The organism is Providencia sp. (assembly GCF_052096715.1).
Classification (GTDB): Bacteria; Pseudomonadota; Gammaproteobacteria; order Enterobacterales; family Enterobacteriaceae; genus Providencia.
This window is the reverse complement of record NZ_JBQDNB010000005.1, coordinates 142,205-199,875: the sequence shown is the minus strand read 5'-3', so window position 1 is coordinate 199,875 and position 57,671 is coordinate 142,205. Positions and strand designations below refer to the sequence as shown.

At 38.6% G+C, this 57,671-nt stretch carries 53 protein-coding genes and 1 pseudogene (1 of these 54 cut by a window edge); 13 read left to right on the top strand and 41 right to left on the bottom strand.

Going from position 1 to position 57,671, the window contains the following annotated elements:
* The 20 genes from ACTH6U_RS06565 to codB form a co-directional block, all read right to left on the bottom strand.
* A protein-coding gene (locus ACTH6U_RS06565) for a protein dehydratase (RefSeq protein ID WP_441831850.1) crosses the window boundary here: on the bottom strand, positions 1-103 show its 5' portion. Its footprint begins 692 nt before the window's first position; only the first 103 of its 795 coding nucleotides appear in the window; its start codon is at positions 101-103; the stop codon falls past the left edge of the window.
* The gene (locus ACTH6U_RS06560) at positions 100-1,353 is read right to left on the bottom strand and encodes a beta-ketoacyl-[acyl-carrier-protein] synthase family protein (RefSeq protein ID WP_441831849.1); all 1,254 of its coding nucleotides are present in this window, start codon (positions 1,351-1,353) and stop codon (positions 100-102) included. Before ACTH6U_RS06560 ends, ACTH6U_RS06565 begins: the two co-directional genes overlap by 4 nt.
* Complete coding sequence (locus ACTH6U_RS06555) at positions 1,350-2,783, bottom strand: TolC family protein (RefSeq protein ID WP_441831848.1); 1,434 nt, start codon at positions 2,781-2,783, stop codon at positions 1,350-1,352. The genes ACTH6U_RS06560 and ACTH6U_RS06555 overlap by 4 nt, the downstream gene beginning before the upstream one ends.
* Positions 2,780-4,744, bottom strand: coding sequence for an ABC transporter permease (locus tag ACTH6U_RS06550; protein WP_336430602.1), 1,965 nt, complete (start codon positions 4,742-4,744; stop codon positions 2,780-2,782). Before ACTH6U_RS06550 ends, ACTH6U_RS06555 begins: the two co-directional genes overlap by 4 nt.
* Positions 4,745-4,746: 2 nt before the next feature.
* Entirely contained in the window at positions 4,747-5,922 is a 1,176-nt protein-coding gene (locus ACTH6U_RS06545) for an efflux RND transporter periplasmic adaptor subunit (protein WP_441831847.1), read from the bottom strand.
* Complete coding sequence (locus ACTH6U_RS06540) at positions 5,919-8,132, bottom strand: peptidase domain-containing ABC transporter (protein WP_441831846.1); 2,214 nt, start codon at positions 8,130-8,132, stop codon at positions 5,919-5,921. The genes ACTH6U_RS06545 and ACTH6U_RS06540 overlap by 4 nt, the downstream gene beginning before the upstream one ends.
* 5 nt (positions 8,133-8,137) lie before the next feature.
* Positions 8,138-9,094: an ABC transporter gene (locus ACTH6U_RS06535; protein WP_434720375.1), complete on the bottom strand. Its 957-nt coding sequence runs from the start codon at positions 9,092-9,094 to the stop codon at positions 8,138-8,140.
* Positions 9,091-9,771: a DsbA family protein gene (locus ACTH6U_RS06530; protein WP_336430774.1), complete on the bottom strand. Its 681-nt coding sequence runs from the start codon at positions 9,769-9,771 to the stop codon at positions 9,091-9,093. The genes ACTH6U_RS06535 and ACTH6U_RS06530 overlap by 4 nt, the downstream gene beginning before the upstream one ends.
* An 87-nt stretch (positions 9,772-9,858) precedes the next feature.
* On the bottom strand, positions 9,859-10,059 hold the full coding sequence (locus ACTH6U_RS06525; protein ID WP_294107014.1) for a DUF4762 family protein: 201 nt from the start codon (positions 10,057-10,059) through the stop codon (positions 9,859-9,861).
* 124 nt (positions 10,060-10,183) lie between these two features.
* Positions 10,184-11,878 (bottom strand): O-antigen ligase family protein, encoded by a 1,695-nt coding sequence (locus tag ACTH6U_RS06520; RefSeq protein WP_441831845.1) that lies wholly within the window; start codon positions 11,876-11,878, stop codon positions 10,184-10,186.
* A gap of 17 nt (positions 11,879-11,895) precedes the next feature.
* Complete coding sequence (locus ACTH6U_RS06515) at positions 11,896-12,459, bottom strand: fimbrial protein (RefSeq protein WP_294107016.1); 564 nt, start codon at positions 12,457-12,459, stop codon at positions 11,896-11,898.
* Positions 12,460-12,471: 12 nt separating this feature from the next.
* The gene (locus ACTH6U_RS06510) at positions 12,472-13,590 is read right to left on the bottom strand and encodes a fimbrial protein (RefSeq protein ID WP_294107017.1); all 1,119 of its coding nucleotides are present in this window, start codon (positions 13,588-13,590) and stop codon (positions 12,472-12,474) included.
* Positions 13,591-13,592: 2 nt separating this feature from the next.
* Complete coding sequence (locus tag ACTH6U_RS06505; RefSeq protein WP_441831844.1) at positions 13,593-14,207, bottom strand: fimbrial protein; 615 nt, start codon at positions 14,205-14,207, stop codon at positions 13,593-13,595.
* 10 nt (positions 14,208-14,217) lie between these two features.
* Positions 14,218-14,970, bottom strand: a complete 753-nt coding sequence (locus ACTH6U_RS06500; RefSeq protein ID WP_294107019.1) for a fimbrial biogenesis chaperone — start codon at positions 14,968-14,970, stop codon at positions 14,218-14,220.
* Positions 14,971-15,011: 41 nt separating this feature from the next.
* On the bottom strand, positions 15,012-17,459 hold the full coding sequence (locus ACTH6U_RS06495) for a fimbria/pilus outer membrane usher protein (protein WP_294107020.1): 2,448 nt from the start codon (positions 17,457-17,459) through the stop codon (positions 15,012-15,014).
* 112 nt (positions 17,460-17,571) lie between these two features.
* A complete protein-coding gene (locus tag ACTH6U_RS06490) occupies positions 17,572-18,111 on the bottom strand; it encodes a fimbrial protein (RefSeq protein ID WP_441831843.1) in 540 nt (179 codons plus the stop codon).
* An 84-nt stretch (positions 18,112-18,195) separates the two neighbouring features.
* Positions 18,196-18,738 carry a fimbrial protein gene (locus ACTH6U_RS06485; RefSeq protein ID WP_294107022.1) on the bottom strand — a complete coding sequence of 181 codons (543 nt, stop codon included), beginning with the start codon at positions 18,736-18,738 and terminating at the stop codon, positions 18,196-18,198.
* Positions 18,739-18,935: 197 nt separating this feature from the next.
* Entirely contained in the window at positions 18,936-19,277 is a 342-nt protein-coding gene (locus tag ACTH6U_RS06480) for a helix-turn-helix domain-containing protein (protein ID WP_336430619.1), read from the bottom strand.
* 795 nt (positions 19,278-20,072) lie between these two features.
* Positions 20,073-21,371, bottom strand: coding sequence for a cytosine deaminase (locus ACTH6U_RS06475; RefSeq protein ID WP_434720371.1), 1,299 nt, complete (start codon positions 21,369-21,371; stop codon positions 20,073-20,075).
* Entirely contained in the window at positions 21,364-22,611 is a 1,248-nt protein-coding gene (gene codB / locus ACTH6U_RS06470) for a cytosine permease (protein ID WP_294107025.1), read from the bottom strand. Before codB ends, ACTH6U_RS06475 begins: the two co-directional genes overlap by 8 nt.
* A 471-nt stretch (positions 22,612-23,082) precedes the next feature.
* On the opposite strand from codB, the gene dcuC reads away from it, so the two are divergent.
* The 3 genes from dcuC to ACTH6U_RS06455 all read left to right on the top strand — a co-directional run bounded on the left by dcuC (position 23,083) and on the right by ACTH6U_RS06455 (position 27,086).
* Positions 23,083-24,360, top strand: a complete 1,278-nt coding sequence (dcuC, locus tag ACTH6U_RS06465) for a C4-dicarboxylate transporter DcuC (RefSeq protein WP_294107026.1) — start codon at positions 23,083-23,085, stop codon at positions 24,358-24,360.
* Between the two features lie 15 nt (positions 24,361-24,375).
* A complete protein-coding gene (locus tag ACTH6U_RS06460) occupies positions 24,376-25,641 on the top strand; it encodes an amidohydrolase (RefSeq protein WP_294107027.1) in 1,266 nt (421 codons plus the stop codon).
* A 569-nt stretch (positions 25,642-26,210) separates the two neighbouring features.
* Entirely contained in the window at positions 26,211-27,086 is an 876-nt protein-coding gene (locus ACTH6U_RS06455) for a helix-turn-helix domain-containing protein (protein ID WP_441831842.1), read from the top strand.
* A gap of 7 nt (positions 27,087-27,093) precedes the next feature.
* Here the strand turns inward: ACTH6U_RS06455 and ACTH6U_RS06450 are convergent, their stop codons facing one another.
* The 4 genes from ACTH6U_RS06450 to ACTH6U_RS06435 form a co-directional block, all read right to left on the bottom strand.
* Positions 27,094-28,335: a Zn-dependent hydrolase gene (locus tag ACTH6U_RS06450; RefSeq protein WP_434720366.1), complete on the bottom strand. Its 1,242-nt coding sequence runs from the start codon at positions 28,333-28,335 to the stop codon at positions 27,094-27,096.
* A gap of 388 nt (positions 28,336-28,723) precedes the next feature.
* Positions 28,724-29,167: a universal stress protein gene (locus ACTH6U_RS06445; protein WP_441831841.1), complete on the bottom strand. Its 444-nt coding sequence runs from the start codon at positions 29,165-29,167 to the stop codon at positions 28,724-28,726.
* Between the two features lie 115 nt (positions 29,168-29,282).
* Entirely contained in the window at positions 29,283-30,353 is a 1,071-nt protein-coding gene (locus ACTH6U_RS06440; protein ID WP_294350000.1) for an HlyD family secretion protein, read from the bottom strand.
* A 23-nt stretch (positions 30,354-30,376) separates the two neighbouring features.
* Positions 30,377-31,918 carry an MFS transporter gene (locus ACTH6U_RS06435; RefSeq protein WP_441831840.1) on the bottom strand — a complete coding sequence of 514 codons (1,542 nt, stop codon included), beginning with the start codon at positions 31,916-31,918 and terminating at the stop codon, positions 30,377-30,379.
* 154 nt (positions 31,919-32,072) lie between these two features.
* Here ACTH6U_RS06435 and ACTH6U_RS06430 point away from each other — a divergent pair, with 154 nt between their 5' ends.
* Positions 32,073-32,975 carry a LysR family transcriptional regulator gene (locus tag ACTH6U_RS06430; RefSeq protein ID WP_294107033.1) on the top strand — a complete coding sequence of 301 codons (903 nt, stop codon included), beginning with the start codon at positions 32,073-32,075 and terminating at the stop codon, positions 32,973-32,975.
* A gap of 101 nt (positions 32,976-33,076) precedes the next feature.
* Here the strand turns inward: ACTH6U_RS06430 and ACTH6U_RS06425 are convergent, their stop codons facing one another.
* The 9 genes from ACTH6U_RS06425 to ACTH6U_RS06385 form a co-directional block, all read right to left on the bottom strand.
* A complete protein-coding gene (locus tag ACTH6U_RS06425) occupies positions 33,077-33,511 on the bottom strand; it encodes a YbaY family lipoprotein (RefSeq protein WP_294107034.1) in 435 nt (144 codons plus the stop codon).
* 26 nt (positions 33,512-33,537) lie between these two features.
* Entirely contained in the window at positions 33,538-33,966 is a 429-nt protein-coding gene (locus ACTH6U_RS06420; protein ID WP_294107035.1) for a winged helix-turn-helix domain-containing protein, read from the bottom strand.
* Between the two features lie 313 nt (positions 33,967-34,279).
* On the bottom strand, positions 34,280-34,762 hold the full coding sequence (locus ACTH6U_RS06415; RefSeq protein ID WP_294107036.1) for a hypothetical protein: 483 nt from the start codon (positions 34,760-34,762) through the stop codon (positions 34,280-34,282).
* Positions 34,740-35,402: a hypothetical protein gene (locus ACTH6U_RS06410; protein ID WP_294107037.1), complete on the bottom strand. Its 663-nt coding sequence runs from the start codon at positions 35,400-35,402 to the stop codon at positions 34,740-34,742. Before ACTH6U_RS06410 ends, ACTH6U_RS06415 begins: the two co-directional genes overlap by 23 nt.
* Complete coding sequence (locus ACTH6U_RS06405) at positions 35,359-35,931, bottom strand: hypothetical protein (RefSeq protein ID WP_336430638.1); 573 nt, start codon at positions 35,929-35,931, stop codon at positions 35,359-35,361. Before ACTH6U_RS06405 ends, ACTH6U_RS06410 begins: the two co-directional genes overlap by 44 nt.
* On the bottom strand, positions 35,915-36,664 hold the full coding sequence (sctJ, locus tag ACTH6U_RS06400) for a type III secretion system inner membrane ring lipoprotein SctJ (RefSeq protein ID WP_294107039.1): 750 nt from the start codon (positions 36,662-36,664) through the stop codon (positions 35,915-35,917). The genes ACTH6U_RS06405 and sctJ overlap by 17 nt, the downstream gene beginning before the upstream one ends.
* A gap of 3 nt (positions 36,665-36,667) precedes the next feature.
* Positions 36,668-36,964, bottom strand: coding sequence for a type III secretion system inner rod subunit SctI (sctI, locus tag ACTH6U_RS06395; protein ID WP_294107040.1), 297 nt, complete (start codon positions 36,962-36,964; stop codon positions 36,668-36,670).
* 54 nt (positions 36,965-37,018) lie between these two features.
* Positions 37,019-37,327: an EscF/YscF/HrpA family type III secretion system needle major subunit gene (locus ACTH6U_RS06390; protein ID WP_294107041.1), complete on the bottom strand. Its 309-nt coding sequence runs from the start codon at positions 37,325-37,327 to the stop codon at positions 37,019-37,021.
* Positions 37,328-37,362: 35 nt separating this feature from the next.
* Positions 37,363-38,565 (bottom strand): PrgH/EprH family type III secretion apparatus protein, encoded by a 1,203-nt coding sequence (locus ACTH6U_RS06385; protein ID WP_441831839.1) that lies wholly within the window; start codon positions 38,563-38,565, stop codon positions 37,363-37,365.
* A 229-nt stretch (positions 38,566-38,794) separates the two neighbouring features.
* On the opposite strand from ACTH6U_RS06385, the gene ACTH6U_RS06380 reads away from it, so the two are divergent.
* The 8 genes and pseudogenes from ACTH6U_RS06380 (at position 38,795) to ACTH6U_RS06345 (ending at position 45,985) form a co-directional block, all read left to right on the top strand.
* A complete protein-coding gene (locus ACTH6U_RS06380; protein ID WP_441831838.1) occupies positions 38,795-39,574 on the top strand; it encodes a helix-turn-helix domain-containing protein in 780 nt (259 codons plus the stop codon).
* Positions 39,564-41,267 (top strand): type III secretion system outer membrane ring subunit SctC, encoded by a 1,704-nt coding sequence (gene sctC / locus ACTH6U_RS06375; protein WP_441831837.1) that lies wholly within the window; start codon positions 39,564-39,566, stop codon positions 41,265-41,267. Before ACTH6U_RS06380 ends, sctC begins: the two co-directional genes overlap by 11 nt.
* The gene (sctW, locus tag ACTH6U_RS06370; protein WP_294107045.1) at positions 41,258-42,358 is read left to right on the top strand and encodes a type III secretion system gatekeeper subunit SctW; all 1,101 of its coding nucleotides are present in this window, start codon (positions 41,258-41,260) and stop codon (positions 42,356-42,358) included. The genes sctC and sctW overlap by 10 nt, the downstream gene beginning before the upstream one ends.
* A 21-nt stretch (positions 42,359-42,379) precedes the next feature.
* Positions 42,380-44,446, top strand: coding sequence for an EscV/YscV/HrcV family type III secretion system export apparatus protein (locus tag ACTH6U_RS06365; RefSeq protein WP_441829261.1), 2,067 nt, complete (start codon positions 42,380-42,382; stop codon positions 44,444-44,446).
* A 123-nt stretch (positions 44,447-44,569) separates the two neighbouring features.
* Entirely contained in the window at positions 44,570-44,974 is a 405-nt protein-coding gene (locus ACTH6U_RS06360; RefSeq protein ID WP_294107047.1) for a type III secretion system protein, read from the top strand.
* 6 nt (positions 44,975-44,980) lie between these two features.
* Positions 44,981-45,214, top strand: a pseudogene (locus tag ACTH6U_RS06355) (EscN/YscN/HrcN family type III secretion system ATPase); the annotation flags it as partial.
* An 80-nt stretch (positions 45,215-45,294) separates the two neighbouring features.
* A complete protein-coding gene (locus tag ACTH6U_RS06350; protein ID WP_441831836.1) occupies positions 45,295-45,717 on the top strand; it encodes a hypothetical protein in 423 nt (140 codons plus the stop codon).
* A gap of 4 nt (positions 45,718-45,721) precedes the next feature.
* A complete protein-coding gene (locus ACTH6U_RS06345) occupies positions 45,722-45,985 on the top strand; it encodes an acyl carrier protein (RefSeq protein WP_434720346.1) in 264 nt (87 codons plus the stop codon).
* A gap of 58 nt (positions 45,986-46,043) precedes the next feature.
* Here ACTH6U_RS06345 and ACTH6U_RS06340 read toward each other — a convergent pair whose 3' ends face one another.
* The 7 genes from ACTH6U_RS06340 to ACTH6U_RS06310 form a co-directional block, all read right to left on the bottom strand.
* Positions 46,044-47,435: an amidohydrolase family protein gene (locus ACTH6U_RS06340; protein WP_441831835.1), complete on the bottom strand. Its 1,392-nt coding sequence runs from the start codon at positions 47,433-47,435 to the stop codon at positions 46,044-46,046.
* Between the two features lie 71 nt (positions 47,436-47,506).
* Entirely contained in the window at positions 47,507-48,457 is a 951-nt protein-coding gene (locus ACTH6U_RS06335) for a carbamate kinase family protein (protein ID WP_441831834.1), read from the bottom strand.
* A gap of 72 nt (positions 48,458-48,529) precedes the next feature.
* Positions 48,530-50,083 carry a xanthine permease gene (locus tag ACTH6U_RS06330; protein WP_294107060.1) on the bottom strand — a complete coding sequence of 518 codons (1,554 nt, stop codon included), beginning with the start codon at positions 50,081-50,083 and terminating at the stop codon, positions 48,530-48,532.
* 269 nt (positions 50,084-50,352) lie between these two features.
* On the bottom strand, positions 50,353-51,768 hold the full coding sequence (locus ACTH6U_RS06325; protein WP_294107061.1) for a DUF1116 domain-containing protein: 1,416 nt from the start codon (positions 51,766-51,768) through the stop codon (positions 50,353-50,355).
* The gene (gene fdrA / locus ACTH6U_RS06320) at positions 51,768-53,318 is read right to left on the bottom strand and encodes an acyl-CoA synthetase FdrA (RefSeq protein ID WP_434720341.1); all 1,551 of its coding nucleotides are present in this window, start codon (positions 53,316-53,318) and stop codon (positions 51,768-51,770) included. Before fdrA ends, ACTH6U_RS06325 begins: the two co-directional genes overlap by 1 nt.
* Entirely contained in the window at positions 53,308-54,231 is a 924-nt protein-coding gene (locus ACTH6U_RS06315) for a DUF2877 domain-containing protein (protein ID WP_441831833.1), read from the bottom strand. Before ACTH6U_RS06315 ends, fdrA begins: the two co-directional genes overlap by 11 nt.
* A gap of 41 nt (positions 54,232-54,272) precedes the next feature.
* Entirely contained in the window at positions 54,273-54,878 is a 606-nt protein-coding gene (locus ACTH6U_RS06310; protein WP_294107064.1) for an ankyrin repeat domain-containing protein, read from the bottom strand.
* 784 nt (positions 54,879-55,662) lie between these two features.
* Between ACTH6U_RS06310 and ACTH6U_RS06305 the strand changes: the two genes are divergently transcribed.
* A complete protein-coding gene (locus ACTH6U_RS06305; RefSeq protein ID WP_294107065.1) occupies positions 55,663-56,595 on the top strand; it encodes a LysR substrate-binding domain-containing protein in 933 nt (310 codons plus the stop codon).
* A gap of 5 nt (positions 56,596-56,600) precedes the next feature.
* Here the strand turns inward: ACTH6U_RS06305 and ACTH6U_RS06300 are convergent, their stop codons facing one another.
* The gene (locus ACTH6U_RS06300; protein WP_441831832.1) at positions 56,601-57,458 is read right to left on the bottom strand and encodes an alpha/beta hydrolase; all 858 of its coding nucleotides are present in this window, start codon (positions 57,456-57,458) and stop codon (positions 56,601-56,603) included.
* Between the last annotated feature and the right edge of the window lie 213 nt (positions 57,459-57,671).

Sequence of the window (57,671 nt, the reverse complement as noted above, 5' to 3'; positions counted from 1 at the left end):
CCTGTGCTTGTACCCAATTAAGGTCAAAATGGATTGGGTTATAGTCACCTGAAAACGCCGCCCAGTGGTGAGCATCCTTTAGGGTGTAATGTAAGGGCTTCATTTTGATTTTTCCAAAATTAGCGCGGCGTTAGCACCACCAAAGCCGAAGCTAAGGTTCAGTGTTCGTTCAATATTGCCTGTACGATGCTCATTTGGAATATAATCAAGGTCACATTCAGGATCTGGGTTTGATAGATTAGCGGTTGCTGGCATAACGCCATTTTGAATAGCTTGTAAGCAAATAATCGACTCAAAGCTACCTGCGGCGGCAATTAAATGCCCTGAATATGATTTAGTACTAGAAATGGGGATCTTATAAGCGGCGGAACCTAAGGCCTTTTTAAGTGATTCAGTTTCATTGAGATCGTTCAAGGCTGTCGAGGTGCCATGGGCGTTGATGTAATCTAATGCTTCAGGCTCAATATCGGCTTGCTGTAATGCCATTTGAATTGTTTTAACCCGCGCCAAACAGTCTTCCGCTGGTGAAGTAAAATCAAAAGCATCTGAAAAATTAGCATAGCCTGTGATTTCACCTAAAATAGTTGCGCCACGTGCAATTGCACTTTCACGCTCTTCTAAACACAGGACTGCCGCGCCTTCAGAAAGGACAAAACCACTTCTGTCTGCACTGAATGGGCAGCTCGCTCGTGTGGGATCGGCGGCTTCATGGGTTAACGCACCGAGTATATCGATATTCCATACAGCGCAATCTGTTCGTAATGATTCCCCTGCACCTGCTAACATCATTGCGGCACGGCCGCTTCGAATGACTTCAAATGCATCGCCAATCGCGATAGTTCCGGTGGCGCAGGCCGCTATCGTAGTATTTTGGTATCCGCGTAAGTTCCAAAATTGACTACAGGCTGCGGTAGTCGCATTGGGCATGGCATAAAAACAGTTGAATGGCGATGTCACACCCGTTTTTTCGAACTCACTCACTGACATATAGCTTTCATCGAGTCCCGCCCATCCTGTTCCCATAATCACACCACACATCAGGGGGTCATAATATTCAGTGGGGGAACTGCCAGAAAAAGCCATCTCCATTGCTTCACGAGCAGCGCCTAACGCTAATCGTGAGTGGCGTGGTAAGCGACGGCGGATAGCCGCAGGTACGCCTTTTAAACTCGGTTCGTTATCAATTAGTCCTAAAAAATGGCACTGGATATTTTTTTCTGTTTTATCGACGAGCCGGTAGCCGAGTTGTTTATCCATAATGGCTTGCCAGCAGGCTTGTGCAGTATCACCAAGGGGAGTGACAGCACCATACCCCGTTACAACAACGCGATTAAAGTGAGTTTTTTGATTCATGATTGGTTGTCCTCTGGTTGAGTGCTACCGCCACCTTGTGCTAACCAAAGTTGTAGCGTTGCATAAAGATAGTCGTATTGATTTTGTGCTAATGAATTTTCTAGAGATAAAAGGTCATCTTCAGCATTCAGCAATGTTTGATAATCCAGAACACCAGCGCGATAACGGCTTTCTGTTAGTTTTAATCGTTGTCGACTGAGTGCTAATGAGTCTTGTAGGCGACTTTTTAGTTCTTCTGCGGTGAAGCGTGCTTCCATCGCATTATCAACCTCTGCCAGTGCACTATATGCAGTACTTCGAAATGACACCGCTGCTTGTTGCACCTGTAAATCGGATTGCTCGATGGTGAGCTGCACGGTATTCCATTGAATAAAGGGTAATGAAACCGCGCCTCCTACCACTCGCGTCGGGTCACTAAACCACTGAGTGAAGAGTTGGCTACCTGCATTTAAGGCACCTTGAAGGGATAATGTGGGATAGAAACTCAGTCTGGCTGCATCCGAGTCGGCTAATGCTGAACGTAAACGCGATTCGGCAGCCTGAATATCCGGGCGTTGTGCTAACACGGCCAAAGGGGTTGAGTGCTGGATTTCAATTCGTTGATTACTATCAATAAAGGCTAATTCACTGACATGTTTCTCTGCTGGTCGATTTAACAACAAGGCTAACGCATTGCGTAAACTGTCGCGCTCTTTCATTAGCTTGCGTAATTCATTTTTGCGGCTGATTACTGTTTGTTTTGATTGTAATAAATCGAGTTTCCCAACTTTACCAGCCAAATACCATGATTGAGCCTGTTGCAGGCTTTTTTCTGCAATTTTTTGGCTAGCCGTAAAATTATTAATTTGTTGATTTAACAACGCAATATTCCAATATAATTGTGTTGTAGTATTGATTACGGTTAATGTTGTTGCGTGATAATCCTGTTCTGTTGCGATAGCTTCCCACTCATTTTTCTCACGAATTCTTGCTAACTTCCCCCATAAATCGACCTCGTAATTTAACGATAAACCCGAGCTATAACTTTCTTGGGAAGGGGAGCCATGACGGATTGATTTTGTGTTACTCACCGAACCATCCAAGGTAAAACTCGGCGTGATATTGGTATTGGTCAATCCTGCCATGTTCCGTGCTAATTTTAATTTGATCGCAGCGGCAGCCAAGTCATTGTTGTTTTCTAAAACTTGGGCGATCAGTTGGGATAACTTAGGGTCGTTAAATTTTTTCCACCACTCTGCGGATAAATTCTGGTGCTGTGGTGAATTGATGACGTCATTCCTATTTGAAGAGTGCTTGATTTTTTCATCCCACGACAGGGGTAACTCAAGCGGTGGGCGCTGATATTCTGTTCGTGTAAAGCTCCCGCAAGCACTGAGTAATAGCAGTATTGAAAGTAAAATAGTGTGTAAAGAGAGCTGCTTGATATTCATTCGCGAGCCAATGCCTCTGTCGGATTAAGTTTGGCTGCTCTACGTGCAGGAAAATAACCGAAAATAAGTCCAATTAGCGCAGAGAAGCCACAAGCGAGTAAAACCGGTAATAAGGTAAAAACCATCGTAAATTGAGTGGTGACTTGAGCAAAAATAGTCCCCGCAACCCAGGAACCTGCGATGCCGATTAGTCCGCCAAGGGAACAAATTAGGATGGCCTCAATTAAAAATTGATTCATGATATCGGCAGGGCGAGCGCCGACCGATAGGCGAATACCAATCTCGTGCGTACGTTCAGTGACGGATACCAACATAATATTCATCACCCCAACGCCACCGACTAATAAAGAGATAGCAGCGATAGATGTAATGAGTAATGACATTGAATCAGACGTTTTTTGTAACGCATTTGCCAACTGGTCATCAGATTGAATAAAAAAGTCTTTTTTGCCATGTTCACGTAATAAAAGCTGCTCAACTTGTATTTCAGCTTGTTTAGGTGTCAAGGTTTCAGGAAAACGTAACGAAATATACTCTATTGGTTTGTCACCTAAAACGCGTTGTTGTAATGCGGTGTGGGGGGTCCAACCCATAATAAATCCACTCGACATTTTTGGCCCAGATTTGCGAGCGATACCGATAATTCGCCATGGCGAGCCTTCTATTTGCACTATTTGGTCTAAAGGATCTTCCTCTGGCGTAAATAACACTTCTCGGCTGGTTTCATCCAAAACAATAACGGGTGCATTATCTGCTACGTCTAATGGGCTAAAATTACTGCCTTGTAAAATCTGAAACCCTTGCGCCGCAAAATACTCATCAGAAACACCATTGAGCAGAATTGAAAAGTCGAGTCCTTTATTAACAACAATCGTCATACTGCTGGTAACAGGGGAAATTTGCTCAATCCATGAAAATTTTTTCAGGCTTTTGATATCGTTAAGTGATAACGCACGCTCCATATCTGGGCGTTTCGACCCCCATCCTGTTCCGGGGCGAATTTCAAGGGTTGTACTGCCGAGTTTTCCGATTTCATCCATGATGGTACGTCTTGCCCCTTCACCCACGGCCATTGATGATACGACGGAGGAAATGCCAATAATAATGCCAAGCATTGATAAGAATGCTCGCATACGATGTCCGATTAATGAGCGCCAAGCCATGCGGATTGATTCATGAATACTTCTCCCAAGAGAGGCTCGCCCGTTATCTTTGACTGGCGGGAAATTATGTGGAATTCCTGTTTTTTGTAATGCATCATTTTGATTATCAGCCACAATCTTGCCATCACTGATTTCAATAATTCGCTGAGTTTGCTCAGCAATATTTCTATCGTGCGTGACAATAATGATTGTGTGCCCATCAAGATGTAATTGGTGCAAGACATCCATCAATGCTTTACCACTAACGCTATCTAATGCCCCCGTGGGTTCATCAGCTAAAATCACACGAGCACCATTGATTAATGCGCGACAAATACTGACTCGCTGTTGTTGACCGCCCGATAATTGATACGGTTTATGGTTTAAACGTTCGCGTAAACCTAATTTTTCAGCTAAGAACTTAGTTCGAGTGATGCGTTCAGCTTCTGGCATTGCCGTATATAAAGCGGGAATGGCAATATTTTCTTCAGCCGTAAGGTACGGCATTAAATGATAGCGTTGAAAAATAAAACCGAGATATTGACTGCGTAATTCCGCGAGTTGTTCGTTATCTACCTCATGAACTGCAATACCATTGATAAAAATTTCACCTTGAGATGGCTTATCTAAACAGCCAATAATATTCATCAAGGTTGATTTTCCTGAGCCAGATGCACCAATGATGGCGACCATTTCTCCTTGGTTTATTGATAGTGAAATATCATTCAGCACAGGAATTGTTTGTGTTCCCGCAGAGAATTCACGGAAAACATGATTGAGTTTAATTATTGGCTCGGATGATGACTGATAGTGTTTCATCGTTAACTCACAACACTATCTGGCTGAATGACAACGCGTTCGCCTTCTTCTATCCCATCAATGACCTCGACAAAATGGCGATCATTGAGACCAATTTTTACAGTACGAACTTCCGATTTTCCATTATCAATGACGATGACTTCATATTGATTGATACCGACAGAGCGCCCTAGTGCACTAACCGGTAAACGTAAGGCATTTTTGACTTCAGCAACACGAATGAAAACCTGAGCGGTCATCGAGGTTTTTAATTCACGATTGGCATTATCAACTTCAAATGTGCCATTGTAGTAAACTGCCCCACTTTGCTGTCCACCTGAGTTGTTTTTTTCTTCAAGGGCTTCGGAGGGTATGGGTTGTACATAGCCCATTGTACTTTCATACTGTTTTTCGGGATTAGCGATAACATGAAATGTTAAAGATTGTCCCGAATGAATTTTCTGAATATCAGCTTCAGAAATGCGTGTTTGAATCTGCATTTTATCGAGATTAGCCAGCACTAAGATAGTCGGAGCTGTTTGTGACGAAACGATGGTTTGCCCCTCATTGGCGACAATTCCCAGAACTTCACCACTAATTGGCGCGACAATACGTGTAAAGTTCAAATTAGCTTGTGCCGTTTGTACTGCCATTTCAGACTGAATGATCATCGCATCATTGACATTGACTTGTTGTAACTGGGCTTCATATTGCGCTTGTGCTTGCTCATATTCACTTCGAATACCAGAACCATCACGTTGCATCATGACTTGGCGTTTGTAAGCTTTGATATACTGCATCAAGGTTGCTTCTGCTGCTCGTTTTTGCGCTTGTGTGCTCAAGAGTTGTGCGGTTGCATTTTTTAATTCAGATTGCTGAATGGTCGGGTCAATTTCAGCAAGTAGTTGGCCTTTAACAATTTTATCGCCCTGTTGAACAAATAATTTTTTAATCTGTCCATTAACCTGAGCACCGACGTTAACTTGTACCGAAGGTTTCAAAATACCCGTCACCATGACAATTTTTTCGATATCGCCACGCTCAACGGATAGAATTATTGTTTCGTGTTGCGCTGATGTTGGTGCCTGCCAAAATAGGTTTCCAACGACAATCATGAATAGCAATACAGCAATACCAAGCACTTTGGGCGAGCGAAGTATTTTTATTAATGATTTCAGTTTGACGTGGCGAGTCATCATTGTGTTAATTCCTCTGTTGTGGTTAGCAAAGAGGATGCAGGCTTAGCAGTATCGGTTGTTTTAAACTCATTTTTATTTGATGGATATTGTTGCTTGAGATTGCCATCAATGAGTCGATAAATATGATTAAAACGAACCGTGATTTTATCGCTGTGTGTCACAACGATGAGCGTTTTCCCTGCCTTACGACAATGAGACTGGATAGTTTCCATCACGGTTTTTGCGGTTTCTTCATCTAAATTAGCCGTGGGTTCATCGAGTAGAAGAATAGGGCGAGCGCTATATAGTGAACGAGCCAATAAGAGGCGTTGACGCTGCCCAAGTGAAAGCGCGGAATGACTTTCTCTTATCAGTGCGTTTAAACCACCCGGTAAGCTATTGATGACTGTTCCCAATGCGAGATTTTCGAGCAATTGCTCAATAATTTTGCGATCTTTTTCGCGGAAGTTGGGGTCAAATAATGTAATGTTTTCCAACACTGTCGCATTGAATAAAATATCTTCTTGGCTTTGTAAGCAAACCAGTTGCGTTAATTGCTGGGTACTGACAAGGTCACCATTCGAATGACATTCGCCTTGTTGTGCGGCGAATAATCCAGCTATCACTCTTAATAATGTACTTTTACCTGCTCCGGACTCCCCGACGATGGCTATCTGTGTACCCGAAGGTAAATCTAAAGAAATATCATTTAAAATGGGTTTGATTGGATCATAGTTAAAGTGAATATGCTCAAAGGCGAGATGGGGCGCTTTACCTGTAGGGTGCTTTTCTTTAAATGGCGTAATATTTTCTTCATTCTTTTTAGGAAACAAAGAATGAACTCGGGTATCAATAATATGTAGTTGTGATTTATGAATAATGGCATAGAAGATACGCGTGATATATGAGGTGAAAATCTGACGTAAGAAACTATAAGCAAAAAAATCACCTAGCGAAATTAAGTCGTTAGCAACCATTGGTAAAATCACTAACATAAAAATGACCATTTCTAAGCTACCCGTTAATTGATAGATGCCATCTTTAATTTGTTGGTAAACATTCCTTCGTTGCATGCACGTAAATAATTCACGGCTTAACCATGCAAATTGCGCTTTACGTTGATTCTCTAACCCTGCTGTTTTAATGGTGAGGATGCCTTGCAGCGTTTCCATGAAGAAATCATTGAGTTCGGCGGCCTTGAGCTGTAGTTGCTGCGTATACCAACGGTCACGAATGATTGCCCAAACGCTGATAAGCCCCATGATGGTGACACCGGCCGCTGAAATCGCCGCTAAAACCGGCGCTATCCAAAACATGACACCGAGAGCGATGGCACAGATTATCCAATCTGTACGTAATCCATTATCAAGTTCAACTTTTGCAGTTAACGCGCCTTGCCACGCCACAAAGCGGCTAAAAATATCGCCAGGGGCACGTTTTTCGAAGAAGCGTAATGGATTGCTGAGTAAACGTGAGAATCCCACACCGCTATTGATTAAGACAAAATGTTTTACAAATCGCTCACTTACCATTCGTACGGCAAGGGCAAGCAATGTTGCACCAACAAAGGCGAGGATAAACCAACCATAGGGAAAAATCGCATTTTTTGCATCAGAGAAGGCTTGGTTTATTGCATTGCTCACCATAGCCGGCATTAAAAAAAGTGTTAGTGAAACTAAGAAAGTGAATGTCATTAACCAATAAATATTTCGAACAACCGCAGTTTCTTTGAGGCTCATCGCATGAGGAACCTTCCGACTATTCGATGTATTTTTTGTTGTTGATTCTGCTGCTGCGGCTGCTGTGAGGGATTCAATTTTATTTAGTGCAGTTTCAGGCTCTAAAATGAGTGCATACCCACTAATTTCAGCCTTTAAGGCAGCAAAAGGCAGCCATTGTTGTCCAATGGCGGGATTCATTACACAGACATTTTGCCCTTTACGATATGCAAGTACGACAAAGTGATTTGCGCCGTAATGTAAAATAGCAGGGAGTGGTAGGCTATTTAACTCATTGTGCTCAAAAAGTACCGGTGTTGTCGCAATGCCGTAATTGGTTAAGATAGTTGAAAGGTCGATCAAAGAAGTCCCGTGATCGGAAGCAGGATAAACTTCACGTAAGGTATCGAGAGAAATAGATAACCCTTGAGTTTGTGCCAGCATTGCAATACAAGCTAGCCCACACTCATTAGTTTCTTCCTGATAGATAAGACTTGGAATAATGTTTTTCATTATTATTAATGATTAATAAAATAAAGTGAATGGCTATGCCATAGAAGCCAGTCATGGGGATAATCGCGAATTGCATTTTCGATAATCACTGGCATTTGAGCTGCGACATCTTTAGCCGCAACAGGAGAATATATTTTGATTTGTAGCCCATTTTGATAATACAAATGGTAGAAAATAACCTGCGCTGAAATCGCGTTAGATAATCGTATGACTCCATTGTGGAGTTTGGCTGGGCGATTAAATAATTGGCATGATAATTTACTCGACATCCCTTCTTCGGTTTGAATTGTGTAATCAGGGGTTATATCAGGAAAAACAATCATGTTTTTCTGACCTGTCGCCGTTTCTGTCATTAACGTCATTAGGCTGCTGGCCAAAGATTTATTATCTTGATGAATTGAACAGTAAGATAAATTGACAGCACCTAGTTCCCGAGCAGACATATTATATTTTTGTTGTTCAGCACTAGAGGAAACAACAACGGTGGCACTACCTGGTGTAACACCCGCGCCGACCATAGTGGCAAGAACATCTGAAACCATATGTAGGGGGGCAAGAACAATGGGCTTTTTTTGCTGATGAAGGGGTTCGACAACGTTATTGAGAGCGAGCGTACAAGCTTGAACTTGAGCAATAATATGGCGATTTTGTCCCCAAGTTGCTGCTTCTTCTAAAATAAAGCGACGAACTGCAATCCAGCTTGCATCAATATAGCCGTTAGTTTTCATTAAACTGCGGAAATTCTCGGTGGCAACTTTATTATGATTCTGATATTTCCGTCCCAAGATCCCCATGCGAGCAAGACCTCGAGATATAACGAATATTGATGCGATATTGCCGTGATGCAGTAAAAAGCGTAAAGAGCTCAACGCACTATGGCTGAGCTTTTCATATCCTTTTTTAAACGGCATCAAGCAATTTTTCGCGCTGAAAACCGTCCAAACAATTAAAAACTGAATCACTGTGACTCCTTTTTACTTTTATCTAGTAATTCAATCATGTAATCAGCAAACTCAGGAAAATCGCGATCTTGATAAACCACATAACGTTTATTAATAATAAAAGCGGGGGTGCCAGTAATTTGATAATATTTAGTGATATCAGCCATATATTTGAGTCGTTCTTGGACTGCCTGACTTTGACTGACTTTTAGATATTCAGTGACATTAATATCATTTTGCTTTAGCCAATTTTCGAGTATGTCTTTTTTAGCTAATTCAATTTTTTTATTAATTACAGAATCATATAGACTTGAACGTAATTTAAACTCTATACCCATTTCTTCTAATGTTGCAAAAATAGGCGCATAAGCGGCTAGCCCTTCACCGTTAGTGATTGTCAAATGGATGACTTTAAATGTGGCATTTTCAGGTAGTGTCTTTACAAATTTACTAATGTTTTCATCATTAATTGCACAGTAATGACAACCATAGGATAAAACTTCGATAATACTGTTATCTTCTTTTATTGGGCTTAATAAAACTTGTTCAGTACTAAATTCAAAAAAAGAAGAATTTTGATTGTCATCATTTGAAAATGTTTTGAAGACAAAAATATGATAGAACAAAACCGTTATGAGGGAAGACGCAATAATAACAAATAGTGTATAAAGAGTAAGGGTTTTTGGTTTGAAATGCATATTCATAACAGTTAATTCCATTCTTTTATGAAAATACATGGAGATAAATCCCCATGTATATATTAATTAAATAAAACTAATTAAATCTTATGGTGCGATTGGGCCTGCACATTTAGCATCATCAGCAGTTTGAGCTTGGTAAGTTTTATTACCATGCTTGTCAGTACATGTTGTAATTAGCTTACAAGATGAAACACCACCAACAATGATTTTTTCATAAGAGTCTGAACATACTTTACTTGTTCCACCAACGATATTTGCAGCTTCAGTAGCATTTAACTTTTTCATTTTGTTTCCTTTTTAAATGTATATTAATTAAATAAAACAACACTCTATTGATAAACGATTTACCAATAAATTCTTACAATTCTATTTCTGATATGAAGGTTTCTATAAAAACAATCAATTCTGTCTAATTAATTAAATTAATTTGTTCAATTCGTTCATCTTTAATAAATAGCCATTTTGCTTTTTTATAAATTTTTTTAGCTTTTTCTTTTTGATCTAACTCATTTAAAACAAGTATCCATGAATAATAAACATTAGCATCAGGGTATTTAAGAGAGTAATCCTCTGCCCAAATGTCAAATAGTTTTAAATATTTATTATCATGTGTTTCATTATAACGTAACAGATATCCCATATTTAAATCATAACAATATCGATCAGCTATTAATAAATAGCTCCATTTGTTGTTAGCAGGATTTGACGTTGACAATATTGATTGACTTCCTGTTTTTTCAATATAAGTTAAATATTGTTGTGCCTGCAACGTTAAATATAATAATGTTATTGAAAATACGCCACCTAATGCCAATATACTCCTTGAAAAAATAGCAATTGGTTTATAAATTATTTGTTTTTTTAATGAAACATCGGTGCACCGTAATAATAATATCAAAACTATTCCATGTGGCGTTGATAGCCATAATGGAAACTCGGTCATAATATGAATAAAAATAGGTAAAGCTATTACTAGATAAATATAATTTTGGCTTCGTAATGAAGATCGTAATAAATAAAAAACACCTAAAGTTATGAGGCATATACCGAGAAGCCCAATTAATCCACCTTCAACCATCCAACGCAATATTTCATTATGGGGGTGAGACATTGTGCTTTGACTAGTACTAATTAAATTACCACCAAATCTCTCTAAGAAAACTGATTCAAAACTACCAACTCCAGTTCCCCATAAGAAATTTTCACTAAATAGAGATAAACTATGTTGCCATAAAACCCAACGAATATGTGATGTATGTAACTTCATTTCAGAAACATCAGAAACGTTAAGCCCAATTTTAATTATATATCCTAAAATAAGTCCAATAATAATTGAAAATAAAGCGAGTAATATTTTTTTACGATAATACCGTGCAAAAATAAAAAAAACAATTAAAACTAAAAATAAACTTAAATAACCTGTTAATGATTGTGACAAAGGTAATACTGAACTCATTAAAATGAGACTTATCATAATAATGCTAAGAGAATACCAAGTATTTTTTTTAATTTTAATTATTAAACCAACTGCACTTGCTATTCCAACACAAATAAAACTAGAGAAAACATTTACTTGTTGAAATATACCATATGGGCGTTCACCCGATAATGGCGGGTAAGAAAGTCCAGCTATAGGTAATAGATTAAAAGTCTGAACTATGGCTAGTGTACTTTCGATAACGCTAGCTAGTAATATTCCCCATAATATAATTTCGGAGTCAACTTCTGAGAAATTGATTTGCATTAATAATTGATAGAAAACCAATATCCCTAATATCCAGTATGCTGTTAAATAGGCACTTTGTCGATAAGCATCTGGTGAAAAAAAACAAATAAAAATAAAAATAATTAGGCCGATAGAAATTAAATTGCTAGCTGTTGAGTAAAATAGGGTAGTTCTTTTTAGTTGGATGATACTAACTAAAAAAATAAATAAAGCAATACTAAAGTTACTAATTATATTTAATGGCAATGATAAACCTGAACCACCTAAATTAGGTAGATATATATGTAATATCACACCAAAAAAAATAAGCGTGAGAAAGAGTGTCACCCAAGGGTAACCTAGTCTTTTATTATTAAAATTTGTTTCTATTAAATTCATATTATTATTTTTAATTATTATTGATAATTTAAGGTGTAATATGCCGTGCTATAGAAATGTCCATAGGTAATTGTTTCATTTGCTAACGCTTCTGGTTCAGCTTGAATATAAGCCTTAAATTTAATTTCAGTATTATTGTCTGTAAGATTTTGTGCTAATGAAGGTGCATTCAATTTAATTGATGTATCATTTTGATTTAGCAAACCAATACCAATCCCACTTGCTGTGCTTTTATTATTAATGGCTAAATGGTCAGGAAGATCTTGATTTTCTATTCCATTAAATGTCACTGTGACTGCTTTAAATACAGAAGTATTACAACTTATTAAGTGTATAGAAAAAGGCAATGGTTTTGATTTGCCATTTAAATAAAGCTCCTTGACAGATACTTGCTCAAAATCAACAGGTATTTCTTCACTTCCTGGTGCTATTTGACAGGGTGTGACAACAACTGTTCCTGAAAAAGAGTAATTACCTGTATTAATATGTGAAGTACTTGCAATGGCATGGCCAGAGCCTAATATAAAGCCGCAAATTGCGCCAAAATATTTTGCACGAATTATTTGTTTATAATTTAACATGCTATTAGCTCCTTATTGAAATTCAGCAAGAATAGTACCCGTTGCTGTAAATTCACCATCATCTACCGTACTTCCGGGGGCTGCAATCGGTGCTGCGGTTAAATTCCAAGTACCTTGATTGTTTACAAAGTTAGGTACTTGATAGGCTTGGTTGGGCTTAACCACATTTCCCATAGAATTATCTTTAATGACAATGCCTAAGTTTGTACGTTTAATACCATTTTTTAAGGTACCGAAATAATCTGAATTAAATTCAGCGTGACCTGAAGCTCCTGGCAATAGTGATAATTTGATATTTAAGTCACCAGTTGTAAAACTACCTCCTGAGCATTTCACTGGTATCGCGAAAGGTTGTAGGTAATTTGTTCCATTTAATTGTTCACTGGTATTCGCAACATCACCAAACTTTATATCAATAGGATTTCCGTTATTAATTATGCAACTATCTGCAACGGTAATAATACCTGCCCCTAATACCACACGGGTTGACGGTATAGCGGCGTAAGAAGTTCCGGCATTATCTTTTCCTTTTTTGGCAAAAACTTGTACTAGCTCCGCTTGATTAATGGTAATTCCATTAATAATTGGTTTTTTTAGTCGGAATGTTACTCTTCCATTAGAACCTGTTTGTAATGTTGTCGCATAGTCACGGCTATTCGTACTCGTTGGTCGGCATTCCATTGGATCGGACCCTCCGTTCCAAAGATTTGTCATAGGAACTGTAATATGTTGGTTTACCAGTCCACCAATCTGGATTTCAACTTTTACATCAAAATATTCGTTGAGACTTAAATAACCCGGATTTTGCATTGATTTTGGAATTGTTGATGTCAAATCAAACGTCATTCCAGAGTCAGGATCTGTATTACCAGGCCCCCCAGGTTTCATATAAGTATCGCAATAAATATTAAAATAAGGCGTGTTACCTATATTGAATGTAAATACGGTTTCTGCGTCTTTTTCATTAACCAAAAGCTGATTATTCATCTGCGCTTCAAAAGTATAAGTTCCGCCGTCAGGAATAACAGCGCCATGGGGATATCCTAGTGCTCGCATAGGTAATAATGCGGTTGTTAGAAAACCAGTTATAATGACGACACTTTTAAAATTTTTATTTTTGAGCATAGACATTTTTATAAATACTCCAGTTTTAACCTAACTAACCCGTTAAAGTTACCTGCTGTTACTGTTTGCCCTGTCGCTTCTAATACTGCATTTAGTGTGATGTTATTATCTCCAGGTTTAATAACCCATGAGGCTTTAGGTTGATTTAACATTAAATTTTCATGATCCTGACTGAAAATACGCAATCCAGCCCCTTTCACATCACCTTTAATACGCACTAAATCAGAATTAAAGAAATCAGGTTCTCCGGTGATACTCAATGAAACGGCACCTTCTCCTGTGAGATAGTAACGTTTACCGTCTTGAGTGGCTTCGCCCGCAGAATTAACAAACGATCTCGATGCTCCTCGTTGACAGTCTTTAAGCCGTATATTAAAAGTGACTGGCGCGCTTCTATCACCAATTCGATGAAATGTTCTTGCGTTTATTTCACCTAAATCAACATATTGCTCCTGTGTGCTTAACTCGAGAACACAAGGTGATGCATATATACTTCCTTGGAAATGTACTTCACTGTGTACGTCAAGTAAGGTTTGACGAGACGTTTTATCATCTGCAAGTTCAGCAATTGCACTGGCACTACTTACTCCGAGTAACAAGATCCCTAAGTGTTTAATTTTCATGTTAATACTCCTAGCGTGGTTGTTGCTCGGTTGGTAATGCCTTGCATGTATTTCCACTACAACTGTATTTCAGTTCAGGATGTCCGCCATAATCGTTCACATACATCATGGTAAAGCTTTCTGCCGCACCATTTACTTTGATATCTAAGTGAGATTTAGGCGCAATCATGACACCTGGGAAATCGGTAAGTTTCTTTCCACCCTCGGCCGTTAATTTGTTATTTAAACTAATTATGGTGACGTAATAAGGTGTTGGGTTTTCTGCTCGCCAATTATTTCCCTGTTTGTTGAACGTAACTTGATTTTGCCAAACTGCACTTTTTGATTTTGGAATAACGGCAGTTGGTCGATAAAATAGTTTGATACGTGACTGCATGGCCAGCTGTAAAACATTGGCTTTATCGGGTTTTGGTGGAACTTCACGAACATTTAAATAAAATAAACTTTCACGATCTTGTGGTAATTTATTGATCTCATTTGTTTTTGAAACGCGAGCGACGCCTTTTTGTCCCCCGTTAATTCGTTGTAATGGTGGCAGTACAACTAAGGGCGATGTAATTTTTTTACCTTCAGCATCTTCAACCCATGACTGTGCTAAAAATGGAATACTTAAACTTGTATTTGATAAATTCGCACTTGTAGAAGTCTCAGCTTCCGTAATAATAATTCGTGTTCTATCAAGTGAAATACCAGCATATGACTGATTAACACCTGCCATGATGACTAGCAAACCACCGACCCATTGATTTATCTGAATTGCCATTTTTTATATCCTATATAAGACTTGTTCTGATCGTCGTTTTATTATTGGCAAGGCAGCAGAACTGACATACCAGAATCAATTTGTGCAGGTAGCTGAACTTTGCATTGTGCTTTTCCACCCCAAGAGACGGTTAACGTTTCTTTAGGATTTACTGCCATCAAATAAGACAGCCCATTTTCCATTACCATGGCAATATTGATGCCATCAGCATTGGTTACATCTGCGCCAAAAGGAGGAACGGTGTCGTTATAACGGATTGTTGCCACTAATTTTTCACCTTTTGCTACATCAAACCGCTGATAACCAATTGCGCCTTCCGTTAATGTTGATGTCGCAATCGCTTTGTTGGTATCAACATCACTGTTTAGTTTGTCCACATCAATACGAGTATCAAAACTGTAATAGCTCACGATATCGGGAACGACTGATATACCTTTCCAGTTAGTTCTGGCTTTTTCATGGTTAAATGGCACGCCGCCAACACCATTGGTATCAACCATAATTCTTGCCGTATTGCTTGTTGCACTACTGTTATGCAGCGCGGCACCATAGCCCGTAGCGGTAAAACCACCACGGAATGTTCCGTTAAGTGATGCAGATTGTCTTTCTTGATAGCTGACGTTGGTATTGACTTCAGCAAGTTGCGTTCTTTTTTGATAATAGCCATCGAATTGGGCACGGTCGTCACCACTTCTACCGGCTCTAATTCGCCATAAGTTATTGAAATCTCTATTGTCACTATATGACAACATATGGCTTGTTTTACTACCACTGTTCTGTAAATCATAGCCCGCCCAACGGCTATCACCGACAGGGACTGAAACCGATAGGGATAGGCTATCATCGCGTTTTCCACGATATTCAGAGCGATAGGCTGAAATATTTGTTGAGATACCATCAATTTCCATAAAACGGAATGTACGACCAACAGATAAGCCATATCTATCTTGGGTTGTTTGATCCCAAAAGGTTTGACGGGTATAGGTTAAGAATACGGTTGTTCGCCAGTCTGCTTGGTCAGCCCAAAATGTTTTATTTGCGGTAATGGTATACATCTCTTTTTGACGACCAGTACCTAAATATTTATTTTCACGCTCATCTAAATATTGAGATATTGTCCGAAATTTATCCTGTGAGAAGCGATAACCGGCAAATGTAATGGTACTGTTAATTTCATCAAATGATTTTGAATAGCTGAGTCGAAAAGATGAGCCCGTTTCAGTGTTGTTGCCCGGAATCCGACTAATAGATTGTGTGATATCAGCAGACAGTGCACCCAAAATAGAGAGATCTCGCCCTAAGCCTGCGGATAGTGCGGTATAGTCTTTGCCTGCAAACAATATTCCACCAATAACTGACCAGTTATTACTTAATCCCCAAGAGAAATCACCTGTTGCAAACATGCTACCTTCAGGCTTGTGGTTAAAGCGTGATGGTTTACCCGCCGAGATGTTATAGCGGATATAGCCAGGCCGAGTTAGATACGGAATATTTGCGGTATTAACTTGAAAGGTCGAAATATCGCCATCATCACCTTCAACTTTTACATCTAGCGTTCCGCGAATTGAGCTTTGTAAATCTTGAATACTAAACGGGCCGGCAGGAACGGTTGTTTCATAAACCACTCGTCCTGCTTGGCTAACAATAATTTTTGAGTTACTTTTGGCAATTCCATTAATTTGTGGTGCGTAACCGCGTAAATTAGGCGGTAACATACGTTCATCACTGGATAAGTTAAATCCGGTATAACGAATAGTGTCAAAGACTTGAGAGTTAAGATAGATTTCCCCTAACGTCAGTCTTGCTGCCATATGGACTAAAGGGCGATATGCATAGAATTGATTCCAATCGAATTTTCTGTCGCCACGTTCATTATAATTAGCCTGATAGTCTGCCCTGAAACGCCATGCGCCAAGGTTGAATCCAGTTTGGCCATAAGCAGATAATGAATGTTTATTGGTGTGTGTCGTTAAAGAACGTGCAACTGTCCCAGATAAATTATAGTCAAATAAGATACCGGATACGCCAGTATCCCAACGTTCAGGTGGTACCCAGTTTGGGTCCGAATATTTCATCCACGCCTGTGGCATAGTGATATCCAGCTTTCCTTCTGAGTTATTAATTTTCGCACCAGGAATAACTAAAATATTCGAACATTCTGGCGATATGATTTGAATTTTCTTTAATGCATCTTCTTGAAGTGCGAACATTTCAACTTGTTCATGTGTAAAACAAGCTAATGTTTTTTCACTATTTTGTGGATCAGTAATATAAGTTATTTTTTGTTGAGATAATGATTGACCGTTAATATAAAGGTCTAATAAATAGACTCCAGGAAACACAAAGTTATCTTTAGAAAAACGCGTTAAATCAATATTACTTCGATCGCCAACATCTAATACATCTGTATTAAATTCGACGATATCATCAGCGAGGAGATTTGAGGAATAACAGAGTAATGCAATATATATTGCAAATAACCTTTTCATCTTAATTATGTTTTTATTAAAAATAATCATTATATTTACTCTGTATTCACTGGCAATGTTGGAATTAATTTCTCATGAGCTTATGAGATAAAATAAATTTTTAATTTTTCTTCTAAAAATAATCCATTCTAAATCGTAGAGTTGCTGCAAACTCACCTGCCTTTATATTTTTTTGATAAGCAATAAGAACTGCAGTGAAGTTCAAGCTATCACGTCCTTCAAGTAAGGTGTAATCCGGCATTTTTGTATTAAGGCTTAGAATTTCTCCATGATAATCTCGTAATTGAATTCCAAATCCTTCAGACTTTCCATTAACTCGAAGTAATTTATCACTATCGACTGATGTTCCCATTATTGTTATTTGAGCTCGAGATGCGCTACCTTTATCTGCTGAGGGAAGTGTGCAGCCAATTAGTTTTATTTGAAATTGTTTACTTACAAGTAAATTAGCCTCTGGTGTAATTTCTCTTGCACTAATTTCACCAAAATCGATCCAAAGATCTCGGCTATTAGGATCAATTGTGCATGAGGCTTCTATTAGTTCGCCATGCATAATAATATCACCTGGCGTGCTATTAATTGTTACTCCCCAACTTAATAAAGGTAACAATAAATGAGAACCTAATGCTATTTTTATAACTCGCATTATCATGGGGATACCATATGGCTATATATCAAGTTTTATTATTGCGGAGTATTTAATACTCCGCACATTTTCATAAAAACGAGCTACAGCTTATTGATAGTTGATTTGGAAATTAATCGTTGAATCAAAGTTACCTGGCGTTACTGCATTAGATGCATTATCAGCTTTTAGATAAGCAACGAATGGAATTGATGTTTTACCATCAGTTAAGTTAACTGCTGTAGAGGCAGTTCCCCAAACAACATCTTGATTGCCATTGTCTCTTAAACCAATACCTGCGCCACTTGCTGTACCTGAAGTAAATGCGGCTAAGCTAGCATCGTTAGGGTTCACTGTTGATGGTGTATATGTCACTGTTGCTGTTTGTGCTACAGTGGTATCACAGCCTTGCAGGACGATATCTTTTTTAACGTTACCTGCGCGTTCACCATTTTTTAGGTTTGCTACTGGGATTTGATAAAAATTAACTTTTACTGGGCTTGATTCTTCACTTAGACCACATGCAGAGTTGACTAACTCACCTGTAATTTCAATCGTACCGTTAGTTGGTGTACCCGTGTAAGCCGCCATTGTTGCAAAAGAAGCAAAGCCAGTTACGAATGCAGCAGCCACGACTATTTTATTCAATTTCATGATTTATTAATCCTATATGATGTTTATTTTGTGATGATTGTTATTAATAACAACTTTAGATAAAAATAAGCATTAACAAAAATTAATTAATGATAATCTTTAATAAAGTTGTCATTTTATTTTCTATTTTTAGGGTCTACAAAACTGATCTTATTTAACAATACCCGTCCTGGGTGTAATAATAGATTTTATAAATTTCATCGCCATAATTTTTTAGAATCTTGACCCAGTACAGATAAATAGGTGGATTCATTTTTTATGATATATTTTAGTCTTTCGTTATCATGTTTATCGATAACAGTATTAAAAAAATCTCTCCATGATTTATTAAATACGGTTAATATCGTATCCATCATTTCAAATGTTAGCTTAGTTTTCCCTGTTTCATATCGAGATATTTGTTGTTGGCTAACATTTAGCATTTTTGCCAGTTGACCCCCTGTTAGGTTTTGCTCTTTTCTTATTCCTCTTAAATATAGTCCCACTTCTTTATTTATTCCGTTAGAAAAATGAACCATTTGATTAGAAAAAAAAACCATTTTAATTGACCTTTAATTTAAATAACTAACCTCAGACGCCATATGAAATTTTCATTAAGTATATTGGCGGTTATTTATTTTGTATAATAGATAGTACGAATTGATTGATATTAAAAAACATTATCATCTTAATGAAATGAAAAAGTGTTACAGGAAAATGAATGAGTTAAAAATATAAATCATAGATAACAATGAGTTATATTTTTCATATCTAAATAAAAGTAGATGCAATTTACATTTAGATACAATGTAAAATACAGACACACAAATTCAACTCGTTTTATGTTTAATTTGATCAAAAATAATACAAATGCAAGCTAGTAAATGTCACTAGTTACTCCAATTACGAGTTTATTATTTTATTTGTTTTTTTTTAAGACTTATCCTACTCAGACTACAGGTTAAATTTTCAATGAATTATCATGGATTATTATAAAAACAAGTAATTTGTATGGGTATGTCAATGGCTTGATTTCATCTTAATTGGATTGTCATTTTGAGGCGTGTAATTTATAAATGAGATAAGTTAGGGGTGTATCGGTATCAAAATCTCAGTGTGGGTGTTTATTTTAGTATTAAGTTTTATTCAGATATTGAACAATTCTAGTTTTTAGCTTTTTCCTTAACAGGGTCTCTTATTAACTGATTATTTATAATATTGAAGGTACTGGTTTCATCGTAAAAGTATTGTCGCTTTGAACTGTGGGCAAAAAAAAGGAAAATGAAGTCACATTATGCTTCATTTTCCTGTTCACTACCCTTTCAGGTAGGCGTTTATCTAGAATTTATTGGTGTTTAGTTCCCTGAAAGTGGTGTGTAGCCATAACGAATAGTTTCAGGTTGATCAAGATGGATCTGCGTGATGGCAGGTTGAGTGCACGCGATCACGCGGCCATCACGAATAGAATAACGTACAGGAACTTGGCGACGTAGAGCATCAAAGCCATTTTCTGCGGGTAGAATAAGTAGGCTTGCGCGTTTACCTTCACTCACACCATAATCTTGTAAATTCAGTGTTCGTGCACTGTATTGTGTAATAAGTTTCAGCCCATCATTAATTTGGTCATAGCCCATCAACTGGCAGACATGCAGCCCCATATGCAAAACTTGAAGCATGTTGGCTGTACCCAGTGGATACCATGGGTCAAATACATCATCATGACCAAAACAGACATTAATATCTGCGGCTAACATTTCTTTGACTCGGGTGATCCCTCTGCGTTTAGGGTAGGTGTCAAAACGGCCTTGCAGGTGAATATTAACCAGTGGGTTTGCGACAAAGTTAATGCCAGACATTTTTAGTAGGCGAAATAGGCGAGAGGCATAGGCACCATTATATGAGTGCATTGCAGTGGTATGACTAGCAGTAACGCGAGCGCCCATACCTTCGCGGTGTGCTAGGGCGGCAACGGTTTCCACGAAACGTGATTGTTCATCATCAATTTCATCACAATGCACATCAATCATACGATCGTATTTCTGTGCCAGTGCAAATGTTTTATGTAGAGATTCCACACCGTATTCACGGGTAAATTCAAAATGTGGAATTGCGCCGACAACATCAGCACCCAAACGCAATGCTTCTTCTAATAATGCCTCTCCGTTTGGATAAGACATGATGCCTTCTTGTGGAAAAGCTACAATTTGCAGATCTATCCATGGTGATACTTCTTGTTTGACTTCGAGCATGGCTTTGAGCGCAGTGAGTGTGGCATCGGACACATCAACGTGAGTACGGACATGTTGAATGCCGTTGGCAATCTGCCATTTTAGTGTTTTCCAAGCACGGGCTTTAACATCTTCATGAGTCAGTAATGCTTTGCGTTCTGCCCAGCGTTCAATCCCTTCAAATAGTGTGCCGGATAAATTCCAGCTTGGCTGGCCCGCGGTTTGGGTGGTATCAAGATGAATGTGGGGCTCTATAAATGGAGCGATAACTAAACCGCCCTCGCCATCAAGGCTTTCAGGTAAAACTTCATTGGTAGGCTGCGGGACAATCGCCTGAATTTTTTGGTTATTAATATCGATACGCCATAAGCCATCACGTTCCGGTAAACGGATATTATGTATATGTTTTATATTATGATTAAGCACGGGTTATCTCCGGGTTGATGACATGACGACGATTAAGCAGTGGATTTAGAACAGCATAACTTAATGCGCCACCAAGGACAGCATTTACAGGAACAATTCCTGGTAGCCAATGGCCTGCAATTACACCAACGGCGACAGCGAGTAGTGCGCTAATATTGACATCACGCATTTTGCTACAATCAAAGGTGTCATAACGGTGGCGATACATTAAGTAGTCCATAATAATGATCCCACCAATTGGTGGAATAGCCGCAGATAAAAAAGTTAGCCAACTAATAAAATTGTTATAAAGCCATAGCGCACATAGGGTACCGATTAAGCCATTAATAATAGATAAGGTTTTGCTAGATAGCCCTGTAATATTGGCAAACCCCAGTCCTGAAGCGTAAAGTGCATTATCATTTGTGGTCCAAATATTAAGCCCAAGAACGATAATTGCTGGCAATAAGAGCCCTTGTGCAATCATGACATCTGAAATATCTGCCATACCGAGTGATGCAGCGCCAGCGGCACCAAAGATAAACATTAATGAATTACCGAGGAAAAATGCCACTATTGCAACGAGTACTGCAATTTTTGGCTTGCGTCCGAAGCGAACAAAGTCTGCGGTTAAAGTACCAGCACTGACAAATGAGCCAACAACCATTGCCAAGGCTAAGTTAAAATCGATAGGTTGTGCGGGGACAATGGAAACCAAGGTGCTCATGCCGCCCACACTGGTTACTGCAAGATAGACAGAGTAGCTGCCGAGGATGGCAATTGCCGGTACAGCAATAATTGATAGTACGGTCAGTGCGGAAATCCCAAAAAAAACAGTTACTGTCATCAATATTCCAGAGACACCAATTAACCAATTAATATCCCAACCGGTGGCTTTTCCTACTGGAATGGCAAACATCGCGACACCAACACCGAACCAGCCAACTTGTGTACCGCCGAGTAAGAATGATGGGAGCCAGGAACCTTTAATACCGAAGGAGTAACGCGCGAGAAGGTGAGTTGTGAGGCCTGTTTTAGATCCGATGAAACCAAGAGATGCGGTATAGATACCAAGAATAAGATTACCGATAAGAACTGCGAGGAAGAAATCATTAAAACTGAGACCGGTACCGAGTGCGCCTCCGGTCCACATACTGGCGGAAAAGAACGTTAAACCTAGCATCACAAAGGTTAATGCTAGTCCGCCTTTTCTCGCGGATATGGGCACAGGCCCATGACTATAATTTTTATCTTCAGACAAAATTACCTCCCATTTCGATTAGCAGGCCAAAAAATTCGAACGGAGTTTATAGATGAATAAAATAAAAGCAAATTATTTCGCACATAGTTTAATACAATTAATGAATCGCTAATGTGACGATTTTATATCTTTATATTATATTAATTGAGTTAATAACGTTAAAAAATAGATCAATATTTTGGTATTGAGAACTATTCTAATTAATCTGAAAATTATTTTAAATTTACTCATGATATAGGAATGAATTTTTTAATATATTCATCTTAATGTGCTAAACAATTTAATTTCAATATTTCATAAAGTAAATTTAGATCACAAAATAATAGCAAATTTTATTTTTAACTATAAAAATTGATTTCACTCAATTAAATAAAACCATTGAGGCTCACAATGGAATGTGACACTAGGGATTTTATTTCATCACTCCAATTAACTTCTAAGCGTGACGCTATAATAAGAAGAGGATATTTTATGATAATGCAAATTATCGCAGGGCTAGTCATTTTTTTGACAATCTATTTATTAATAAAGAAATATGAAACTCGAATGGTACTCATTGCAGCTGGATTAGTACTTTGTATTATTAGTTTAACACCAATGAGTGCACTCGATGCTTTTAGTGAAAGAATGGTGTCGGCCCCATTAATACAAGCGATTTGTTCGAGTATGGGTTTTGCCTATGTAATGAAATACACAAAGTGCGATAAACACCTTGTTTTAGTTTTATCTAATTTATTAACTAAATTAGGCTTTTTTCTTATTCCAGCCGCTGTCGTTTTAACCTTCTTTATTAATATTGCGATTCCATCGGCAGCGGGCTGTGCCGCAGCAGTTGGCGCGACTTTGATTCCATTATTGATTGCAGCCCGCATCCACCCTGCAATTGCAGGCGGTGCGGTATTATGTGGCACCATCGGTTCAATGCTGAGTCCGGGGTTATCACATAATCCTTTCGTGGCGCAAATGTCTAACATGAGCATTGTGGATTTGATTGCTCGTCATGGCCCATATAGTCTGGCTGTCGGGGCGATAGGTGCAGTTTCATTGTCCATCGTGGCATTGGTAAAAAAAGAGTACAACATTAAAGTTGCTGTAAATGATAATGGTGGGGCAGCTAATTCTGTTGAAAGTGAAGCTGCTGAGCGTCCGAATTATCTTTATGCAACCGCACCATTCATTCCATTGATTTTATTACTATTACCCTTTATTGATTCACTAAAAGCTTACCAAATCACGGTACCTGCAGCGATGCTAATTGGCGCAATCTATGCATTAATTATCACGCGTACTAACCCATCAATTATCACGAAAGAATTTTTTAAAGGAATGGGCAATGCCTACGGAGATGTGCTCGGTATCATTATTGCTGCCGCTGTTTTTTCTGCTGGGTTAAAAGCATCTGGTCTTATTGATTCATTTATTGGTTTTCTGATCCATGCCCCTGAATTTGCCCGTTGGGGCGGGACGTTAGGCCCATTCTTGATGGGGATGATAACGGGATCTGGGGATGCCGCCGCTTTTGCATTCAATGAAACTGTGACGCCGTTTGCTCAACAATTTGGTTATGAAATACCGGATTTAGGCATGGCTTCAGCTATTTCTGGCGCATTAGGACGCACGATGTCACCACTGGCAGGCGCAACAATTGTTTGTGCTGGTTTAGCTAATATCAACCCGATGGAAATAGCCAAAAGAACGGCACCCGGTATGATCGTTGGTGTGATTTTTATCGCACTAATAATGCTTTAATATTAAGGAGATAGTATGTCTGTTATCACATTAGAACAACTCATAAAATGGCGTCGCGAGTTCCACCAATACCCTGAAATTGGTTGGTCTGAATTTTTGACAACCGCCAAGATTGTGGACCAATTACGCGGGCTTAACCTTGAAGTTAAGGTTGGTACTGATGTTATAAACCCAGAATATGCGTTTGGGCGTCAAAGGAGCATTGTTGATAAAGGGTTAGAAATTGCACGTAAACATAATGTTAGCGAAGAATTACTGCAAGAAATGCAAGAGCTGACAGGCTGCGTAGCTATTTTTGATAGTGGAAAAGCAGGTCCAACAGTTGCTTTACGGTTTGATATTGATTGCGTCGGTGTGACTGAAAGTACGGCTGATGACCATCGACCAAAAAATGATAATTTTAGTTCTTGTCATCCAGGTGAAATGCATGCTTGTGGTCATGATGGGCATATTTCTATCGGTTTAGCTGTTGCTAATTGGTTAGTTGACAATAAAGATAAGTTAACAGGTAAAGTTAAGTTGCTATTTCAGCCTGCTGAAGAGGGGGTTCGTGGTGCGAGAGCTATGGCTGAAAGCGGAATTGTTGATGACGTTGACTATTTTTTAGGTTCCCACTTAGGTTTTATCGCAAATAGTGGTGAAATTGTGATTAATCCAACTCATTTTCTTTGTACCACAAAACTTGATTTTCGGTTTAAAGGCGTACCATCTCATGCAGGTGCTGAGCCAGAATTAGGATTAAATGCACTTGCTGGTGCTTGTCATGCCTCAACTCAGATGTTAGGTATATCTCGTCACGGAAAAGGAATGTCTCGTATTAATATTGGGGTATTAAAAGCAGGCGAAGGGCGAAATGTGACACCTGCTTATGCTGAAATGCAGGTTGAAGTTCGTGGTGAAAATGAAGATATTAATCGTTTTATGAGTGAAAATGCCATTCGTATGGCAGAAGGTTCTGCTCATAGCTTCAAATTAGAGATGGAAAGTGAAGTTATGGGGGAAGCTGTTGATCTAACAAATGACCAGCAACTCATTGATATATTAACAAATGTTGTTAATCAGCATACTGAATTAACCGGTATTGCAACGAGGCCTTTTGGTGGGAGCGAGGATGCGACAATTCTGGCTAAACGGGTACAGCGTTGCGGTGGAAAATCACTTTATTTTGTTGTTGGTGCGGATAGAACCGCAGGCCATCATCAATCAAAATTTGATTTTGATGAAAAAGAAATGCTAACCGCATATAACTTATATACGGGTTGCTTAACTTCTCTTTTATAATTCATTTAATATCTATATAAATGGCCGATAATATTATTTATTCTCGGCCATTATGTTTTTATGAATTAAAAATATAATTTAATATATTTATTTTGCCATTAACATTTAATGATTATAGTAATCTGATACGTATTTTTCTTTGTCAGTAAGAAAATAAGTATTATTGCTATATATAATTAATGCTTTTATAGCTTATCGAAATGTGATGTTTAAGTGAGTTGAATTGTAATGTTGGTCTATTTTTATTCCCTGAGGTGATATGCTAGAAAATGAAGTTGAGCTAGTGTCTTAATACGATTTTTAGAGGGAAGCCTTTCTGTTCAAATAATGTTAATGCACAAATCGAATTGATAGTAAGCTCATTTTTTTCGCATAAATTTTATGTTTAAAATCGTCCTGTCTATCTAAGATGCTAGCTAATCCTATTTGCTTAATCAAATTTCTTAATGCAACTAAACAAACAGTTTGATATTGTCATCAGATAAAACAATCAAACTGCCCGTTTTGAAATGTTATCAGTTTGTTGTTAAACGGCTCATGTTGATTAAAAACTCACCTAAAGAATAAATATGAAAAATAATCCGATTAATTACATTTCTATTGGTAACCGATTACGAGCCTATCGTATTGCGGCGTCTTTAAAAGCGGAACAAGTCGCTGAAAATCTGGGTATTTCTAGAGCCGCAGTGTACCGTTTAGAAAAAGGTGAAATTGTCAAAATAGAAACACTCGAAAAACTGGCCGATTTACTCAATACTTCTCTTTCAAGCCTACTGGGTGTGAGTGCTGAATATTACTCTAGTGCTGATGGTTTTTTTGAGCGAATGCGCCAGCTTGAGGATTCATCGACAAAAATTTATGCACATTTTGAGCCATTTTCATATTTATTAACCTCTAAAAATTATGATAATTATCTTGCCAAAATGTTGATGGATTCCGATCTTGACGTTGGGCTTTCGGAAAAACAACAATCAACACTTTCAATACTGGCTGAGCGGAAAAAAAAGGTTAATAACCAAAGCCCGCAATTATTTAATCTTATTGGCCTTCAATCAATTCAACGATTGCTGCACTCGGGGTTAGTGGGTTCTTTAAATTTACCACCGAGTACGAAAATTGAGCGTATATTACAAGCTAGAAATGAACTTAAGCATCTTATTAATTTAATTGAAGAAAATCAAAGTTCAGTACATATTGCAATATCAATTAAAACCATTCCTTCAGTCACATTTCAAATTTTATATCACACCGATGGCTCATCATCTTTAGCGGTTAGCCCCTTCAGACTGGGGGAGTTTCCTAATATCTCTAATGGAATAGCTTCAGTAACTAACTCTGAAGAAGCGATTTCCCGCTATAGGCAACTTTTTGATAATCTTTGGAATGATGCCGCTAAAGGTACTGATGCCATTAATTTACTGAAAAAAACCCTTGATGATTATTAATTATTGACTATTTTGCTAGTGTATACAGCGTATCTTTTAATAAATTTGCAGCGATAATAATATCGTTAAAGTCAGTAAATTCATCAGGATGATGACTGATCCCATCTTTAGATGGCGTAAAAATCATTGCTGTTGGAAATTTTTTCGCTAGGTTCATCGTGTCATGCCCAGCTCCGCTTAACATTGTCATATATTTAATGTCTTTTTCGATACAATGTTTTTCGATAATGTGGCAAATATCATTATTTAATTTAACCGGTAGTTCCGATGAAATTTCTCTAATATCAATAGTGACATTGTTATCCTGCTCCGATTTGCTAATCGAATCTTTCAAGCTATTGGTTACTCTTTTGATACTTTCAGATTCAATACCTCTGACATCGACTAAAAACTTTACTTCTCCTGGAATGACATTCATTGAGTTAGGATAAACATTCAATTTACCGATTGTTCCCACTGTGCCCCATACCGACTCTTTACAAGCAGCTCGATTCAAGTCATCAATAATTGCGGCGCTTGCCACAAGGGCGTCATGGCGTTGATACATCGGCGTTGCACCGGAATGGTCAGCGTGACCTTTCACTTGAACTGAATAGCGAGTTGGTGCCGCAATACCATTAACAATACCAATCGTTTTTTCTTCAAATTCCAGTCGTTTTCCTTGTTCAATATGCAATTCAACAAATGCAGAAAAATAGTCGTCAGATAATTCACATGCTTCTATTTCATTACTTTTATAGCCATTATTATCAAGCACTTCAAAAAAATTACTGCCTGTATCATCTTGATTTAATGCCCATTTATTTCTATCGACAGCGCCGAGTAACACTTTACTGCCAATGCAGGAAAAACCAAATCGGCTTGACTCTTCTGCACGAAAGATAATCAGCTCAAGGTCTCGGGTTAATTGTTCAGGTTCAAATTGTGTTAAGGCGTAAAACCCAGCAAATACACCGAGGGCGCCATCATAAGCCCCACCATCAGGAACGGTATCAAGATGAGAGCCCGTGCCGACTGCGGGTAAATCACGACGTTTTCCAGATAAGCGGCAAAATACATTGCCTATGGCGTCTTGGCGCACTGAAAAACCAGCTTCTCTCATTATTTCCATCATATAGTTGTGAGCTGATTGATCTTCTTCAGTATAAGCGAGCCGAGTGATACCTTTGTTTTTAGGTGAAGCGCAAAATGTTTTTAGTTTTTCGAATAAATTTTCCATATCTTGTATCGAAAAATTTTGCTTATTCATGGATGACCTCTCACCTAAAATACTTACCGAGTAAACCGTCTAAAAAATGAGACTGTAAGGGTAAAAAATAAATAAATCAGCCTTATTTAAAACTGATTTATTTGTATTACTCTTTTTTACAAGCTAAAAATGGATAAGTCAAACACAGTTGTCTAATAATTGATATTATATGATTCTGATCAAAATAGAGAGTAGAAAGCAATATGAATAAAGGGTTAAATTGGTTTTATAATTGTTAATATTCAATGTGTTGATGTACTTATTTTTAACTAAGGTGAATTTTTTTTTGCATTTTTTCGATAAATTATCTGATGATTTTTAAATGCTAATAGCAGCCTAACGACTGCCATAGCATGATATTATCGACTAAATTCTGATGTGATTGATTTTAGCGAGGGATCACTAAAACAGGTTGGCCAATATCATCTAATAAATTACGAGTGACGGAAGTATTTAATAAGCGTCCTAGTGACGAAAGATGACGATGGGAAATAATCAATAAGTCACAGTTGAATAGTTTCATTTGTTCAGGGATCACCTCAATAGGTGTGCCAGCAGCCAATAAGCTTTTTACTTGAAAGCCCATTTGTTTTAATGCCTGAGTGACCAACGTGAGTTGCGCTTCTGCGAGCGCTTCTTCTCGCTGGGCAGCAGGGTATTCATTGCATTCGTCGCTATCAGAACGCAATCCTGTCCGACTTAATGCAAAGGTATTGTCAATAACTGTTAAGACAATGACTTCTGAAATAGAGCCTTGTAAGCGCTGCATATATTGTAAGGCGTTACCGCTATTGGCGAAGCTATTTACTGCAAGTAAAACTCTATCAATCATGAGGCGCTCCTGAGCTATGGCTTAAACTTTACTGTTAAATTCTATTTTTAGATTTTGCACTGCATTGCATTAATCACTTTTTTCATTGCAATTTGGACAATATATTTAAGATAAGTTACTGAGCTGATAAGCGATCTCCATTTAGGGTATTAATACTTACATCCGCAGACATACCTACGCGTAGTGCATTCATCATCGTTGTTTGATCTTTATTGTTATCAAAAATAATTTTCACCGGTATGCGCTGAACAATTTTAGTGAAATTGCCCGTTGCATTTTCGGGGGCCACGGGTGAAAAACTCGCGCCAGAAGCAGGGGCGATACTATCGACATAGCCTTTTAAGGTTTGACCTGGGAAGGTATCAATATTGATATCCACCTGCTGACCATGCGTAATTTTTTCCAATTGAGTTTCTTGGTAGTTAGCGATGATATAGAGCTTGTCTTGGGGCACAATGGCCATTAAAGCATCGCCAGGTTTGACAAATTCACCAATACGTAAGCTTTTCTTACCAATGATGCCGCTAATGGGGGCAGTAATTTGGGTATACGATAAATTCAACACGGCCATCGCCTGCTTAGCCTGTGCGAATTTTAACTCAGCATCACTGTCTGCTTGTTTAGCTTGCAGGACTTGCAACATGTTTTTGGCCGCTTTTAGTGATGCTTCAGATTGAGCGACACTGGCTGACATGGTGTAAACGCGAGTGGTTGCCTGTTGTGCGGCTTGTTGTGAGCCTGCGCCACTTGCTGCCATTTTTTGATAACGGGTATGTTCTTGACGAGCAAATTGAAGCTCTGCTTGTGCTGATTGTAATTGTGCTTGTGCTGCTGCAATTAATGCATTTTGTCGCGTAAGACTGGCTTTAGCATCATCTTGACGAGCAATGGCTGACTGTAACTGTGCCTTTGCCTGTGAAAGAGCGACATTAAATTCACGTTGATCAATTACCGCGAGCAACTCTCCTTGTTTGACCCATTGGTTATCTTGTACTAATACTTCGGTGATCACGCCCGCTATTTGTGGGGAAATACGTGAAATATCAGCCCGAATGTAGGCATCGTTAGTATTTTGTTTGGTGTTTTCAATAAAAAATTTATTGATGAGTAATCCGAGTACAACAGTAATAATTGCCAATATGGCTAAAGGTACTTTTCGATTAGCCATAAATTTGATTCCACTCATTTTTGATTCCTGAATATAAATGTCTAGACCGCCGCGACTGACCGCGGTGGATAAATTCGGGTTGGCATGAAGAAGATCAGCACGATAAGTAATAATGCTAATCCCGAAACCAACATATAAAGATCAGCGCTGGCCAATACATGACCTTGCTTTGTGGCTAACTGTGTTAATACGTCTACTGAGTTCTGTGAGGTTGCCCGATGAGCTGAACCAAAACTATCAGCGATAATGTCTGAATGAAAATCTGCGCGTTGGCGATTAAACAAAGCAATAGCGCCCCCTGCGGCAGTGGCAGCGAAGCCCTTGACGGCATTGAACCATGCTGCTGCAAAAGGACCATCCGTTGGTAGTAATCCTCCGGTGGCTAACATCAGTAATGGAATTACCGCCATGGGTTGAGCTATGGCTTGCAATAGGGAAATAGCGCGGAAATTGTCGCCATTCCATTCAGGGGTTAGTTGGGACGCTAACAGGCAGGCGGTTGCCATTAATATCAAACTGATAGCTAACACCCAGCGACAGTCAACTCTAGGTGTATTACAAATTATGGCAACGATGGGTAAGGTAATTAATTGTGGCAGCGATACCCATAACATCATGTCGGACGTTTGTTCCTGACGATATCCTTGAATGACGGTTAAATAACCAGATGTAATATTAACTAACGACACCATAATTAATAAAACGCCACCGAGAGTAATTAATGAGAAAGAAAGATTTCTTTTACCAAGTAGCTGTAAATTAAAAAATGGTAATGGGTGGTACCACTCGTTAATTAAAAAGAGTGCTAATAATCCGAGACCGCCAATGAATAAAATATAGATAAGTGATGAGTTGAGCCAATCGAGACGCTCCCCTTGAGAGATCCCAATGGTCAACATAGCCAGCGCACAGCTTCCCAACAGTAAGCCGCGCCAGTTAAATTGTTTTAGGCGTTCTAAACGTAATGGGTCTTGGGGTAAGCCATAACCGATACAAATAGTGGCGATCGCCATTAAGGGTAAGTTCCAATAAAAATAGCCACTCCATCCCCAATGAAAAGCAAAAGCGGCAGCAGTAGCGCCGAATGTTGCGCTCCAGGCTGAAACCCAGCCGTAAGCACCTAATCCCAAAACTTTGATTAGCGGTGGCATAAAACGTAATACAACAGTCATTAACATGGGTGGTAATGCACCTCCCGCAAAGCCTTGCAAACTGCGTACTGCGAGTAAAATCGAATAGTGCTCCCCTAACCATGGTGTGATTAATCCGCCAATTAAATAAATTGAGCACATGAGCAGTGCAACTCGGCGTAATGAAAAGGTTGGCCAAAAGCAGGGCGTGAATCCTGATCCAATAACAAAACCAGTGACATAACAGGTAATAAGCCAGCTCCCCGTATCCAAGTTTAGTGACATGGCACCTTGAATATCGGCTAGCGCAAATTTACTGGCATTTTCGCCAATACCACTTGCCATAACGGCTAAAAAAACACCAAATAATCCCAACCAAGTACGACCGCTAATTTCTGTAGCACTGGTGAGCCATTTATTTTTGTAGTGCGGCGCAATAGATGCATCAACCATTCCAAACTCCCATCTCTCGCTCCTATTGTTTCAATCATTATTTTAAAAATGCCAAAGTAGTATCTAAACTTTTGTTGATTGTTTAAAATGAAATCATGTAAATAAGTTGTTGCATAAAATGCAATCCATTTGGTTGATGGAAAAAGGAGGCTCGATGCCGCAGAAAATTGATTTTAATTTGATCTATGCACTTAACTTGTTACTCGAAGAGGGAAGTGTGGGGGGAGCAGCAGAAAAAATGAATTTAAGTGCCCCAGCGATGAGCCGGATTTTAGGGCGGATCCGTGAGCAATTTAATGATCCGATCATGGTTAGAGCAGGGCGAAAATTGGTACCAACGCCACGTGCATTAGAATTGAAACAGCAGCTTAGTAGTCTAATAGCACAAGCAGAAGCATTGATTGAACCCAATGAAGCATTTAATCCTTTAAGATTGGAAAGAACATTTACGATCCGAGCGAATGACATTTTTATTGGTGCATTAGGTGGTGGATTGTTAGAAGGGCTGCGAGAGAAGGCACCGCTGAGTAGTTTAAAGTTTATCGCTGAAAGTGATATTGATGATGATGGATTGCGCAGTGGTAAAGTTGATTTAGTGATCGGTTCTTCACAGAATTGGCATCCTGAAATCAAAGCTCAAAGTTTATTTACCAGTACCTTTCAAGCATTGGTGCGTCAAGGGCATCCGATTATTGGGCAGGTAACACCTGAGAGTTTGACCCATTATCCACATATTAGTGTTTCACGGCGTGGGTTAACGCAAGGGCCTATAGATGATGCACTACGAGATCTTGGCCTACAGCGGAATGTGGCGTTGACATTACCGGGTTTTCATTCAGCAATGATGCTGACGATGAAGTCGGATTATATCTTGCCATTACCGCGTCATGTGTTGCAGGGGGTTAAAAGTATCAATCTCCCACTCGTCGAGATTGATTTGCCTCTTGAATTAGAGTCAGTATTTATTGTTCAAGCTTGGCATCCTCGCTTGGATAGAGACTCTGCACATCAGTGGTTAAGACAAACTATTAAGCAGTTTTTTTTAAAGCGAGAGTAATTTAATGAGGATTATTCTTTTAATTTATGAATATTTATTATTCATATGATATGAAGATAATCTTTATTCTTATTTTTTGATTATTAGCTTATATAATTAAATTATATAGAATTCACAAGAAGCATTAAATTATCAGAAAAATTCTCAGTAATTGGTATAATTTTAGAACTCATCATGATCAACTCACCTTCTTTCTCTATTCTAACGCTGATGCCTAATTTACTTTGATTAATGATTAATTCTTCAGGAAGCTTGATGGCAAATGAAATACTGCGTCCAGCGCTTTGAGTTCTAAAGCTATAATCAATATTCGACTTGGCATGATTATCATTTTGTTCTATCGAAGTAAGAGAGAGTGTAATTGTGGAATTTTCAGGAATATCGATAGAGTGAGAATAGATATTACCTTTAATATGTTGAGCTGTATCTGCAATAAAATAAGTAGATAAAGGTGTGTGGCAACCAGATAGAATACAGGTTGTCATAAAAATAAATAATAAAAATATGTTATTTTTTAATGTATTAGTTTTTGACATGATTAATCTTCTTTGGTAATTAATAATTATACTAATGAGCGGCTAAATACTTTTTGGAAAAAGCATCTTACATATGAATAGACGTTTTTCTTTTCATCTCTTTTTGATAATATCGGCATTTCTGATTTTTCGCCGGTATAAAGTATGCCAATTCGAGGTAATGTCATAATTAGATTTTCATCTAATTCGACTTTTTTGAATGATTGACGTAACTGTCTGACTAATTTGTAATAGCTACTTTCAGTGACGATAGTTCCACGTTTTTCCCATATTTCATGCATGATTTCTCTTTTGCTTATTGTTTTAATAAGAACAAGCTTTAATAAACAAGATTCATTTTCTGAAAGATTGATAATTTTTTTTCCTCGAGAAAGTGTGCGTTTGAGCGGGTCATAAACAACATGCTCAGATAAGAGAACCATAGATTCTTTTTCATTATAGTCAGTGCTATTCATAGTATTTCCCACAAATATAGTTTGATTGAAAATTAATTATATACATCCTAACTGTCTCTAAAGTGGTGTTCAATATAAAAAAACGATGCTATATAAGATATCTAAAAAATTCAGGCGTTTTTTTATAATAAGACAAAGTGTATTGATGATGTAAATTTAAACTATATTTAGGGGTAATATATATCAATTTCTTATTTGTATTTTTTATATTTATTGATCTTTATCAAAAAATAAGGCTTAGTTTATTAAAAAAGTAAGCTAAACCTATTAATACTGGTCGGAGGTCTATTAAATAAAAAAATCATCCACTAAATTAGATTGGGCCAATATCATCGTCATCGTTGTCCCCTTCTAGAGTTACATTACTTATATTATGGTTAAGTTGATTCGTCAAAGGAATAGACATCAAACTGATCGACATATAACGGGATAATGCTTTAGTGAATTTTGTGTTTAATGATTGCATCTCAGGATCATCTGAAGATTGGAATGTTTGTGCTACACCAGCTACAAAATTTTGTTTTTCATCTTTGCCTAAATGGATCATGGTTTTAAATATATGGGCAAAAAATTCCTTCTTATCTTCTCTGGACTTTAGTTCACTAATGAATTGATTAATCTTATTTTTTTCATTAGGGGATAGATTTATTTTGTCACTCTGGTACTGATTATTGCTTGCGGTTTTCATGCTTTTTTCCTGCCAAAGTGAGGTTATTTTATGTTGAATATTTTCAGGCTGTACCTGAGCATTATTCTGTACTGTGGTTGCCATTTTAATTTGTAGGTTGGTTTGCATCGTCATTTCTTTCTTCGGTTAAATTCATGAGCTCTATCAAATTTTGATAGGCATTTTTGCGTTCTTGTAAAATCTGACACTGTGTCGGTACCGAAAATACATGGGGTAAGATATTTTTTGTTGCAACCGAGGGGGAGAAATAAGTAATTTTATTATCGACCTCTAACGCGATGGTATTTTCAGTACTAGTTAATAATTTTAGGTCAGCACAATTTTCAGCAAAACGTGATTGTAGGTTTGCAGGAAGATGTAATGCTATATCGGCTGCTTTATGTTGTTGTTTTTCAAAATAGAGCGCCACAATTTCCTGTAGGCGATTATCAGCAAAAAAATCTGTTAGTAGCTTGGTAAGCTGACTTTCACTTTCGTGAGCTTTCTCTTGATACTGCTTTTCACTGGTTGCTAATACATTAATAAAATCGGCTAATAGTTGTTTAATACCCTCGTTATAGCCATGTTGATAGGCGGTTTGGTAGAGCGCTTCTTGTTCCTGTTTTGCTTGCTGATAATACTCATTGGCTTTTTTTTGAGCTTGTTGAGTGACGGCTTTGCGATACTTATCAGTACTTAATACTTGATGTTTGATTAAGACTTTTTCAGCAACGGTTTGCTTGATATCCGGGGGTGTTTTCTCTGACATAATGGCATGTTTCTTCAATAGTATTCCAAGGTAGCATCGTTTTCACTGATGGCGGTATAAGCTGCTGAGTTTCATGGCTAAACATATGTTTTGCGCGCAGAGTATAGGCCGCCCCAAAGGGGGCCAAACATAACAACAGCTGCTGTGCCCCAAGGGCAGTTAAAACTTGTGGAGGCGTTGATGGTTGGTTTTCTGATTGCCAAAGTGGGCGACTCAAACGAGTGTGAAGTGCTCGATATTGAGAAAGCTCCACCCACCACGGTAGGGGGTCTGCGTGTAATAACACCCCTAAACCTAAAGCAACTTCAGGAAAAAGTGCCCAATGTTGGGATAACACCTTTGGTAATAACGGCGTCTTTTCATTGGGCATAGGCAAAGAATACTGCTGGATTAATTGCTGATTGTGTTTTCTTTGTAAAACAGGCGGTAGGTCATGATAGGCCACCCCATTAAAGTCACTATGAAAATAACAACCAGGGGCCAGAAAAATATTCCCTTGCGTAATGAGAAGGTTATTCAGCGTTGCCATCAGCCTGTTTCTCCACATTATTTACAACAGATTTCTTTTTACCTTGTTGGCGAAAAAGTAATAGTAATGTTCCGCAAAGTGTCAAAATTGCGGCAATAATAGAACCGATTATGATTGGGTTAAATGAATATTCGGGTGCGGATTTTATTTGGTATTGTAGTGGTGGTCGATTGACTATTACGACGGAGACATTATCGTAGCTAGTTTCGGCAAAGCTACTGGTTAAAAACAGTTTGATTTTATTCATCATCATTTTTGGGTCTTCACTCCCAGAATAAGTCACCAAACTGGACACATTTTGCGTTTGTTTTGCCGGATTATTGCCATTTAATGGATAACTGACATGAACACGTGCATTAATCACATCAGGGATCGTGAGTAAGGATTGTTCGAGGCGCTGTTCAATTAAAGAAAGTAAACGGGTGCGTTCTGCTTGTGGTGATGCCACAAGTGAATCGCCGGGGAACGCTTGAATAATTTCCACGGGTTCTTTTGATGGCAAGTTATATTGACGTAGTAAATCTACCGCAATCACAAAGTCACCAGGTAAAACCCGAATTGAATCCCCATTTTTATTATCTTGTTTGCGAGTGGCCTCGACACCATGCTCTTGCAGTATGGCGAGTACTTCATTGCTCTGTCTTTGACTTAGATGGCTTAGGAGTAATTGGTTATCACATCCTAGCAATAAGCCAATAAAGCTAATTAAGATAAATTTCTTTAAAATATTCATGGTTTATTGCGCTTTTAAGACCGTATCAATAGCTGAAACACTTTTATGTGTCAGTGTACTAATCATATTCATGGTAAGACTGTAATTACCGACTCGATTTTGAAATTGAAGTAATTGAGTTGGATTACTTGGGTCAATACTATTCACATTATCCATTAATGCTGCTTTTTCTTGGCTAACAGAAACTGAATATTCGGCAAAAAGCTTTTTAACTTTGTCTTCAATTGGTATCCCTGATGGTATAACAGATGTCATTTCTGTCGGGCTTATTATTGATAAATTTGGTGTGATAGTTAACATAGATGATTTCCTAAATAATGCAGAGCATCATGTTAAATGATGCTCTATTAAATATTAAACGTTACGAATAATAGCTTGGTCAGTTTCTTTAATAGATTTCATAAAGTTACTTTGTAATTGACGTGCCATATTATAATTGCCGCTCATTGCTGTGATTTTCGCTAAGACTAGCGGATTATCGACTTCTAAATTGGTACTGGAGAGTATTGTATTTAGCTCATCACCAAATAACTTAGCTTTGGAGCTAATGCTCGCAGAGGTGCGATATATCATACCTAAATTATTTGTACCGCTCCCTTCTACTTCAAGATCGGATTTTGCCCATCGATTACTGCCATCTAAACCTGGAATTGGATCTGCCATTTGTAAGTCTCTCTTTATTTTGGAAATTAAATTAATTAAAAACTGGTTGAGTTAAAAAACCAATGGTTATTACCTAATAAAATATAACCATTAGCATTGGTGACAAAAGATTTTCCCACGAGTTCATTTTTAACAAGGGATACCGAAAATTGAATATGATGCTCCCCCCATTTTTTATAAAATGAATTCGTGAAGTTTATTAAAGAAATAGTTTGTTTGTCATTTAAACTATCTTTTACGATAAAAATAACTTTATTACCTTTAGTGATTTTACGCCATTGAACATTACTTTCTGTTAATCCTAACTCGGCTTTTTTTAGTAATTCATCAAAAGTAATAGTTTTTAAATTTATTTTTGTTTTACAGTTAAAATAAGATGATAATATTTTGTCTATATTCTTTTCATCATTAATTAAATGGTTATTTGAGATGCTCCTTATTATTGGTTGGCAAGGATTATTAAGTTCGATTTTTAATATATCTGGAATTGTGTCAATGAGTTTTTCTTCAATTTCACTTTCAAATTTAGACATTATTTTAATAGAGAATTTTTCATTGTACTTTGCTTTAACGAGTTGTTGCATGCTCCAATCTGAATCTCGTTGTGTTTTCACTAAGATCAGACTTTCATTTTTCATACCTTGGGTGACAATAATCGGGTAGTGATTACCTTGAAGAATCTGTTCTAACATCTTTGTTTTCTTTTGCGTATTCTCAGCTGTTTGAGTAGGAATATATTGAAATGTAACAAAAAGAACAAAGAGAGAGAGTAGCGTGAAGAAAAATACTAGCATAGTTTGTTTATTAATAAAGCTTGTTTTTTGTACTTTAGATTGTTTTTCTTCTGGCTTGAAATCAAGTAACGAATTTTCAGTGGTGGTGATATTTTGAGGGCTATCCCAAGTGGAATCCTGCATTTTGATTGCGATAGGAAAAATGTCAGCTAAAAGTAATTGTTGCAGAATAACCGGAATGTCGGTGCTGAGGCCATTATCATTGAGTCGAATGGATATACCTTCGTTTGGATTATTTTCATCAGTAATAATGGAAAACTCACAAGCGCTGCCATCACTAGGAATATAGTAAGTCGTGAAACCGTCATCATTAATGTCGGTTCTATAATCAATGTCTTTATTAATGATAATAAGATTCATATCTGTATTAATCATTAACTCTTGACCATTCATGGGGCCGCTAGCAATTTTTATTATACAAGCCCGGTTATTTGTGTCGTTCATAAAAAATTATCTCGTGGAATTAAATTCACTTTAGTAATGGATTAATCGGATTAGCTATTGGCCGCAAGTAAAGCAAAAAATAGTTTTTTTGTCAGTTGAATTGATCTTATTCATTTACACTTATAATTTGGACGGAAAAGTATGAACGATTCCAGAGTATTCCTTTGTTATTTTTTATCCTATCACTCACTCTGTAGCGACTAAACTTAATTGATAAGGCCTACAGATAATGTCAAACAAAGATGTTGCTATATTATTAGAAAGTAGAGGCTGTCGCTTTTCTTTGCAGGACAAATTGGTCTTGGCTATACCAAATAAGAATGCACCGCCTTTTTTTTATAAATCTATATATTCAAATTTAAATATTTCGATAGAAAATCAGTCTATATTCATTTGCCAAGAGAATGAGTGGGACTTGATAGATAAAACCCATTGGGATTTATTTTCAATGAATTTATCAGAATTAGTCGAAATTCTAGCAATTATAGACACTGCAACAGGGCAAGCTTTCTTGGCTAAAAAAGAAGTTATTGAAGTAACCGAAAATTGTAACTATGAGTTTATTTCATTGAATGAAGATTTACCTTTAAAAGCATCAATTAAAAATATTGTGATTGATTTAATTATTAGACATCACTCTATATTTGATAGCTGGTGTGAAGTATTAAGACGCTATGAGGCATATGGCATGATGCGGTTTATTCTTTCTTCTGCGCAGGATGATAGGAATGCCAATATTAATCAGCTATGCGCTCGTTATGGAATCTCCGCATCTTATTTTAGACAGCTTTATAGAGAAAGCTTTAATAAAACTGCGAAAAGAAAAATTATGAGTGTTCGCATGGCTAATGCAATTTTGCAGTTAATTGAAAGTGAAGATTCAATATTAGATGTGGGGTTAGAAGCCGGTTATTGCTCAGCTTCGCATTTTACTAATGACATTAAAAAAGAGTTGGGTCTGACTCCATCGGAAATCAGGCACATTGGAGTAACATTATATGAACAGTAAAAAAAATCGGGTGTTATGTTTAACACTCTTTTTACTGAGTATGAATATTTATTCAGCGCATGCAGAAATTATTGTGGCGGAGCCTGTTACGCAATCAAAGAATCACGATACATTTGTGGCAAATAATATTGCAGTAGGTAAAGTTTTTGATGCGGTTGCAGAGCGTCTTAATAAGCCCATTATATTGAGTAAATTAGCCGCCCAAAAAAAGGTGACGGGTAATTTTAATTTAGCCAATGCGGATGAAATGTTTAAAGCATTAACTCGTCGCATTGCATTGGTTTGGTATGACGATGGCGCAGGCATTTATGTTTACGATAATAGTGAAATGCGCAGTGCTATTATTCCAACAAATAATGTTAGCAGTAATCAGGTGCTTAATTATATTCAACGAAATGGCATTTATGATTCGCGCTTTCCTGTACGTTCACAAGGCGGTGAAAGTCTATTATTTGTTTCTGGGCCGCCTCTTTATATTGAATTAATCAAAGCGGCATCTTTGTATCTTGCTGAGCAAATTAAAAAAGAAGAGTTATCCAGCGGTGAAGTGGCAGTTATTCCACTCAAGCATGCATCTGTAACTGATAGAAGTTATTCACTACGGGGACAAAATATTACGATCCCCGGCATGCTAACGGTCATTAATACTTTATTTAAAAATGGCGTTGGGATGGAAGAAACGCTGCATATTCAGCCACCTCCAGCACCGCTTAACTCAACGGGTGACTCGATAGATGAATTGATGGATGCACCGATTGGTGAGTTAGCACCGTCTACTAATAAACGCATGGTGATGACCCGTGCGCCATCGAATAGTGCTTTTTCGCTTGTGGCTCACCCTGATAGTAATAGTTTGATTGTTAAAGGTAGCCAAGAGAAAATTCGTTATGTTCGTCAATTAGTTAATACATTAGATATGCGTCGTCGCCAAGTCGAACTCTCATTGTGGATCATCGATATTACGCGTTCTGAATTGGATAATTTGGGCGTGAATTGGGAAGTGGGTACTTTTAAAACAGGTACTGGCTCAGTGTCGTTTAATCGCAGCACATTATCGAATAGCCAACAATTTCTTTTGCAGATTGACGCCTTAAATAAAAGCGGTAATGGCCATATTGTTTCTCGTCCGGTTTTATTAACACAAGAAAATATTCCTGCTTTATTTGATAACAACACCAGTTTCTACGCCAAGCTACAAGGTGAGCGTATTGCGACTCTCGAACAAGTGACTTACGGCACGATGGTGAGTGTGATGCCACGTATTTCAGCAGGTAATCATGTGGAAATGGAAGTCAATATTGAGGATGGAGCAGAAAATCGCGATAGCGCTGGGAAAACATCGAGTGTTGAGGGTTTACCCGCCGTAAATCGTACCAGTATTAATACGGTCGCTCGTATCGCCAAGGACAGTAGCTTGTTGATCGGTGGATATACTCGAGAACAATATGTTGAAAATGAAAGTAAAATTCCATTCCTTGGCGATCTCCCTTTTGTTGGTGGATTGTTTAGTCATTCGTCGACTAACCAACAGAAAATGGTGCGTTTGTTTTTAATCCAGCCAAGACTGTTAGAAGAAAATGAAGGATGGGATGGTCGACAATTCTCTGAAAAAACACGTATTACAAACCGTGATAGCCAATTACACGGTACGGTTCAATTTCTTCAACAATATATGAGTGAGTCATGGCAATAACACCACTTAGCATCAATAACCGATTTTCGGTTAACACTCAAAACAAAAGTCGTACACCATCAAGTGGCAGTAGCGATGATGCCGATGAAGTATCTCGTGGCGCGGGTGTTATCGATAGTTCCAGTGAATATGCATCTATGTCGATGTTGGCTGCTAGCCATGTTCGTCGAGGAAGTGCCAAGAAAGGTAGTGAAGAAGAGTGGATGCAGTTTGCTGATCGTATCTTAGATAAAGATGCGGATGAAAAAGTGCTGCATATAGAAGGTTTACTCAGTAAACAGTTGATGAACCCTAAACAGTTACGTGCTTTTTTATTGCAATATTTTACGGACCCCAGCGACTTATTGATGGTACTTGCTGCGTTAGTCAATCGTAAAAAATTAAAAAAAGAACAGATTGAAAATCTCGAGGCACTAGAGAAACTGTTGCAATCCGAAGATACCAAACGAAGTGCGCAAGCGGGAATTAATGTCGCACTAATTGCGAGAGCATTTGCTAAAAAGCTGCAATTTAGTGCAGATAATTTACGTACGTTATATCGTGAATTTATCAGTTATGACGGACCCGTAGTGTATTTATATGAACAATGGGTTGAAGAGATGGAAGCCCAAGAGCGAGAAAATATGATGCGCTATTTAGGGCGAGCTCTTGCTTGTGATCTACAAGCTTTACCATTAGGTGACCTTAATATTTGTGAGTTTGGTAGCTTTTTTAATCGGGTTGGTCGACTGCGTGAATTACAGTCTTTAGATCATGTTTTTTGTCAGCAATTTTTTCAATCTGGTTTTTTTCGTCGCAATGAAAAAGCAAATAAATTACAGCTTGAAAAAGAGTTGAGCCAGTTATTTACCCGAGGCATTCGTCGGCAAGTTAGTTTTGAAGAAGAATTGATTACTTTTATTAACGAAGAATTGCATGTTATGAGTAGCGATATGCGAGCCCGTTTTTTACAGTTGTTGTTAATTGCTTTTTCGGTGATCCCAATCACTGTCTTTCAGTCACTCGACGCGAGGGATGAACTTCTCGAACAATTAAAAATACTCATGGACCAAATTATGGTGCAGGAGCAAATTCTACACCGCCAGTCATAGTTTGATAGGATAAATAATTCCATGAAAAATATAACCGGATTTTTATTACAGATCCGTAATCGCCCAGAATTAATGGTACTTGTTATCATGATTATGGTTATTGCGATGCTTATTATTCCATTACCCACAATTCTTGTCGATTTATTAATCGGCCTGAATATTATGATTTCAGTGCTTATTTTTATGAGTTCTTTTTATATAACTCGCGTACTGAATTTTCAATCATTTCCCTCTATTTTGTTAATCAGTACATTATTTCGACTTGCGTTATCAATTAGTACTAGTCGCCTTATTTTATTAGAAGCCGATGCTGGGGATATCATCGCCACCTTTGGTGAATTTGTTATTCAAGATAATTTAGTCGTTGGTATGGTGGTATTTGCCATTGTGACCATTGTGCAATTTATCGTTATTACAAAGGGTTCTGAACGTATTGCAGAAGTGGCGGCGCGTTTTTCTCTAGATGCGATGCCCGGTAAGCAAATGAGTATCGATGCAGATTTACGTGCTGGTGTAATCGATGAAGCAACAGTTAAAGAAAAACGTGGGGACCTTGAAAAAGAGAGCCAGTTATTTGGTTCTTTTGATGGGGCAATGAAGTTCATTAAAGGGGATGCCATCGCCGGTATTATCATTATTTTTGTTAACTTAATTGGTGGTATTTCTGTTGGTACCGCTCAGCAGGGCATGGATGTTTCAACGGCGTTAAATACTTTTTCGTTATTGACCATTGGTGATGGATTAGTTGCGCAAATTCCTGCACTGCTTATTTCAATTAGTGCTGGTTTTATTGTGACTCGAGTCGGCGGTAATGATAAGAATTTGGGTGAAAATATTGTTTCTGAGTTATTCGCTAACGACTTCACAATATTAATTACGGCACTGATTGTACTTTCTATGGGTTTTTTACCAGGCTTTCCTACGACGATATTTCTATTTTTAGGGGGACTGCTGATCGCTCTATTTGTTGTGCGGTATTTCAAAAAACATAAAGCTAACCAAAATGAAAAGAAACTAGTCAATGAAAGTGTGAATCCTGATGTGACCGAAGGGGAAACGCAACGAGAAAATAGTGAGGCAGATGAAGAATATATTCCAGAAACTTTACCTATTATTATTTCTGTCAATCAAAATTATAAGCAACATCTAGAAGAGAATAAGTTTTTATCACGAATGAAAAAAGATATTTTTATTCGTTATGGATATCGAATTCCAGATATCGCAATTAACTATTCACCTATTGTTCCTGAAAATAAAATAGTGGTATTAATTAATGAAGTAAAAGCGGGAGAATATGATGTCTATTTCCATGGTCATCGTTTATTAACGATGAACGATGAGTTAGAATATCTTGGCGTGGAGTTGATTAAATTTACCGATGAATATGGTTCAGTGAGTACATGGTTTGAAAATAAACATCTTTATAATATTGAACAACTTGGCTTAATGGCACGTGATGATGTTACGGAAGTTATTGACTGTGTGAGTACTTTATTACTGCGACATATTAATGAGTTCTTTGGTATTCAAGAAACTAAAAACTTACTTGATGATCTTGAGAGAAAATATCCTGAATTACTAAAAGAATGTTATCGCCATGCCACGGTGCAAAAAGTCACTGAAGTATTCCAACGTTTATTAATGGAAAAAATTTCAGTCCGTAATATGAAACTGATTATTGAAACACTGGTGCAGTGGGTGCCAAAAGAAAAAGACAGCTTAATGTTGGTAGAGCATATCCGCAGTTCAATGGCGCGTTATATTTCTTCTCGCTTCTCAGTAGATGGTCGTTTGAATGTGTTAATGATTAATGCTGAGCTGGAAGACTCTATACGTCAAGGGATTAGACAATCATCGGGCGGTGTGTATTTGCATTTAGAACCTGAAAAAACAAATGAACTGATACAAGCTGCTGAACTCGCTTTAGAAAATAGTTACTTATCTGTTCGTGATATTAATATATTAGCACCCGTTGATATTCGTCGCTTTGTGAAAAAAATTCTCGAAGGTCGTTTCCCTGAGCTAGAGGTACTCTCTTTTAATGAGGTCTCTGACATGGTGAAAGTGAATGTGATTAAAACAATTTAATATCATTAAGTTTATATAGTTAAAACACTGTAACAAATAAATTCACGTAATCAATAATATGACTAAATTATTAATGGTCATAAGCAAACAATTTGTCATTAAAATAAAATAAGGAAAATACCTGTGAAATATCGATTTATAGAAGTACTAAATGAATTTTTAAATACGATGGGTCGTAGTGATTTAGTTAATTCTCAATTAGATTGCCATTCTAATATCCAATTAGAGATGAGTGATACCCCTCCAATTAATATTGATCTATCAACTGATGATATTATTATTTGGTGCCATTTAGCTGATTGTAATTATAGTCACTTAGAATCTGTCAGCTCATCATTATTAACCACATTATTAGAGTATCCACCACGTAATTTTCAACCAGGACAACCTGCATTAAATATCGTTGATAATATTTATGTTCTTTCTGCTGTGTTAAAAGAATCTGCTATCAATAATATTCAACTTTTTTCTGATAGTTTTGACGAATTCTTTGAGCGTGCAAACGAACTTAGAACTCAGCTATCTTAATTAATCATGAAGCTATTTGATTCTTGCGCGCATCCGGCGCGCATTCATGGATGCCTAATTGAAGCGCCTTTAAGGGGCGTCTTCATTGGTGAGATTTGCTTTATTGAGCAATCTCTTGCACAACCGGAAATTATTGCTAAAGCACAGGTTGTCGGCTTTAAAGAAGGGCTAACAGTATTGAGCTTAATTGGTCGCGCCCAAGGCTTAACCCGAGAGGTGGTTATTCGTCCGAGTGGCTATCGGGGCGTGGAGCGTTAACCCGTAATCAAGCAGAAAAAGAGCGCTATGTTGGTGGACCAATAGCATCAAGTACGGAAAAAATGGGAATTCCTAATAATACCAATACGTTTGGTACCCGTTTTAAATCAGTAGAGGTTGTTGATGAAACAACAGGGAAGACGAAAAAAAGTTGGCAACCGGTAGCATCTGAAACACAGCCTGTCACTTTAACTACTCAAGGTGCGTTGACACGCAATCAAGCAGAAAAAGACCGCTATGCTAATGGGCCTATTGCATCAGGTACCGAGAAAATGGGGATTCCAAATAATGCCAATGTGTTTGGTAATCGTTTTAAATCAGTAAATGTTGTCGATGAAGCGGAAGGTAAGGCGAAAAAAAGCTGGCAGTTAGCGGATAAAAAATCAAGTAAACCCGTAACGTTAACAGAAATGGGCGCGCTAACTCGTAACCAAGTTGAAAAAGAAATATATAACGATAATGCCACCCATTTTGCGAAAGGTTGATCAGATGACTGTACAGAATATAGTTCAGCAACAATGGGTTGAAAACCAAATCAAGGAAATTCGTACTTATTCGGGGATCACGAAGCCTTTTACTATGGACTCAGCGTTGATAAGAGATTTACACATTGATTCCTTGGAGATGCTGGAATTAATTACCGCTATTGAGCAGTATACGGAAAAATCGATCAGTGATCATATATGGATGCAATGGTACCGTTTACAGGATATTGCCGATTACCTTTCAACGGTTTTTGAGCCAAAGAAATAGGTTTGATTATGAGGTCAGGATTTAATTAAGTTCTGACCTCATTTTTAATCATCTAAGTTTAACTTGTTTGTTTTTGTACTGTTCCGGAGGCAAGAACCCCTTTATGGAAACTTGCTTGTCTTGGCGAAATGCGTGCAACTGCCTCAGCAGAACAGGATGCATCGACTAACACAAAGCTCGCATCATCACCTTTAGTCGGCCAAACTTTCTGACCTTTATCATCGAGCGGCAATACATTTCCTGTGGCAATAGCTAAAGAGCGCGATAATGACAGTTCATCGGGACGAGTATAAAGCTGAGCATATAAATTAGCTTTTTCTAACATATCGCCTAATCCAAACGGTGACCAATGATCCACCACACTGTCAGTTCCGGTCATCACAAATACCCCATTTTGATTGAGCGTTTTTAACGGCATATGTAGCGTACCGATAGGCACTGTTGATGCAATGGTGATTTGTTGTTCCGCAAGCTGTTTTGCTATTTTCTCAGCTTGTTCTGGATTGAGCATGGCTAAGGCAAATGCGTGGCTGATGGTGACTTTGCCACGTAAACTGCGATTTTCATCAACAGTTTTAATCATATATTCAATTGCAGCAAGTCCAGCGGGACTGGTTTCATGTAGATGAATATCAACCCCTTTATTGTAATCCAGTGCAATTTGGAACATCGTATCGAGGGATTTTTCCATTGCGCCATCCACATTTGTGGGGTCTAAACCTCCGACGTAATGGGCGCCTGCTTGCATGGCTTCACGCATTAAAGGCTCTGATTTTGATAGCAATAATCCATGTTGTGGAAAGGCAACTATTTCGCAGGTTAAGTCTTGCTGACGATCAGCTAAGACTTGCTGTAAAACCTCTAAATTTTTTAAACCTGAAACTGGTTCAATATTGCAATGGCTACGGGCAATTGTTGATCCTTTGGATTGGATCAAGTTGATCAGCGCATTAGCGCGTTCTTTTGTATAGGGTTGAAGATCCGGCAACATTTTTTGCTCAAGGGCTATCATATCCATAATCGTTTTGCCTTCGCGGGACTCTGGTGCTTGCCAAGGGCCGCCGTAAAAGGTCTTATCAAGGTGGATATGCATGTCACGAAATGCGGGCAGTATTAACTTACCCTGAGCACTGTAGGCATTTAGTGCATTATTAGGATGCTGTTTGTTAGCTAAAACGGCGGCTATTTTGCCCTCGTTGATTTCAAGGGTATGAAGTGCAGTCTTAGTGCCAATAACTGTTGAATCACGATAGTTAAAGCCCGTCTCAAGTAAGGCGTCATCAAGGTAATAATGTTTATCAGTAATACTTGAAATACCACTACGTTGTAAGGGCTGATGAGTTTGTGCCGAAGCCATTCCTGACATTGCACCAAATAAGGTACAAGCGGCCGCGACTTTCGCACTTGTTGAAAGGAACTCTCTTCTGCCTGATGGGAAATCTGCTTTCATAGAAACTCCTTATTAATATTATAAAACTTCACACTGATGAAGGTTTCAGCGAGTGTGAAGTTGGGGATCTTCTAACCTTGAATTATGTGCGTTCCGGTTTCGCCACGTAATGCTTCGGTGAGTTTTTCAGGTGTGGTGATGATGACGCGTTTACCGCCATTGGCAATAAATGACAGACTGGCTTCAATTTTAGGTAACATGCTGCCCGCCGGGAAATGGCCTTCTTCCATATAGCGTTGCATATCTGTTGTGCTGGTTTCGCCGAGCGCTTTTTGTTCCGGTTTTCCAAAGTGAATACACACTTTTTCAACACCGGTGGTGATAATCAAGATATCGGCATGCAGCTCTTTTGCCAGTAATGTGGTGGAGAGGTCTTTATCAATCACCGCATCAATGCTTTTGTATCCGCCATTATCGTTACTGATAACCGGAATACCACCACCGCCAGCGGCAACGACAACAAAATCGTTTTCAGTGAGAGTCCGAATGGCTTTTGATTCAACAACATGTTTGGGTTCCGGAGACGCCACTACACGGCGATAACCACGGCCAGAATCTTCAATAAAATGCCAATCTGGATTGGCTAGTTTTAACTCTTCGGCTTGCTGTTGTGTGAAAAATGCCCCAATCGGTTTAGTTGGCGCACTAAAATTAGGATCGTTTTTATCAACTTCCACTTGTGTGATAACGGTAACCGCTTGGCGGTTATGACGCTGTGTTAGTGCATTCGTCAGTGCTTGCTGGACTAAATAACCAATACCGCCTTGGGTATCTGCCACGCAATTGGCTAATGGGGTTAATGGTAACCCTTCAACGGTATGTGCAATTTCTGCACGACGCAAATCAAGCCCGACTTGAGGACCATTTCCATGGGTCAGAACAATGTTGTAATTGCCTTCAAGCATATCGCTAATATGGTGTGCGACTTCTTGTACGGCTTTTTCTTGAGCTTCGATAGACTGGCTGTTGTTATCTTTAATAATACTGTTGCCCCCGATGGCAACAACCACGAGTTCTTTCATTGTGATGTATCCTGAGATAATGTTTTTGAGAGCCGGTGGTTTTGACTCACCGACGCTCAGAGGTTGGGTTCGTTATGCGGATTTGCTGACTTTTTCAGCTTGTTGTTCTTCGACTGACTGACGGCTATCCATAAAATGTTTGATAACAAACAAAGCTGCCATCATGAGGTAAGCGTACACAAACATCAAGGTTGGGCCTGTCGCAATGCCAACTGCTGGTGAATGGATGATACCGAAGAATACCAGTATCGCACCGACTGCTGCTGCAATCGCACCACGCAATGGTTGATTGAGAATAGCAAAGATAGCAATACAGCCCCACAACATACTAGCCAATGGTGCACCATTACCTAAGTGAACAAGACCTTGGTAGTAAACGCCTTTGTGCAATAGTGTTTCAATACCTATGGCGTTTGCTGATGTGCCTGCCGCACCCATTACACTATTAACCATCGTCAGTGCCCAGTTAGCAATCCACGGGAACAGACAGATAAAGATAACCGGCACTTCTATTTTCGGTGTTTCCCTCACCACTTGGTTGGCGGTAACCACACCGATGAAGACCAGTATTGGTACAATTGCCGTCATTGGAATGATGGCTAGCATGAATGCGCCTAAACCAAACAGCGGTACGATAAACATCGTGATACCAGATGCTAGCGTGTAACCAACACTTGCACCCATGGCTTTCCAGCCAGCGTGACCTACGTAAACGGTTACTGGGAATGGGTTACCCATAAAACAACCCACTGTTGATGATAAACCGTTTGCTAACATAACTTTACGGGTATTGTATTCATCACCAGCCGCATGCGCACTTTCGATATTTTCAAGGTCAAAAATGTAGTTCGCAAGTCCTAATGGCACCGCAGACGCTAAATAAGGTAAAGCATGTGGCAAACCTTGGAAGAAGCTATCAATGTGGATGCCTGGTGGGTTGAAACCAAAAGACGCCATTGAGGTTTTAATCGCTTCAGGGCTCTGTAAACCGGAGATCCACGCAAGTGCAGTACCCGCAATTAACAGTAATAAACCCGTTGGAATGCGAGCGAAAATAGGTTTTTTACCGAACCAGTTAATGAAGATTAACAGTAAAACGATGAATGAAACTGTAGGCGCTTCAAACGCTTGCAGCATTGGGTTCATCGCCAGTAACAGTAATCCAAGTCCAGACAGACAAGATAACAGTACGGTACGTGGGATCATCTTACGGATAGCTTCACCGAGGAATGAACCACCGACTAAAATCATCGCCTCAACAAAACACCAAACGAGAGCGATTTGAATGGCAAACTCTGCATTTTGTGTTGTTTGATATACCGGCATGATGACTAAGAAAGTCACGGTAAAAATTGATGGCGCGCTTGGCCCTGATGGTAAAGCGGTGACATCGTTACGACCTGTTTGCTTGATCATTTGCTGACCGAAGTAAGCATAACTGATACTGGCAAGTAAAACGGTAAAACCGAACGCTGGTGCAATACGTCCATAAACAATTTCAGTTGGGATGCCTACGACAAAAACGAGCAAGCCCATCATGGTGAGTAGGTTGGTGAGGTTGTTGGTCATTAGCCCGAAGTAGGCTGCTAAGTCCCCGCGTTTCCACTTGATTTTGAATATACTCATTTTAAGTATTCCCCTGTATACCCGTCATACTTTGAGCCACAGCTGTGTTGGCTGCTCTTAGCTACCCAAGTCACATACTGGTGTATGCTCCTTGGATATCTTCGTTTGCCGCCTTGCTGCAACTCAAATTATTTAGGGTATACACCTATAGAGGTGCATATCATGATACTCAAAGTTGCAGTTTATCTGTGTAGCTAAATACTCAGGGTATTTGTCGTTTTATTTTTATTACCCGACTTTAGTCGGGCGTTATTTTTTATTACTGGAAACTAAGCGTATTTCTGGGCGTAAGCTAGCATTGCTTGTTCAAAACACTCAAACGGAGGATGAACAATACCCGCACCAATCATGCCAATACCGGCATCTTTATGAGCAATTGCCGTATTGATGACCGGAAGGATGCCGCTGGCAGCCACTTTGGTGATATCAATTGCAGTTGGAATGCCCATAAAGCCAAGCAATGGAATAGTAACGTTCGGGTTTTCACCTAAAGTGATTTCACGCATTTGGCGAGAAAAATCAACAGCCTCATCAACGGTTCCACCGACAAGTGCCACAATGGCAGGTGCGGTTGCCATCGCAAATCCACCAATACCATAGGTTTCGGTGATTGCAGAATCACCGATATCTAAGCCTGAATCTTCTGGCTTATAACCGGCAAACATTGGGCCGATAACTTGTTGAGATGGGCCAATAAACCAATGTCCTGGTAAGCCACTGATACGTAGACCAAACTCATAACCATTACGTGCCATAGTGGTGACGACTGTGCTGTATTCGATACCGTGAGCTGCATCCATAGAGGCTTTACACATTGCCATCCAAGTTGGGCCTGAGAAATAATCACTGCTAGCCACGAAATCAAACACTTCTTTTTGCTGGGCGACCGAGAAATTAGTTTGGATAATGCCGGTTGTCAGTGCTTGGATTAATAGGGTGGTGCCCGCATTGTTACGGTTATGGCACTCATCGCCCATATGCAGGGCTTGAGCCAACATCAAACGCAGGTCAATTTCACCAACGAATGTCATTGCATCACGTAGCATTGGACCTAATACATCACGCATCCAATTTAAACGGTCGATAACGCTTTGATCGTTAGCACCCATGCGCAGAATTTTTGCCATCTGCTCACTAAGGTTGGTAAACGCACGGTTACCGTAAGTTTTGTTTTCGACAATATGCATGAACATCGATGCCGATGTCACACCAGCCATGGAGCCCACGCAATCATGTTCGTGGCAAGGTGAGAAAATAATCTCATCCGATGCGGCAACACGTTCGGCATCAACGAGATCTTTGGCTAAGCCTTCAAAAACTAATGCACCCGTTACTGCGCCTTTCATCGCGCCACACATATCTTTCCAAGCAACCGGAGGGCCGGCGTGTAAAATAGTATTTTTAGTCATTCCCGGAACGACGTTAATTGCTTGGTCATAACCGATAAGGACAGGCTGGGACTGAATAATACGCTCAAGCGCTTGGGCGTTAGCGACAGCAATTTTCTCTTGTAGTGATGCATTGCTTTCGATTTTATCTAATGCGCGAATAACCTCGATATTACCTTGACCTGGTGGCGTCCAGCTTAAGTGAGTGACTGGAATATGCTGCTTTTTCAGGTCGTCGCTGAACATTTCGATGCCAACGTTAATCACATTTAATGGTTGCTTAAATAATGAAGTCATTATGCTTTCTCTCCTTTCCAGACAAACTCGCGTCCTAATAAACCGGTATTGGTGCTGCTGCTTGCCCAAATCACGTCGGCATCTGTCAGCATTTTGACTTGTGCATCCATTGCTGGTGTATCTTGGTCAGTACCCAGTACATAACCTAAAATAATCAGTTCACGGCCATCTTGTTTAGCAATATTTTTCGCTTCTTTGATTGCATCAATCATAACGCCGACAGGATCTTCGTGAGAACCAAAGCCCAAGACAAAGTCCATCATAATGACACCAACTTCAGGATCACGAGCTTCTTGTAATAAACGACCAATACGGTTGGTTGGGTCGATCATTGGGTGTGGTTTACCGTTGGTAAAATCATCATCCCCAAAATCTAGGAAGGTGTGAGCGATACTTTTATTGACATCTTTTAGGCGATACTCAAGGTTTGGTTGAATATTGCTGTAGACGTCATCATATTTTTCGAGGGCAGCAAACATTGCTTCATCGCACAGGGTGCCACCACAAAATAGACCGCGGATATATTTTTGTTCAGCGGTTAATTTGGTGCGGACTTCTTCAATTAATGGCCAGTTGAGTGAATGTAAGTTTAAATCTTCTTTTTTGAGACCCGCGAGTAACACTGTTTTCAGCGCAGCTTCTTTGGTGCTTTTTGCAAATGTAAGACCTGGTTTGTCTTCTGGCAACGGTTGGCTGCCTAGGAAGCACACCACTACAGGTTTATGACATTTTTCTGCCTGCTCTAATACTTTCTTCGCTACGGCGGGTGCTGGTGGCTTAGAAATTAAGGCAATAACTTGAGTTTCTTCATCGGCATCTAACATCTTGAGGGCATCGATCATCATAATGCCGCCAATTTTTTCGCTTAGGTCGCGCCCACCGGTACCAATGAGTTGCGAAACACCTGCACCGAATTCATGAATGCGTACGCTGAGTTCTTGGCTGCCGGTACCAGAGGCACCGATAATACCAATGTTGCCGCGGCGCACACTGTTACCAAAGCACAGTGCAGTACCGTTGATGATAGCCGTGCCACAGTCAGGCCCCATCATTAAGAGTCCTTTACTGCTTGCCATTGTTTTTAACGCTAATTCGTCTTCAATGGATACGTTGTCAGAAAATAACATCACATTGAGGTCATTTTCTAAAGCAATACGCGCTTCACGGGCGGCAAATTGACCATTAACTGAAATAATCGCTAAATTACTATCAGGGATATGTGTTTTGGCTGAATTGAGGGTGGCGTATTTAGCTTCGTGAGAACCGCCGCCTTGATTCTTTTTATTAAATAAATCTTCAATGCCAATTAAGATCTCTTCGTTGGCTTCATCGCTTGAACCTTTAATGACAATCATTAAATCGCCATTTTTGGCTTCTTCTAACTCAGTGGTTAATAAGCCTAAATTTCTTAAGACGCCTTTATTCATCTCTGTTGCCATTGCCACAAATGCTTGCTCAACATTAGGAAGTTGATTTGCTTTAGTGGAAATGGACATCAGTGATACAGAATCAAAATAGGTATTCTTTTTTATGACAACTTTAGTTGACATAGCTTTCTCCGAAATAATGAGTGAGATACAAAGCATCTCGAATGCCAAATAGCATGTCGCTGCCTGAACTGGACCCGATATTTAAAATGTCTAAAAACTGTGAATAAATATTTGTTTCGTTCGCATCAACTAATGATTGAATTAATTGATGCATATTTTCGCGATATTCATGGTTTAGGGCTTTTTCTAGGGTAATGGCGCTAATGGGTGTTGTTCTTTCATTGCTTTGCATGATGCTCTGATGAAATTCAGGATAAAATGCACGAGCAGGATGTTTTTCTAAGAGCAAAAATGCCATTAACCCAACGAGATAATCATCTCCAGACGGCGTAAGCCCGATACCTAACCCAACAAACTGGCTAATGACATTAGCCAAACCATGGCGTTGTTTTGCCTTGAGTAAACTAATTAAATTGCTACGTAATTGATTTAATTTTTCTGTGGATGCTACATAAAATAAATTATCGCCTTGATAATTAAATAGAGAGCTTCGAGCTTCACTTAAAATTAAATCTAATCTATTTATTTGCTTTAATAAAAATGACTGATAATTTCTCTGGTTTATTTTCTCATAAATAAAATTAATAACCGGTTGTTGCCATAATTTACATAATGAAAAAGACAATGAATAATGTTCACCAATGCATATTTCATTATTTAACAAATAAAAATTGTCGTCATTCTTAATGTTTAAAAGAGAAAAATCGTTATTTAATAATCGACAACTATTTGGTGCATTATCTAATTGAGTACTTAGCAAAGTAAAAAGATGATTATCAATAGAAACATTAATGGCTTTATTAAAGACTTGTTCTACTTTGCCTGAAAGCTGCGGCTGATTGAGAAGATTTAAAAAATGAATATCAGCCGTTAGCCCGTATAATATTTGCCGATGAGATGTGGCGTTATTCACAAGTCTCCTTATCAGCGTATGTCTCGAGTATCGCTCAGTGCTTATGCACCAGCCGCAACGAGAAGTGCTGCAATTTCGGTATAGCCTTTTTCTTTTGCCAACTCTAATGGTTTTTTACCATATTTATCAGTCATGTGAGGGTTAGCACCATGCTCTAATAGCAACTTAACGATTTGTTGTTGTTTGTCGCCACCGTCATTGAGTACGATAGCTTCCAGTAACGGTGTCCAACCAACAAAGTTAGTGTGGTTAACATTCATTTCTGTTTTTTCGAGTAACTCACGAACGATTTCTACGTGGCCTTTTTCACTTGCAGGTGTAATACCTACGCCACCAAAGCGAGTTAATAAATCCAAATTAGGATTTGCAGGTAAAACCAAACGTAATAGCGTTAAATCGTTATTTAAGCAGCTAAGTAGGAAAGGGTTAAAACAAGTTTGATCTTGTTTATCAATATCAGCACCTGCGTTAATTAGCAGTGAAACACATTCATAATGTTTGTTTAGGCTGGCATTTATGATTGCGGTGCGGCCTTGACGATTTGTCACATTAATATCAATACCGTTATCAAGGCATTTTTTTAATATATCTAATTGGCCTTGTTCCGCTGCGGTTAGAAATTCTTGAACCAGTGTGCTGGAAGTCATAACGCTCTCCTGATAACTAAAATTGATAAATAGAAATTGAACACTATTTAATATGGCTAAAGCATAGCAACTGCGACCTATAAAAAGAATCCATTTAAATTTAATTCATCAATAAGGCCCTTCATTGTTGAGTTAAATTCAATAATTGGCTATTTTTGTGCGTGAAAGCATTGTTTACAGACCTTTTTGGATGGTTTTAGGGGGTTTTTAGACCAAAATTGTTGGTTTATTTTTATTAATTAAGGGCACAATAAATGATTTAATCAGATCTGTGACGCAGTTCAAATTTAAGGTTTTTAAAATGTTAATGTTGTGATTTTTTTGATCAAAAAAGATTAAAATGTTAAATCTTAGTTTTAGTATTTAATTCAATAATATTAGGTATTTCGAATATAAATAGTCCTTTCTCATATTACATCAATTTTACAAAATCAAAGGAAAACAAATAAATATTCTGTCTAGATGAATATTTCTGTTAACCTATGAAAATAGATTAAAATATAGACTGTTTTATATGCTGTTGAATTTAATTCAAATATATCCGTCATACTTCAAGCTACAGGGGATATCCGTCATGCTTCGAGCTACAGGGGCGTTGACTGCACTCAGCTACCCGAATCACATACTTTTTGTATGCTCATCGGGATAGCTTTGCTTGTCGCCTACCTGTAACTCGAATTATTTAGGGTATGTGTAGATTAGGTTTTAATGTATAGATCAGGCTTTAAGCCGCAGGGGTAAACTCAAATTATTTAGGGTATGTGTATAATTAGGGAATAAAGTAATGAATTCGATTTTTACTGAAGAAAATTTACTGACTTACACTACGGCAGCTAAGTTTGCCAGTTTTAGTAAGGCCGCAGAAGAATTGGGTATTACCACATCGGCGGTCAGCTATACCATAAAACGCATAGAAACCTATTTGGATGTAGCGCTATTTATTCGTGATACACGCAATATCGAGCTGACAGAAGCGGGTTATTATTTTTATCGCAAAGCAACGGACTTATTAAATAACTTCCATTTGATTAAAAAAGGAATTTATTCTATTGAGCAAGGTATTGAAGCTCGTGTGCGTATTTGTATTAACCAACTGTTATATACGCCATACCATACGGCTAAGTTGCTGCAAATACTCAAAAAACAATTTCCAACATGCCAAATTACAGTGACGACAGAAGTGTATAACGGGGTATGGGATGCGATTATTAATAATCTTTCCGATATCGCAATAGGCGCTCCGGGTACGTTAATGGATGGTGGCGGTATTGATTATACTGAGATAGGTGCTATTCATTGGGAATTTGCTATCGCATCCACTCACCCGTTAGCACTAATGCCTGAACCTATTGCAGAAAGCCAATTACGGTTATATCCCAACATTATGGTGGAAGATACGGCGCATACCATCAATAAACGTATTGGGTGGTTGTTACATGGTCAAGAAGCTATTCAGGTGCCTGATTTTAATACTAAATGTCAATGTCAGATGCTCGGTGAGGGAATCGGTTTTCTGCCTGATTATTTGATTAAAGAACATGTAAAAAATGGTTTATTAGTGATCAAAAAAATTCAAAATCCAAGACAGGATTCTCATCTGTTATTAGCGACACAACATTCGGCAACAGGGCTGGTAACTCAGTGGATACGAAGAGAATTTGTTGGAAAGGGGATTTTAGCTAATCTATACAGCGATTTGCTAAAACCCATTCACTAGAAAAGTTACTGAGTGGCAATCTCGAGGGCTTTATTGATAGCATCAGGGATTACGCTACCGTGATTCTTACCTTCAAATAATGTGAAATTACAGATGCGGCCATGACTTTGGATTTCGTCACAGATTTGGCGTGCAGTAATCCAGCTTTTTCTCACTTGGTAATTTTTCTTTTGCTCATCCGTTAACCGTGATAAATCAGGCTTTTCTTCAAGCCCCCCTAGGGTAATATTAATGGGGGAAGCCGCTTGTTTATCAGTGAGTTTGGCGATATCTACCATTTTCCCTTCGCCCCACCACAGTGACGGGCTGGCAGAGACATAAGATTGATAATCGTTAGGATGATTTTGATAAGCCATTAAGGTAAATAATCCGCCAAATGAGTGACCAAATAAGGTCTGTTTTTGCTTATCAAGGGGAAATTGTTGTTCAGCCCATGGTCTGATAGTTTCTTGTAAGAATTGATATAATCCATCAGAACCGCCACCTTCTTGAAAGGCTTCACCTGCAACTTTTGGGGTATAATCATAAGTGCGGATTTTACTGGGAAAGGCTTCATCCACAGGGTAGCCAATACCGATAATTATCGGCAATGAGTCAGATGGAAACTTGCTGATAGCTTTGTTGACGACTAACGGATATAACCCGTTACCATCAAGCATATACAGTACAGGCCGCTTAGCCGTAACGTTATAAGGTACGGCGCTGTATATCCGTAAGACTCGTTCACCATAATTCATATCAGTTTGCTGAATATCATAAAACTGACTGACATTTTCATCCAGCTTTGGGATGGTTTGGCTTGGGCGAGCCCAAGCGCTGCTCGTCATGCACAGTAATAGGCCACTTAATATGATTTTATTCATCTACTCGTCATCCTTCAAGTTGCATGGGTGTTGACTACGCTCAGCTCCCCGAATCACATACTTTTGTATGCTCATCGGGATACCTTCCCTTGTTGCCTACATGCAACTCGAATGATTTAGAGTATCTACTCGTCATCTTCAAGTTGCATGGGTGTTGGCTACGCTCAGCTCCCCGAATCACATACTTTTGTATGCTCATCGGGATACCTTCCC

What these genes read in the sequence shown, in the direction of transcription:
- ACTH6U_RS06335 (WP_441831834.1), bottom strand. Translation starts at nt 48,457, where the DNA reads ATGAAAGAACTCGTGGTTGTTGCCATCGGGGGCAACAGTATTATTAAA.
- ACTH6U_RS06560 (WP_441831849.1), bottom strand. Translation starts at nt 1,353, where the DNA reads ATGAATCAAAAAACTCACTTTAATCGCGTTGTTGTAACGGGGTATGGT.
- ACTH6U_RS06310 (WP_294107064.1), bottom strand. Translation starts at nt 54,878, where the DNA reads ATGACTTCCAGCACACTGGTTCAAGAATTTCTAACCGCAGCGGAACAA.
- ACTH6U_RS06460 (WP_294107027.1), top strand. Translation starts at nt 24,376, where the DNA reads ATGTCTGTTATCACATTAGAACAACTCATAAAATGGCGTCGCGAGTTC.
- ACTH6U_RS06305 (WP_294107065.1), top strand. Translation starts at nt 55,663, where the DNA reads ATGAATTCGATTTTTACTGAAGAAAATTTACTGACTTACACTACGGCA.
- sctI (WP_294107040.1), bottom strand. Translation starts at nt 36,964, where the DNA reads ATGTTAACTATCACACCAAATTTATCAATAATAAGCCCGACAGAAATG.
- ACTH6U_RS06505 (WP_441831844.1), bottom strand. Translation starts at nt 14,207, where the DNA reads ATGAAAATTAAACACTTAGGGATCTTGTTACTCGGAGTAAGTAGTGCC.
- ACTH6U_RS06435 (WP_441831840.1), bottom strand. Translation starts at nt 31,918, where the DNA reads ATGGTTGATGCATCTATTGCGCCGCACTACAAAAATAAATGGCTCACC.
- ACTH6U_RS06345 (WP_434720346.1), top strand. Translation starts at nt 45,722, where the DNA reads ATGACTGTACAGAATATAGTTCAGCAACAATGGGTTGAAAACCAAATC.
- ACTH6U_RS06350 (WP_441831836.1), top strand. Translation starts at nt 45,295, where the DNA reads ATGGGAATTCCTAATAATACCAATACGTTTGGTACCCGTTTTAAATCA.
- ACTH6U_RS06415 (WP_294107036.1), bottom strand. Translation starts at nt 34,762, where the DNA reads ATGCAAACCAACCTACAAATTAAAATGGCAACCACAGTACAGAATAAT.
- ACTH6U_RS06410 (WP_294107037.1), bottom strand. Translation starts at nt 35,402, where the DNA reads ATGTCAGAGAAAACACCCCCGGATATCAAGCAAACCGTTGCTGAAAAA.
- ACTH6U_RS06545 (WP_441831847.1), bottom strand. Translation starts at nt 5,922, where the DNA reads ATGATGACTCGCCACGTCAAACTGAAATCATTAATAAAAATACTTCGC.
- ACTH6U_RS06365 (WP_441829261.1), top strand. Translation starts at nt 42,380, where the DNA reads ATGAAAAATATAACCGGATTTTTATTACAGATCCGTAATCGCCCAGAA.
- ACTH6U_RS06500 (WP_294107019.1), bottom strand. Translation starts at nt 14,970, where the DNA reads ATGGCAATTCAGATAAATCAATGGGTCGGTGGTTTGCTAGTCATCATG.
- ACTH6U_RS06340 (WP_441831835.1), bottom strand. Translation starts at nt 47,435, where the DNA reads ATGAAAGCAGATTTCCCATCAGGCAGAAGAGAGTTCCTTTCAACAAGT.
- ACTH6U_RS06450 (WP_434720366.1), bottom strand. Translation starts at nt 28,335, where the DNA reads ATGAATAAGCAAAATTTTTCGATACAAGATATGGAAAATTTATTCGAA.
- ACTH6U_RS06455 (WP_441831842.1), top strand. Translation starts at nt 26,211, where the DNA reads ATGAAAAATAATCCGATTAATTACATTTCTATTGGTAACCGATTACGA.
- ACTH6U_RS06515 (WP_294107016.1), bottom strand. Translation starts at nt 12,459, where the DNA reads ATGTTAAATTATAAACAAATAATTCGTGCAAAATATTTTGGCGCAATT.
- ACTH6U_RS06425 (WP_294107034.1), bottom strand. Translation starts at nt 33,511, where the DNA reads ATGTCAAAAACTAATACATTAAAAAATAACATATTTTTATTATTTATT.
- ACTH6U_RS06490 (WP_441831843.1), bottom strand. Translation starts at nt 18,111, where the DNA reads ATGATAATGCGAGTTATAAAAATAGCATTAGGTTCTCATTTATTGTTA.
- sctJ (WP_294107039.1), bottom strand. Translation starts at nt 36,664, where the DNA reads ATGAATATTTTAAAGAAATTTATCTTAATTAGCTTTATTGGCTTATTG.
- ACTH6U_RS06325 (WP_294107061.1), bottom strand. Translation starts at nt 51,768, where the DNA reads ATGACTTCATTATTTAAGCAACCATTAAATGTGATTAACGTTGGCATC.
- ACTH6U_RS06430 (WP_294107033.1), top strand. Translation starts at nt 32,073, where the DNA reads ATGCCGCAGAAAATTGATTTTAATTTGATCTATGCACTTAACTTGTTA.
- ACTH6U_RS06495 (WP_294107020.1), bottom strand. Translation starts at nt 17,459, where the DNA reads ATGAAAAGGTTATTTGCAATATATATTGCATTACTCTGTTATTCCTCA.
- ACTH6U_RS06420 (WP_294107035.1), bottom strand. Translation starts at nt 33,966, where the DNA reads ATGAATAGCACTGACTATAATGAAAAAGAATCTATGGTTCTCTTATCT.
- ACTH6U_RS06555 (WP_441831848.1), bottom strand. Translation starts at nt 2,783, where the DNA reads ATGAATATCAAGCAGCTCTCTTTACACACTATTTTACTTTCAATACTG.
- ACTH6U_RS06520 (WP_441831845.1), bottom strand. Translation starts at nt 11,878, where the DNA reads ATGAATTTAATAGAAACAAATTTTAATAATAAAAGACTAGGTTACCCT.
- ACTH6U_RS06525 (WP_294107014.1), bottom strand. Translation starts at nt 10,059, where the DNA reads ATGAAAAAGTTAAATGCTACTGAAGCTGCAAATATCGTTGGTGGAACA.
- ACTH6U_RS06480 (WP_336430619.1), bottom strand. Translation starts at nt 19,277, where the DNA reads ATGGTTTTTTTTTCTAATCAAATGGTTCATTTTTCTAACGGAATAAAT.
- ACTH6U_RS06540 (WP_441831846.1), bottom strand. Translation starts at nt 8,132, where the DNA reads ATGAAAAACATTATTCCAAGTCTTATCTATCAGGAAGAAACTAATGAG.
- ACTH6U_RS06405 (WP_336430638.1), bottom strand. Translation starts at nt 35,931, where the DNA reads ATGGCAACGCTGAATAACCTTCTCATTACGCAAGGGAATATTTTTCTG.
- ACTH6U_RS06300 (WP_441831832.1), bottom strand. Translation starts at nt 57,458, where the DNA reads ATGAATAAAATCATATTAAGTGGCCTATTACTGTGCATGACGAGCAGC.
- ACTH6U_RS06380 (WP_441831838.1), top strand. Translation starts at nt 38,795, where the DNA reads ATGTCAAACAAAGATGTTGCTATATTATTAGAAAGTAGAGGCTGTCGC.
- ACTH6U_RS06550 (WP_336430602.1), bottom strand. Translation starts at nt 4,744, where the DNA reads ATGAAACACTATCAGTCATCATCCGAGCCAATAATTAAACTCAATCAT.
- dcuC (WP_294107026.1), top strand. Translation starts at nt 23,083, where the DNA reads ATGATAATGCAAATTATCGCAGGGCTAGTCATTTTTTTGACAATCTAT.
- sctW (WP_294107045.1), top strand. Translation starts at nt 41,258, where the DNA reads ATGGCAATAACACCACTTAGCATCAATAACCGATTTTCGGTTAACACT.
- sctC (WP_441831837.1), top strand. Translation starts at nt 39,564, where the DNA reads ATGAACAGTAAAAAAAATCGGGTGTTATGTTTAACACTCTTTTTACTG.
- ACTH6U_RS06330 (WP_294107060.1), bottom strand. Translation starts at nt 50,083, where the DNA reads ATGAGTATATTCAAAATCAAGTGGAAACGCGGGGACTTAGCAGCCTAC.
- ACTH6U_RS06445 (WP_441831841.1), bottom strand. Translation starts at nt 29,167, where the DNA reads ATGATTGATAGAGTTTTACTTGCAGTAAATAGCTTCGCCAATAGCGGT.
- ACTH6U_RS06510 (WP_294107017.1), bottom strand. Translation starts at nt 13,590, where the DNA reads ATGTCTATGCTCAAAAATAAAAATTTTAAAAGTGTCGTCATTATAACT.
- fdrA (WP_434720341.1), bottom strand. Translation starts at nt 53,318, where the DNA reads ATGTCAACTAAAGTTGTCATAAAAAAGAATACCTATTTTGATTCTGTA.
- ACTH6U_RS06440 (WP_294350000.1), bottom strand. Translation starts at nt 30,353, where the DNA reads ATGAGTGGAATCAAATTTATGGCTAATCGAAAAGTACCTTTAGCCATA.
- ACTH6U_RS06385 (WP_441831839.1), bottom strand. Translation starts at nt 38,565, where the DNA reads ATGAACGACACAAATAACCGGGCTTGTATAATAAAAATTGCTAGCGGC.
- ACTH6U_RS06530 (WP_336430774.1), bottom strand. Translation starts at nt 9,771, where the DNA reads ATGCATTTCAAACCAAAAACCCTTACTCTTTATACACTATTTGTTATT.
- ACTH6U_RS06390 (WP_294107041.1), bottom strand. Translation starts at nt 37,327, where the DNA reads ATGGCAGATCCAATTCCAGGTTTAGATGGCAGTAATCGATGGGCAAAA.
- ACTH6U_RS06485 (WP_294107022.1), bottom strand. Translation starts at nt 18,738, where the DNA reads ATGAAATTGAATAAAATAGTCGTGGCTGCTGCATTCGTAACTGGCTTT.